The 55646-nt window shown below is 60.6% G+C and carries 62 protein-coding genes and 5 tRNA genes (2 of these 67 cut by a window edge); 10 read left to right on the top strand and 57 right to left on the bottom strand.

Annotated features, from left to right (window positions below):
- The 3 genes in view from uvrA to LVD10_RS16975 are tightly spaced (at most 29 nt apart) and all read left to right on the top strand, a layout consistent with a single transcriptional unit that may run on beyond the window.
- A protein-coding gene (gene uvrA / locus LVD10_RS16965) for an excinuclease ABC subunit UvrA (RefSeq protein WP_232940918.1) crosses the window boundary here: on the top strand, positions 1 to 495 show its 3' end. It extends 2331 nt beyond the left edge of the window; 495 of the gene's 2826 nt are visible here — the last part of the coding sequence; its start codon lies off the left edge, out of view; the stop codon is at positions 493 to 495.
- 14 nt (positions 496 to 509) lie between these two features.
- A complete protein-coding gene (locus tag LVD10_RS16970; protein WP_233006721.1) occupies positions 510 to 1007 on the top strand; it encodes a GNAT family N-acetyltransferase in 498 nt (165 codons plus the stop codon).
- A 29-nt stretch (positions 1008 to 1036) separates the two neighbouring features.
- Positions 1037 to 2263, top strand: a complete 1227-nt coding sequence (locus LVD10_RS16975; RefSeq protein WP_232940917.1) for an Nramp family divalent metal transporter — start codon at positions 1037 to 1039, stop codon at positions 2261 to 2263.
- Between the two features lie 56 nt (positions 2264 to 2319).
- Here the strand turns inward: LVD10_RS16975 and LVD10_RS16980 are convergent, their stop codons facing one another.
- Positions 2320 to 4482, bottom strand: coding sequence for a penicillin acylase family protein (locus LVD10_RS16980; protein WP_237064401.1), 2163 nt, complete (start codon positions 4480 to 4482; stop codon positions 2320 to 2322).
- A gap of 388 nt (positions 4483 to 4870) precedes the next feature.
- Between LVD10_RS16980 and LVD10_RS16985 the strand changes: the two genes are divergently transcribed.
- Positions 4871 to 6325 carry a pectin acetylesterase-family hydrolase gene (locus tag LVD10_RS16985; RefSeq protein WP_237064403.1) on the top strand — a complete coding sequence of 485 codons (1455 nt, stop codon included), beginning with the start codon at positions 4871 to 4873 and terminating at the stop codon, positions 6323 to 6325.
- A 139-nt stretch (positions 6326 to 6464) separates the two neighbouring features.
- Here LVD10_RS16985 and LVD10_RS16990 read toward each other — a convergent pair whose 3' ends face one another.
- From LVD10_RS16990 to rpsJ, 30 genes are all read right to left on the bottom strand, one after another.
- Positions 6465 to 6938 (bottom strand): hypothetical protein, encoded by a 474-nt coding sequence (locus LVD10_RS16990; protein WP_232940914.1) that lies wholly within the window; start codon positions 6936 to 6938, stop codon positions 6465 to 6467.
- A gap of 445 nt (positions 6939 to 7383) precedes the next feature.
- Complete coding sequence (locus tag LVD10_RS16995; protein ID WP_232940913.1) at positions 7384 to 7629, bottom strand: YeaC family protein; 246 nt, start codon at positions 7627 to 7629, stop codon at positions 7384 to 7386.
- Between the two features lie 112 nt (positions 7630 to 7741).
- Positions 7742 to 8137 carry a 50S ribosomal protein L17 gene (gene rplQ / locus LVD10_RS17000; protein WP_232940912.1) on the bottom strand — a complete coding sequence of 132 codons (396 nt, stop codon included), beginning with the start codon at positions 8135 to 8137 and terminating at the stop codon, positions 7742 to 7744.
- A gap of 123 nt (positions 8138 to 8260) precedes the next feature.
- The gene (locus tag LVD10_RS17005; protein ID WP_232940911.1) at positions 8261 to 9265 is read right to left on the bottom strand and encodes a DNA-directed RNA polymerase subunit alpha; all 1005 of its coding nucleotides are present in this window, start codon (positions 9263 to 9265) and stop codon (positions 8261 to 8263) included.
- Positions 9266 to 9292: 27 nt separating this feature from the next.
- Positions 9293 to 9913 (bottom strand): 30S ribosomal protein S4, encoded by a 621-nt coding sequence (gene rpsD, locus LVD10_RS17010; RefSeq protein WP_232940910.1) that lies wholly within the window; start codon positions 9911 to 9913, stop codon positions 9293 to 9295.
- Between the two features lie 15 nt (positions 9914 to 9928).
- Positions 9929 to 10318, bottom strand: a complete 390-nt coding sequence (gene rpsK / locus LVD10_RS17015) for a 30S ribosomal protein S11 (RefSeq protein ID WP_091516932.1) — start codon at positions 10316 to 10318, stop codon at positions 9929 to 9931.
- A 74-nt stretch (positions 10319 to 10392) separates the two neighbouring features.
- Positions 10393 to 10749 carry a 30S ribosomal protein S13 gene (gene rpsM, locus LVD10_RS17020; protein ID WP_232940909.1) on the bottom strand — a complete coding sequence of 119 codons (357 nt, stop codon included), beginning with the start codon at positions 10747 to 10749 and terminating at the stop codon, positions 10393 to 10395.
- Between the two features lie 306 nt (positions 10750 to 11055).
- On the bottom strand, positions 11056 to 11172 hold the full coding sequence (rpmJ, locus tag LVD10_RS17025) for a 50S ribosomal protein L36 (protein ID WP_091516926.1): 117 nt from the start codon (positions 11170 to 11172) through the stop codon (positions 11056 to 11058).
- 42 nt (positions 11173 to 11214) lie between these two features.
- Positions 11215 to 12561, bottom strand: a complete 1347-nt coding sequence (secY, locus tag LVD10_RS17030; protein ID WP_232940908.1) for a preprotein translocase subunit SecY — start codon at positions 12559 to 12561, stop codon at positions 11215 to 11217.
- Positions 12562 to 12572: 11 nt separating this feature from the next.
- Positions 12573 to 13007, bottom strand: a complete 435-nt coding sequence (gene rplO, locus LVD10_RS17035) for a 50S ribosomal protein L15 (RefSeq protein ID WP_232940907.1) — start codon at positions 13005 to 13007, stop codon at positions 12573 to 12575.
- 1 nt (position 13008) lies between these two features.
- Positions 13009 to 13194: a 50S ribosomal protein L30 gene (rpmD, locus tag LVD10_RS17040; protein WP_232940906.1), complete on the bottom strand. Its 186-nt coding sequence runs from the start codon at positions 13192 to 13194 to the stop codon at positions 13009 to 13011.
- A 40-nt stretch (positions 13195 to 13234) separates the two neighbouring features.
- The gene (gene rpsE / locus LVD10_RS17045) at positions 13235 to 13741 is read right to left on the bottom strand and encodes a 30S ribosomal protein S5 (protein WP_232940905.1); all 507 of its coding nucleotides are present in this window, start codon (positions 13739 to 13741) and stop codon (positions 13235 to 13237) included.
- A 10-nt stretch (positions 13742 to 13751) separates the two neighbouring features.
- Positions 13752 to 14102 carry a 50S ribosomal protein L18 gene (gene rplR, locus LVD10_RS17050; protein ID WP_232940904.1) on the bottom strand — a complete coding sequence of 117 codons (351 nt, stop codon included), beginning with the start codon at positions 14100 to 14102 and terminating at the stop codon, positions 13752 to 13754.
- 13 nt (positions 14103 to 14115) lie between these two features.
- A complete protein-coding gene (gene rplF, locus LVD10_RS17055) occupies positions 14116 to 14649 on the bottom strand; it encodes a 50S ribosomal protein L6 (protein ID WP_232940903.1) in 534 nt (177 codons plus the stop codon).
- Positions 14650 to 14661: 12 nt separating this feature from the next.
- Complete coding sequence (gene rpsH, locus LVD10_RS17060) at positions 14662 to 15054, bottom strand: 30S ribosomal protein S8 (protein ID WP_232940902.1); 393 nt, start codon at positions 15052 to 15054, stop codon at positions 14662 to 14664.
- A gap of 42 nt (positions 15055 to 15096) precedes the next feature.
- Positions 15097 to 15402: a 30S ribosomal protein S14 gene (gene rpsN / locus LVD10_RS17065; protein WP_232940901.1), complete on the bottom strand. Its 306-nt coding sequence runs from the start codon at positions 15400 to 15402 to the stop codon at positions 15097 to 15099.
- 9 nt (positions 15403 to 15411) lie between these two features.
- On the bottom strand, positions 15412 to 15951 hold the full coding sequence (gene rplE, locus LVD10_RS17070; RefSeq protein ID WP_232940900.1) for a 50S ribosomal protein L5: 540 nt from the start codon (positions 15949 to 15951) through the stop codon (positions 15412 to 15414).
- Positions 15952 to 15969: 18 nt separating this feature from the next.
- On the bottom strand, positions 15970 to 16287 hold the full coding sequence (gene rplX / locus LVD10_RS17075) for a 50S ribosomal protein L24 (RefSeq protein WP_232940899.1): 318 nt from the start codon (positions 16285 to 16287) through the stop codon (positions 15970 to 15972).
- Positions 16288 to 16307: 20 nt separating this feature from the next.
- Entirely contained in the window at positions 16308 to 16676 is a 369-nt protein-coding gene (gene rplN, locus LVD10_RS17080) for a 50S ribosomal protein L14 (RefSeq protein WP_091516889.1), read from the bottom strand.
- A 34-nt stretch (positions 16677 to 16710) separates the two neighbouring features.
- Complete coding sequence (gene rpsQ / locus LVD10_RS17085) at positions 16711 to 16974, bottom strand: 30S ribosomal protein S17 (protein ID WP_232940898.1); 264 nt, start codon at positions 16972 to 16974, stop codon at positions 16711 to 16713.
- A gap of 2 nt (positions 16975 to 16976) precedes the next feature.
- Complete coding sequence (rpmC, locus tag LVD10_RS17090) at positions 16977 to 17168, bottom strand: 50S ribosomal protein L29 (RefSeq protein WP_067087030.1); 192 nt, start codon at positions 17166 to 17168, stop codon at positions 16977 to 16979.
- A complete protein-coding gene (rplP, locus tag LVD10_RS17095) occupies positions 17168 to 17581 on the bottom strand; it encodes a 50S ribosomal protein L16 (protein WP_067087034.1) in 414 nt (137 codons plus the stop codon). Before rplP ends, rpmC begins: the two co-directional genes overlap by 1 nt.
- Positions 17582 to 17592: 11 nt before the next feature.
- The gene (gene rpsC / locus LVD10_RS17100) at positions 17593 to 18273 is read right to left on the bottom strand and encodes a 30S ribosomal protein S3 (protein ID WP_232940897.1); all 681 of its coding nucleotides are present in this window, start codon (positions 18271 to 18273) and stop codon (positions 17593 to 17595) included.
- Positions 18274 to 18292: 19 nt separating this feature from the next.
- The gene (rplV, locus tag LVD10_RS17105) at positions 18293 to 18625 is read right to left on the bottom strand and encodes a 50S ribosomal protein L22 (protein WP_067087040.1); all 333 of its coding nucleotides are present in this window, start codon (positions 18623 to 18625) and stop codon (positions 18293 to 18295) included.
- Positions 18626 to 18640: 15 nt separating this feature from the next.
- Positions 18641 to 18919 carry a 30S ribosomal protein S19 gene (rpsS, locus tag LVD10_RS17110; RefSeq protein WP_067087044.1) on the bottom strand — a complete coding sequence of 93 codons (279 nt, stop codon included), beginning with the start codon at positions 18917 to 18919 and terminating at the stop codon, positions 18641 to 18643.
- A gap of 37 nt (positions 18920 to 18956) precedes the next feature.
- Positions 18957 to 19781 carry a 50S ribosomal protein L2 gene (gene rplB, locus LVD10_RS17115; RefSeq protein ID WP_232940896.1) on the bottom strand — a complete coding sequence of 275 codons (825 nt, stop codon included), beginning with the start codon at positions 19779 to 19781 and terminating at the stop codon, positions 18957 to 18959.
- A gap of 14 nt (positions 19782 to 19795) precedes the next feature.
- Positions 19796 to 20092: a 50S ribosomal protein L23 gene (gene rplW, locus LVD10_RS17120; protein ID WP_232940895.1), complete on the bottom strand. Its 297-nt coding sequence runs from the start codon at positions 20090 to 20092 to the stop codon at positions 19796 to 19798.
- Positions 20089 to 20703: a 50S ribosomal protein L4 gene (gene rplD, locus LVD10_RS17125; RefSeq protein WP_232940894.1), complete on the bottom strand. Its 615-nt coding sequence runs from the start codon at positions 20701 to 20703 to the stop codon at positions 20089 to 20091. Before rplD ends, rplW begins: the two co-directional genes overlap by 4 nt.
- 18 nt (positions 20704 to 20721) lie before the next feature.
- Positions 20722 to 21357 (bottom strand): 50S ribosomal protein L3, encoded by a 636-nt coding sequence (gene rplC, locus LVD10_RS17130; RefSeq protein ID WP_232940893.1) that lies wholly within the window; start codon positions 21355 to 21357, stop codon positions 20722 to 20724.
- A gap of 112 nt (positions 21358 to 21469) precedes the next feature.
- Positions 21470 to 21781, bottom strand: a complete 312-nt coding sequence (gene rpsJ, locus LVD10_RS17135) for a 30S ribosomal protein S10 (protein WP_066967210.1) — start codon at positions 21779 to 21781, stop codon at positions 21470 to 21472.
- A 153-nt stretch (positions 21782 to 21934) separates the two neighbouring features.
- Between rpsJ and LVD10_RS17140 the strand changes: the two genes are divergently transcribed.
- Positions 21935 to 22444, top strand: coding sequence for an aminoacyl-tRNA deacylase (locus LVD10_RS17140; RefSeq protein ID WP_232940892.1), 510 nt, complete (start codon positions 21935 to 21937; stop codon positions 22442 to 22444).
- A 381-nt stretch (positions 22445 to 22825) separates the two neighbouring features.
- A complete protein-coding gene (locus tag LVD10_RS17145; protein ID WP_237064405.1) occupies positions 22826 to 24286 on the top strand; it encodes an alkaline phosphatase PhoX in 1461 nt (486 codons plus the stop codon).
- Positions 24287 to 24373: 87 nt separating this feature from the next.
- On the opposite strand, the gene tuf (LVD10_RS17150) is transcribed toward LVD10_RS17145, so the two are convergent.
- From tuf (LVD10_RS17150) to LVD10_RS17270, 25 genes are all read right to left on the bottom strand, one after another.
- A complete protein-coding gene (gene tuf, locus LVD10_RS17150) occupies positions 24374 to 25567 on the bottom strand; it encodes an elongation factor Tu (protein WP_232940890.1) in 1194 nt (397 codons plus the stop codon).
- A gap of 42 nt (positions 25568 to 25609) precedes the next feature.
- Positions 25610 to 27718, bottom strand: a complete 2109-nt coding sequence (gene fusA / locus LVD10_RS17155) for an elongation factor G (protein ID WP_232940889.1) — start codon at positions 27716 to 27718, stop codon at positions 25610 to 25612.
- 110 nt (positions 27719 to 27828) lie between these two features.
- Positions 27829 to 28299, bottom strand: coding sequence for a 30S ribosomal protein S7 (gene rpsG, locus LVD10_RS17160; protein ID WP_232940888.1), 471 nt, complete (start codon positions 28297 to 28299; stop codon positions 27829 to 27831).
- 113 nt (positions 28300 to 28412) lie between these two features.
- Positions 28413 to 28787 carry a 30S ribosomal protein S12 gene (gene rpsL / locus LVD10_RS17165; RefSeq protein WP_232940887.1) on the bottom strand — a complete coding sequence of 125 codons (375 nt, stop codon included), beginning with the start codon at positions 28785 to 28787 and terminating at the stop codon, positions 28413 to 28415.
- A gap of 252 nt (positions 28788 to 29039) precedes the next feature.
- Positions 29040 to 33269: a DNA-directed RNA polymerase subunit beta' gene (rpoC, locus tag LVD10_RS17170; protein WP_232940886.1), complete on the bottom strand. Its 4230-nt coding sequence runs from the start codon at positions 33267 to 33269 to the stop codon at positions 29040 to 29042.
- Between the two features lie 135 nt (positions 33270 to 33404).
- Positions 33405 to 37478, bottom strand: coding sequence for a DNA-directed RNA polymerase subunit beta (gene rpoB / locus LVD10_RS17175; protein WP_237064407.1), 4074 nt, complete (start codon positions 37476 to 37478; stop codon positions 33405 to 33407).
- 335 nt (positions 37479 to 37813) lie between these two features.
- Entirely contained in the window at positions 37814 to 38185 is a 372-nt protein-coding gene (rplL, locus tag LVD10_RS17180; RefSeq protein ID WP_232940884.1) for a 50S ribosomal protein L7/L12, read from the bottom strand.
- A gap of 89 nt (positions 38186 to 38274) precedes the next feature.
- Positions 38275 to 38769 (bottom strand): 50S ribosomal protein L10, encoded by a 495-nt coding sequence (gene rplJ, locus LVD10_RS17185; protein ID WP_232940883.1) that lies wholly within the window; start codon positions 38767 to 38769, stop codon positions 38275 to 38277.
- A 316-nt stretch (positions 38770 to 39085) separates the two neighbouring features.
- Positions 39086 to 39784 carry a 50S ribosomal protein L1 gene (gene rplA, locus LVD10_RS17190; protein ID WP_232940882.1) on the bottom strand — a complete coding sequence of 233 codons (699 nt, stop codon included), beginning with the start codon at positions 39782 to 39784 and terminating at the stop codon, positions 39086 to 39088.
- A 1-nt stretch (position 39785) separates the two neighbouring features.
- On the bottom strand, positions 39786 to 40217 hold the full coding sequence (gene rplK / locus LVD10_RS17195; RefSeq protein WP_232940881.1) for a 50S ribosomal protein L11: 432 nt from the start codon (positions 40215 to 40217) through the stop codon (positions 39786 to 39788).
- A 170-nt stretch (positions 40218 to 40387) separates the two neighbouring features.
- Entirely contained in the window at positions 40388 to 40921 is a 534-nt protein-coding gene (gene nusG, locus LVD10_RS17200) for a transcription termination/antitermination protein NusG (RefSeq protein WP_232940880.1), read from the bottom strand.
- Between the two features lie 10 nt (positions 40922 to 40931).
- Positions 40932 to 41300 carry a preprotein translocase subunit SecE gene (secE, locus tag LVD10_RS17205; protein WP_232940879.1) on the bottom strand — a complete coding sequence of 123 codons (369 nt, stop codon included), beginning with the start codon at positions 41298 to 41300 and terminating at the stop codon, positions 40932 to 40934.
- Between the two features lie 95 nt (positions 41301 to 41395).
- Positions 41396 to 41471: transfer RNA gene (locus tag LVD10_RS17210), tRNA-Trp, on the bottom strand.
- A 133-nt stretch (positions 41472 to 41604) separates the two neighbouring features.
- Positions 41605 to 42798 carry an elongation factor Tu gene (gene tuf, locus LVD10_RS17215; protein WP_232940878.1) on the bottom strand — a complete coding sequence of 398 codons (1194 nt, stop codon included), beginning with the start codon at positions 42796 to 42798 and terminating at the stop codon, positions 41605 to 41607.
- Between the two features lie 120 nt (positions 42799 to 42918).
- A tRNA-Thr gene (locus tag LVD10_RS17220) sits at positions 42919 to 42993 on the bottom strand.
- A gap of 85 nt (positions 42994 to 43078) precedes the next feature.
- Positions 43079 to 43152 (bottom strand) — tRNA-Gly (locus LVD10_RS17225).
- An 80-nt stretch (positions 43153 to 43232) separates the two neighbouring features.
- A tRNA-Tyr gene (locus tag LVD10_RS17230) sits at positions 43233 to 43316 on the bottom strand.
- A 111-nt stretch (positions 43317 to 43427) separates the two neighbouring features.
- Positions 43428 to 43503 (bottom strand) — tRNA-Thr (locus LVD10_RS17235).
- Positions 43504 to 43636: 133 nt separating this feature from the next.
- Positions 43637 to 44368 carry a hypothetical protein gene (locus tag LVD10_RS17240; protein ID WP_232940877.1) on the bottom strand — a complete coding sequence of 244 codons (732 nt, stop codon included), beginning with the start codon at positions 44366 to 44368 and terminating at the stop codon, positions 43637 to 43639.
- Positions 44369 to 44427: 59 nt separating this feature from the next.
- Positions 44428 to 45171, bottom strand: coding sequence for a type III pantothenate kinase (locus LVD10_RS17245; RefSeq protein WP_237064409.1), 744 nt, complete (start codon positions 45169 to 45171; stop codon positions 44428 to 44430).
- Complete coding sequence (gene birA, locus LVD10_RS17250) at positions 45168 to 46175, bottom strand: bifunctional biotin--[acetyl-CoA-carboxylase] ligase/biotin operon repressor BirA (protein WP_237064411.1); 1008 nt, start codon at positions 46173 to 46175, stop codon at positions 45168 to 45170. The genes LVD10_RS17245 and birA overlap by 4 nt, the downstream gene beginning before the upstream one ends.
- 2 nt (positions 46176 to 46177) lie before the next feature.
- Positions 46178 to 47290 carry an alanine racemase gene (gene alr, locus LVD10_RS17255; protein ID WP_232940874.1) on the bottom strand — a complete coding sequence of 371 codons (1113 nt, stop codon included), beginning with the start codon at positions 47288 to 47290 and terminating at the stop codon, positions 46178 to 46180.
- A gap of 48 nt (positions 47291 to 47338) precedes the next feature.
- Complete coding sequence (locus LVD10_RS17260; protein WP_232940873.1) at positions 47339 to 48529, bottom strand: ABC transporter permease; 1191 nt, start codon at positions 48527 to 48529, stop codon at positions 47339 to 47341.
- A complete protein-coding gene (locus LVD10_RS17265; RefSeq protein ID WP_232940872.1) occupies positions 48526 to 49269 on the bottom strand; it encodes an ABC transporter ATP-binding protein in 744 nt (247 codons plus the stop codon). Before LVD10_RS17265 ends, LVD10_RS17260 begins: the two co-directional genes overlap by 4 nt.
- Positions 49266 to 50747 (bottom strand): alpha/beta fold hydrolase, encoded by a 1482-nt coding sequence (locus LVD10_RS17270; protein ID WP_237064413.1) that lies wholly within the window; start codon positions 50745 to 50747, stop codon positions 49266 to 49268. Before LVD10_RS17270 ends, LVD10_RS17265 begins: the two co-directional genes overlap by 4 nt.
- Before the next feature lie 151 nt (positions 50748 to 50898).
- On the opposite strand from LVD10_RS17270, the gene LVD10_RS17275 reads away from it, so the two are divergent.
- On the top strand, positions 50899 to 51852 hold the full coding sequence (locus LVD10_RS17275) for a hypothetical protein (RefSeq protein WP_232940870.1): 954 nt from the start codon (positions 50899 to 50901) through the stop codon (positions 51850 to 51852).
- Positions 51853 to 51917: 65 nt separating this feature from the next.
- Here the strand turns inward: LVD10_RS17275 and LVD10_RS17280 are convergent, their stop codons facing one another.
- Positions 51918 to 52820, bottom strand: coding sequence for an aldo/keto reductase (locus LVD10_RS17280; protein ID WP_232940869.1), 903 nt, complete (start codon positions 52818 to 52820; stop codon positions 51918 to 51920).
- 467 nt (positions 52821 to 53287) lie between these two features.
- On the opposite strand from LVD10_RS17280, the gene LVD10_RS17285 reads away from it, so the two are divergent.
- From LVD10_RS17285 to LVD10_RS17295, 3 genes are all read left to right on the top strand, one after another.
- Entirely contained in the window at positions 53288 to 53929 is a 642-nt protein-coding gene (locus LVD10_RS17285) for a bactofilin family protein (RefSeq protein WP_232940868.1), read from the top strand.
- 80 nt (positions 53930 to 54009) lie between these two features.
- A complete protein-coding gene (locus LVD10_RS17290) occupies positions 54010 to 55242 on the top strand; it encodes a class I SAM-dependent methyltransferase (RefSeq protein ID WP_232940867.1) in 1233 nt (410 codons plus the stop codon).
- Positions 55235 to 55646, top strand: the start of a protein-coding gene (locus LVD10_RS17295) for a hypothetical protein (protein WP_232940866.1). 920 nt of this gene lie beyond the right edge of the window; 412 of the gene's 1332 nt are visible here — the first part of the coding sequence; the start codon lies at positions 55235 to 55237; its stop codon lies off the right edge, out of view. Before LVD10_RS17290 ends, LVD10_RS17295 begins: the two co-directional genes overlap by 8 nt.

The following is a 55646-nucleotide window of genomic DNA, read 5'->3' on the forward strand; positions in this document are numbered from 1 at the left end:
GTGCACTACAAGGGCAAGAACATCAATGAAGTCCTCGAGATGACCGTGGAGGAGGCCCGGGAGTTCTTCGACCCGGTGCCGGCTATTGCCAAGAAATTGCAGACACTGATGGATGTGGGCCTGTCCTATATCAAGCTGGGCCAGGCGGCCACCACGCTTTCCGGCGGCGAGGCACAGCGGGTCAAGCTGTCCCGCGAGCTGTCCAAGCGGGACACCGGCCAGACCCTGTATATCCTCGACGAGCCCACCACCGGCCTGCACTTTGCCGATATCCAGTTGCTGCTGGACGTCCTGCACCGGCTGCGGGACCACGGCAATACCGTGGTAGTGATCGAGCACAACCTGGATGTCATCAAGACCGCCGACTGGATTGTCGACCTGGGCCCGGAGGGCGGCTCCGGCGGCGGCGAGATCATCGCCACCGGCAGCCCGGAGGAAGTGGCGGAGATGGAGGTATCCCACACCGGTCGCTTCCTGAAGCCGATGCTGCAATAACGGGGCTGTTGACGGTGATAGAAACGGCGCGACTGCGACTGCGAAAGTTCACGCTGGACGATGCACCCGGTTTCTATGCCCTCAGCGCAGACCCCGAGGTGGTCCGCTACACCGGCCAGGCCCCGTTCAGCTCTCTGGCCGAGGCCACCCGGGCCCTGGAAGACAAGCCATTGCGCGATTACCGCGAGCGGGGCTTCGGCCGGCTGGCCTGTATCGAGAAAAGCACGGGCAACCTGATCGGCTTCTGCGGCCTGAAGTTTGTACCGGAAATCGAAGAGGTGGATATAGGCTACCGCTTCCTACCCGCGTACTGGGGACGGGGGCTGGCTACCGAATCGGCGCAGGCTGTGATGGCCTGCGGTCGCGGGGAAATGGGCCTGCGACGGATTGTGGGGCTGGTGCAGCCGGCAAATACTGGCTCTGCCCGGGTGCTGCAAAAACTGGGCATGCGGTTCGAGCGGGAATTCGATTTGACCCCGGAGGAAACGGGACTGCACCTCTACGCCAGATAAATACAGAACATAAACAGAACATAAAAATAATGAAAATCACCAGGCACCTGAGTATCGGCCCCGCTACCATGGTAGCGGCCGCTTTCATCGGCCCCGGCACCGTGGTCACCGCCAGCCTCGCCGGCGCCAACTATGGCTACGCCCTGCTCTGGGCATTGCTGTTCGCGGTACTGGCCAGCATCGTGCTGCAGGAGATGGCGGCACGCCTGGGCGTGGTGACCGGCCGTGGCCTGGGGGAGAATATCCGTGAATCCTTTCGCCGGCCGCTGCCGCGCTTCGCCGCCATCGCCCTGGTGGCCAGCGCCATCCTGGTGGGCAATGCCGCCTACCAGGGCGGCAATATCGCCGGCGCCGGTATGGGCCTTCGCGCCCTCACCGGTGATGGGGACCCATCCCGCTGGGGCTTCAACCCCTGGGCAGTGTTGATCGCCCTGGTGGCGTTTGCGCTGCTGTGGAGCGGCAGCTACCGACTGGTGGAAAAAACCCTGGTCGCCCTGGTGGGCCTGATGAGCCTGGCCTTCCTTGCCACCTTCCTGATCAGCCGGCCCGATATCCCCGCGCTGTTCCAGGGACTGCTGGTACCGCGGATACCGGAGGGCGCAACCCTGACCGTCATCGCCCTGGTGGGGACCACGGTGGTGCCCTACAACCTGTTCCTGCACAGTGCCAGCGCCAGCCGCAGGTGGCGGCATCCACGCGACCTTCCCAGCGCGCGCAGCGACATCCTGTTTTCCATTCCCCTCGGTGGACTGATCTCCATGGCCATCGTCGCCACCGCTGCGGCCGCCTTCTTCAGGCACCAGCTGGCGTTGCAGGGCGCGGCCGATATCGCCACCTCAATGCGGCCGCTGTTCGGCGACCTGGCCACCGCAATGATGGGAGTCGGCCTGTTCGCCGCGGGCATATCCTCAGCGGTTACCGCCCCGCTGGCAGCGGCCTACGCCCTGGGCGGCGTCCTGGGCCTGCGCCCCGACCTCAGGTCCGCGGGCTTTCGCAGCCTGTGGATAGCGGTACTGGTTACCGGCGCGGGAGTGGCCACGCTGGAGCTGGAGCCGGTGCAGGTAATCTGGTTTGCCCAGGTCGCCAACGGCCTGTTGCTGCCGGTCGTTACCGGCTTCCTGCTGTGGGAGATGAATACCCCCAGGCTGGGCGAGTACCGCAACTCGCGCTGGCAGAACCTGGCCGGGCTGCTGGTATTGCTGGTAACGGTAATGCTCGGCGGCCGCAGCCTGATGTCGGCATTCGGGCTGCTCTGACAGCAACTCGTCCGCGGGCGCTCCCGCCCAGTCGGGGGAAGCGGCTTGCCTGTTTATCACTTTTGCCCCGGGCGATACCGACGTGTGACATGGGATTCCAGTGCCGCCCGCTCGAAGTGCACCGGTCGCAGCTTCTCCGCGGCAAACAGCGGCGCCTGGTCTGCGTAGTGCGGGGATGTATGGTCCAGGGTGGCTGAACCGAAGTTATGCACGGCGCGCGAGCGCACCCGCCCCTCATCGTCCCAGGCGACCACCATGATGTACCCGTCGCCGGCGCGATTCTCCAGCTCACCCGCGCCATTCAGTGGCCCACCGTAGACCGCGCGCAATGTGTCCGGCCCGCCGTTCAACGGCCAGCCCTGCCCACCGCGGACATGGCGATTGACCGCGCCATAGGGCACCTCGACATTGCCATGATGCTCGACCAGCTGATCCACCGCCCGGCGGAATGCCAGCCCGATCACAGTATCGGAAACCGCTTCGTTCCCGGCGTCCTGCACCGGCTGCAGCGTCAGCACGGCCAGGGCCGCCTGCCGGTTGTCGCGGGACGTGGAAAGGTCCCACCGGGCCAGCGCAGCCAGCGCCGAGTGATAGGGCTCACGCAATAAATCTGCGGGTTTTTCACTGGCCAGCCAGCGACGCAACGCTTTCACCTGGTAGGAGTCCGGGTGGTAGCGGTGGTCGAATTTGAGCCGCTCGAATTCTTCCGCGGAGATTTTCTGCTCGGCACCGTAAAGGGCCTCGATCTGCAGGGCCCGGTTGGTGACCCGGGTTTCGATGCCCATGCTGTCCGGATAGTCCTCGGCCCAGGCATCGTCGTCGCCGTCGGTGGCCTGGAACGGGGCATTGTTGGCGTTGTAGACCAGGCCGGAGACGGGATTAACCGTCCTGGGCACCGCGCTGAAATCCCGGTACCGCTGCCAGATAAGTTCGGAGCGATCGCCGGGCAGGATTTTCTGCCAGTCCCAGCCCCCGATGCGCTCGGGAAACATGGCGTTGTAGTAGTGGGCGATGTTGCCCGCCTTGTCGGCATAGATGTAATTGATGCTGGGCATGGCCTGCATCTGCAGGGCAGCCTCGAACTCCTCCCGGTCCTTAGCCCGGTTCAGGGCCAGCATAAAATCCAGTGTGCGGATTTCTCCCATGCCGGCCCAGCGCACCGCGTAAACTCCGTGTTCCGTTTCCAGCACCGGGCCGTGCTCGGCAATTTTTATCGGCCGCTGCACCGTCCAGTGGAAAGGCCCCCAGAGCCTGACGGTGATCTTCGCCGTGCGTTCCCTGTATTTGCGCCACTCACCATCCAGCCGGTACTCCGCGGGGTTATCGGGGTTGATGGTGAGGCGATAGATATCCACCAGGTCCGGCTTGTTGACGGTGTTGGACCAGCCGATATTTGCATTGTGCCCGTGAATAATCACCGGGGCCCCGGGAAAAGTCGCGCCGGCCATATTCCAGCCCTCGCCTGAATGCAGCCGGGCCTCGTACCAGGCCACCGGACCGGTCAGGGGCTGGTGGGAGTTCACCAGCAGCCGGGTGGCACCATCGGCAGAGCGGTGTGGTGCCACGGCAATGCCCTGGCTGCCGACAGGCAGGCGCTGCTGTGGCTGCCAGGTCAGGGAGGCCTCTCCGGTGCGCGCAACCTCGTGGGGTGCATCGGGGTCCAGCAGCATGCCCAGCGTCTCGTCGAAGCCGTAGAACATGGGGGTCTTGAAGGTAAAGCCGGCCACCAGGTCCTGCCCGGTCACCGGCAACAGATAACGGGAAACCCGCTCCGGGTTCCGGGCGGCATAGAGGTTGAGGCCTGCGGCATAGGCCTCGGCCACCGCACGTGTCTGCGCCGGCAAGGTGGCGTAACCGCGCTCGATGGCCGGCCAGATACCCATCCACTGGGCCAGGTAATCGGTCCTGGCGGCGGCCATGCCTTTCTCCGCCGCCAGAGTGCCGCGCGTGGCGAGGATCACATCCTGGATGGTGGCGAAGTCATCCTCGGCATGGGCATAAGCGAGCCCGAAGGCCACATCCGGGTCGGTGCTGCCGTAGATATGCGGCACTCCCCACTGGTCCCGCAGTATCTCCACATCATAACGCCCTGCAGCGGCAGTAAAGCCATGCCGTTCCAGCTGGGTTTCGATCCCCGGGGGCAGGCTCAGGAAAGCCACCAGAAGTGCCGCGGGAGCTGCCATCGCCACCAACCAGAGCAGGCGTTTTAACCGGACCATAGACTCACCAGGATTATTGTTATTGCTGCCAGTGTCCCCCACCCGTGACGCCGGGTAAAGCCTGCCGGAACTGGTGGCAATCAAACCCCGGCACTGTCTTGCTGTCTTTCTTTTCCACCTGAATTTGTGAAGCAGTTTTCAGCTTGCCGGGGAGACTGGTACGTCTATGGTGACCCGATAGTTCTGCCTGCAAATATTCTCGACCCTGGGCCGACAAGGCACTAGGCTCAGGGCGTTTTACCGAAGTAGCGAACCGGCTCAGCGCCCGTTTTACTCCGGTCGAGACGGACATTTCCCAGGCATTTTTGTCCCCGCAGTACGGCCCCGTACCAACTGGCGCAGCCAGAGAGCAAACGACTGATAATCACTGATCAATCAGGGGATAAAAATGATAAAAGTTCTCCGCAGTGCGGCGCTCGCCTGTGCCGCCATCAGCCTCACGCTCAGCGCCCAGGTGAGCGCAGAACCCGGGGATTACGGCTTCTGGGCCACCCTCGGCAACCTCATAGTGCCGCGCCAGGCCAATGGTCCGGTAACGCAGGAACAGACACAGGGAATGTACCCACTGTCCCGGGAAGTCGATGGCTTCGACGATGGGTTTGACCCGGCCGATTACGACAACTGGCAGAAAGTCGACGTGCCCGCAAGCACCGGGGCCATGTGCGGCAATGGCTCGCCCTACAAGTTTTTCGTGTACCGGGTGCCGGACACCAGCAATACCATTTTTTATTTTGAGGGCGGCGGCGCCTGCTGGGATTACGAGAGCTGCTCGGGCCAGGCGGGTATCCGCGGCGCGCGCAATCCCAATGGCATACCGGATGACTACGTCCAGAACATCAACCTGCTGGACTTCGAAAACTCATCCAACCTGGGCACCGCAGCCGCCTCGCCCCTGATCTATACCCATCATCCCTATGACCAGTTCAAGACCGGCGAGTGGAATATTGTCTACGTGCCTTACTGCACCGGGGATATTTATGTTGGGGACAAGACCCAGGTGTATGCGGATCCCAGCGGCCAGAACCCCGACCTGGTCTGGCATCACAACGGCTTGCGCAACGTGCAGGCGGTCACTTCCTGGGTCAAGAACAACCTGCAGAAACCCCGGCAGATGCTCGCCGCCGGCTGCAGCGCGGGCAGTATCGGTGCACTGCTGAATTACTCGAAATTGCGCGCGGATATGAGTGTGGATTACGGCTACCTGCTGGATGATTCCGGACCGCTATTCAATGCCCCGCGGGACAGCAATGATCCCGAGAGCTATCCGTCACTGCCCCTGCATCGGGAAGTGCTGGATTCCTGGACGACCTATTCGGATGATGGCGATGCGACCGCCGAAAACCCGATCAACCTGCTCACACAGATTACGCCCGGGTTCGATCCCAATGCCCTGGCAACCCTCTACGGCGGCCTCTCAAATAAGTTTCCCGGCGATCGACTGGGTATTACCCACTTCCTGGCGGACGGTAATTTTTCATCCTACTCCTATGAGCGTTTCTTCGGTGAGATTGGCAATGACCCAGATGCACAATCCAAACTGGCGAAGCTCCGTGCCAGGTGGCAGCAGGACACCTTCGACAACCTGATCCCGTTGCTCGACCAGACCGGTAACTGGGGCTATTACTTCCCCCGCTTCCGCAACTTCAATGAAAGCCACTGCACCACCGTGCTCGACCTACAGTATGGGGAAATCGCCGAGCTGGGACTGGATACCCGTGACTTCCTCAACAATATCGTCAACTACCAGGGCGGCAGTTATATCCGTGCGTATGAAACCGACGAGACCTCGGACTTCGAAAATAACAACAACTGGTTCTACGATCTGGTGGGTGGATTGCTCTGACCGGCACCACTCTTCCTGGTTGGCATAAAAAGGGCCGTCCCCCGGGGCGGCCCTTTTTCAATGCAGGTTCATGGCGGCCGGATTTACCAGGTACGAATTGATCGGTTTCGCAGCCCTGGCTATCGACGCTGGTTTCGCCTCAATTCCCGTAGGCCTTTTCCCGCGCCTGCTGTAACTCCCGGCGCAGGTACTGCTGCCGTGTAAGCCCATCCGGGAACACATCCATTTCCTGGACCCGCTGCAGGATCTGCGCTTCCATCGCCTTGTAGCGGGCAAACCCCGGCTCATCCCGGTAGGGATCGTATTCCTCACGGGCTTCTGCGCGCTGGCGGTACTGGGCCATCAACCCGGCGGCCGCCTGATCGAATTCCTCCTTACCGGTACTGTTGCGCTCCAGCCAGGCGAGCTTGAGGGTCAACGCCTCGAAAGCAATTACCCGGCCCTCTGACTCGATCCGCTCGATCAGCGCCCATGCCTCCTCATCACCCGGTGCAGTCGCAGAGCCCGCGAAATACGCCTTCAGCGCCCGCTTGTCCTCCTCACGCTCCAGGTAAGCCTCTACCCGGGGATGTGAAAGCAACTGGTCCCGCGTCGGCTCACCCTCGCCTGCCAATATCCTATCCCTGTCTCGGGCCACTGCGGCAGGTGCAGAGGGAATACCGCCGGGCCCCTCTACAACGGTACCGGACCCGCCCGTTCCCGAATACAACTGACTACCCGCCCACCAGAGCGCAACCGCCAACGCCGGCAGGGCCCAGAGCCACCTTTGTTGATGTTTCCCCATAGAGCCTGTCCTTGTCTGCATCCACGACCTACCCACCTCACTCAGCATAACGCCAGCCGGGGCGGGAACCGAGACCGCCCATGCATTCACGCGTTAAATCTGGCGACAGAAGAAAAGCACGGTGCGACACCGCCGAGACACCGGTACAAGGACAGGAAAGAAAGTGATCGGGGGAGATGGGGAAATTGCGGTACAACCCGGCTGGGCTACCCGGACTGTTCCTGGGGAAAGTCTGTCGCAGTATCAGCTGCCGGCAGCTTTCCCCGGCATCGGATCAGCGCCAGTTCAGGGGCTGGGCCTCGTCCTTGTCGCCACAGGGCGTTTTCTTCGGCGCCACATAGCCCACCTGGGACTCTCGTGGCAGGTTGCGCAGCTCCCAGGCTCGCACGGCTTCTGCACACAGCATCTTCTGCTCACTGGTCAGGGCCACCCCATTGGGCCATTTGCCCAGCTCGATGGCGCGCTTGAGGCTGCCGACGATCTGCGGGTTCAGGTTGTCCAGCAGTTGCTGCAAGTCCATGGGGAAACCTCCGGGTCATGGAAGGCGCACTGGGCACCGACCGGCCAATTATACGACAAACAGGCAAAAAAAAAGCCGGTCAGGGACCGGCTTTTTCGTTGACGACTGCGACTCAGGCCTCGGCGGCCTCAGCTGCGTCGTCGTCCGCCTGCGGGCGGTCAACCAGCTCGACGTAGGCCATGGGGGCCTTGTCGCCGGCGCGGAAGCCACACTTCAGGATACGGATATAGCCACCCGGGCGAGCGTCGTAACGCGGGCCCAGTTCGTCGAACAGCTTCTTGACGGCATCCTTGTCACGGATACGGGCAAATGCCAGGCGACGGTTGGCAACACTGTCCTTCTTGGCCAGGGTGATCAGCGGCTCGGCAACCCGGCGCAGCTCCTTGGCTTTCGGCAGTGTGGTTTTGATCAGTTCATGTTCTACCAGTGACGCAGTCATGTTCTTGAACATGGCCTTGCGATGGGAACTGGTACGGCTGAATTTACGGCCACTATAGCGATGACGCATAACTCAATTCCTTACGACAGTTGCTTTCTCAGCAGGTCGTTCTGGAGCGGTGCCGCACAGGGTCGTGTCACCGCTCGGGTTCTATCTATCGACGGCGCGACCGGAGCCGCGCTTACCAGATGCTTACAGGGGGCTCAGCTTGCTGTCACCCTTGAGGCTGGCCGGCGGCCAGTTCTCCAGGCGCATGCCCAGGGACAGACCACGGGAAGCCAGGACGTCCTTGATTTCAGTCAGGGACTTCTTGCCCAGGTTCGGAGTCTTCAGCAGTTCCACTTCGGTGCGCTGGATCAGGTCACCGATGTAGTAGATGTTCTCTGCTTTCAGACAGTTAGCCGAACGCACGGTCAGCTCCAGGTCATCCACCGGGCGCAGCAGTACCGGATCGACTTCCGGCTCGTCCTGCTTGGGCTGGGACTCATCCGGGCCTTCCAGGTCCACAAACACTGCCAGCTGCTGCTGGAGGATTGTGGCGGCGCGACGGATAGCCTCCTCCGGATCCAGGGTACCGTTGGTCTCCAGGTCCAGAACCAGCTTGTCCAGGTCAGTCCGTTGCTCTACACGCGCGGATTCCACTGCGTAGGAAACGCGGCGGACCGGGCTGTAGGAAGCGTCCAGCTGCAGACGGCCAATCGCACGGGTTTCCTCCTCGTCCTCGTGACGGGCGTCGGCGGGCTGGTAGCCACGACCGCGCGCCACCGTCAGACGGAGGCTGAGTTCCACGTCACCGGTAATATTGGCGATCACGTGCTCCGGGTTGACGATCTCGATGTCGTGATCCACCTGGATATCACCAGCGGTCACGGCACCCGGGCCCTTCTTGCTCAGGCTCAGCACTGCCTGGTCCTTGCCGTGCATGACCACGGCAACGTCCTTCAGGTTGAGCAGGATTTCAATTACGTCTTCCTGCACACCTTCAATGGCGCTGTACTCGTGCTCGACACCGTCGATCTCGACTTCGGTGACGGCGCAGCCTGGCATGGAGGACAGCAGGATGCGACGCAGGGCGTTACCCAGAGTGTGGCCGAAACCACGCTCCAGGGGCTCCAGAACCACTTTGGCGTGATTCTGGTTGTACTCAGTGACGTCAATACGACGCGGTGTCAAAAACTCGTTGACAGCAGTCTGCATAGCCATACCTGTTTACAGTTGTATCCCTTACTTGGAGTAGAGTTCCACGATAAGGTTTTCGTTGATCTCTGCCGGCAGGTCAACACGATCCGGAACACGCTTGAAAGTGCCTTCCAGTTTGGTCGCGTTGACATCTACCCACTCGACATCGCCACGCTGGGCGGCGAGGGAAACGGAATTCTGGATACGCATCTGCTTCTTGGCTTTCTCGCGAATAGAAACCACGTCACCAGCCTGTACCTGGTAAGACGGGATATTCACGGTGCTGCCGTTAACCAGAATCGCCTTGTGAGCTACCAGCTGGCGTGCTTCAGAACGGGTAGAACCGAAGCCCATGCGGTAAACCACATTGTCCAGGCGCTTCTCGAGCAGCTGCAGCAGGTTTTCACCGGTTGCACCCTTCAGGCGCGCCGCTTCCTTATAGTAGTTGCGGAACTGCTTTTCCAGTACGCCGTAGATGCGGCGAACCTTCTGCTTTTCACGCAGCTGTACGCCGTAGTCAGACAGGCGGCCGCGGCCGGCGCCGTGCTGGCCCGGCTTGGCCTCTGCACGACACTTGGAGTCGTGCGGGCGAACGCCGCTCTTCAGCTGCAGATCGGTACCTTCCCGACGGGAAAGTTTACATTTTGGTCCAATATAACGTGCCATTTTGTCAGCCCCCTCTTACACGCGACGCTTTTTGGGCGGACGACAACCATTATGCGGGATCGGCGTCACGTCGGTGATATTGGTGATCTTGAAGCCGCAGTTATTCAGGGCGCGAACAGCAGATTCGCGACCGGGGCCGGGGCCCTTAACTTCGACGTCGAGGTTTTTCAGGCCGTATTCCTGAGCGGCATTACCCGCGCGCTCAGCGGCCACCTGGGCTGCAAAAGGCGTGCTCTTGCGCGAGCCACGGAAACCGGAACCACCGGCAGTGGCCCAGCTGAGGGTATTACCCTGGCGATCAGTGATCGTCACGATCGTGTTGTTGAACGATGCGTGGACGTGGGCAACACCGTCGACAACGGTCTTTTTGACCTTTTTGCGAACAGTAGTTTTTGGCTTAGCCATACCTGTATCCTAAATCCTGTATCAACTCCCCGGCCAGCAAAGCGCCGCGGGGATTGTTAAACCGCGAGAGCCGCTTACTTGCGGATCGGCTTGCGCGGACCCTTGCGGGTACGGGCGTTGGTCTTGGTGCGCTGGCCACGCAGCGGCAGGCTGCGACGGTGGCGCAAACCGCGGAAGCAACCCAGGTCCATCAGACGTTTGATGTTCATGGATACTTCACGACGCAGGTCGCCTTCCACGGAAAGCTTTGCAACTTCGCCACGGATGGACTCGATCTGCTCTTCAGACAGTTCGCGGATTTTGGTGGATTCAGCGATACCAACCGCTGCCAAAATTGATTTAGCCGTGGTGCGACCGACCCCATAGATATGGGTCAGGGAGATCACGGCGTGCTTGTGGTCTGGTACATTGACACCAGCAATACGTGCCATAGAGGCATACTCCACGTATTGGGAGCCACGTGCTTTGTCTTCAAAGCGTGACTCAACTCTAGATTCGGCGCTGACAGCGACTAAAAAACCGGCGGCGCCACCAAAAAGGCGCGCAAGAATAGCTTCTCAGACACTAAATTGCAATAGTCCGCCTCTCCCCGGGTCTCCCGAGAAGAAACGGACGACAGTCAACGCCCCCTGTTGGCAGCAGCTGACCCGTGGGTCCCTGCTGCCCGGAACCGACCAGGAGGTCGAATCCGGCGCCGGTGACCGGGAGGGGAATCCCAGCCACCGGACTTGTCTCGATTAGCCCTGGCGCTGCTTGTGGCGCGGATCGGTGCTGCAGATTACCCGCAGAACGCCCTTGCGACGCACGATTTTGCAGTTACGGCAGATCTTTTTAACAGAAGCGCGTACTTTCATGACCTTACCTCAATTCAATCAAACTGCTGCCTGGTGTCGCGATCAGCGACGACCGTAGCCTTGCAGGTTGGACTTTTTCATCAGCCCCTCGTACTGGTGGGACAACAGGTGTGACTGCACCTGTGACATGAAGTCCATCACCACGACCACGACGATCAGCAGTGAAGTACCACCCAGATAAAAGGGTACGTTAAACCCGACCACCAGAAACTGCGGCAGCAGGGAGACCAATGCGATGTATACCGCACCCACCAGGGTCAGACGGGTCAGCACGCTGTCGATGTAGCGCGCGGTCTGCTCACCGGGACGGATGCCGGGCACATAGGCACCGGATTTCTTCAGGTTGTCTGCCACTTCGTTCGGGTTGAACATCAACGCCGTATAGAAGAAGCAGAAGAAGCCGATCAGCAGTGCGAACAGGATAATGTTCAGCGGCTGACCCGGCCCCAGTTGCAGCGCCATCCACTGCAGGATCTGGGCACCGAAGCCTTCACCACCCTCACCGAACCACTGCGCCAGAGTGGCGGGGAACAGCAGGATGCTGCTGGCAAAGATTACCGGGATCACACCGGCCATATTGACCTTCAGCGGCAGGTGGCTCGACTGCGCAGCCGGGGCTGCGGAGTAGCGACCGGCCTGGCGGCGCGCGTGGTTAATGGTAATGCGACGCTGGCCGCGCTCCATGAACACCACGAAGTACACTACGGCCACCGAGATAAAGCCCAGTAACAGCAGCAGCAGGAGATGCAACTCGCCCTGGCGCGCCTGCTCGAAAGCCTGGCCGACCGCACTGGGCAGGCCTGCCACAATACCGGCGAAGATCAGCATGGAAATACCGTTGCCGACACCGCGCTCGGTGATCTGCTCACCCAGCCACATCATGAACACCGCACCGGTTACCAGTGACACGACGGCCACGAAGTAGAAACCGAACGCGGGCTCAGCTGAGTAGGCCAGGTTCTGGCCAGCGAGACCAAAGGTCATGCCGATACCCTGGATCAGGGCCAGCACCACCGTCAGGTAACGGGTGTACTGGTTGATCTTGCGCCTGCCGGCGTCCCCCTCTTTCTTCAGAGCTTCCAGAGAGGGTGTCACCGCGGTCATCAACTGCATGATGATGGACGCGGAGATGTACGGCATGATGCCCAGCGCCAGAATACTCATGCGTTCCAGTGCGCCACCGGAGAACATGTTGAACAGGCCCAGGATTGTTCCCTGGTTCTGGTTAAACAGGTTCGCCAGCTTCTCCGGATCAATGCCGGGCACCGGAATATGGGTACCTAAGCGATACACCAGTATCGCGAGGAACAGAAAACGAAGGCGAGCCCAAAGCTCGCCCAATCCCTTGCTGTTGCCCAGGGAATTTACGCCGGATCCTGGTCGTGCCATTGGGGCCTCAATTAGTCTTCTACTTTACCGCCAGCAGCTTCGATGGCCGCTTTAGCGCCCTTGCTGACTGCCAGACCTTTGACGGTCACCGCCTTGGTCAGCTCGCCGGACAGGAACACTTTGGCGCGTTTTACGTGGCTGCCGATAATATCGGCATTCTTCAGCGCTGCCAAATCAATTACGTCCGCATCCACCTTGTTCAGCTCACCGACGCGCACTTCCGCTGCAAAGCGGGAGCTGTACGCGGTGAAACCGTACTTCGGCAGGCGCTTCTGCAGCGGCATCTGGCCGCCTTCGAAGCCCGGACGCACGGATCCGCCGGAACGGGATTTCTGGCCCTTGTGGCCGCGGCCACCGGTTTTACCCAGGCCGCTACCGATACCACGGCCGACGCGCTTGGCGTCGTGCTTGTGGCCTTCTGCGGGAGACAGGTCGTTCAAACGCATGTTATTCCCCCTCTACCTTAACCAGGTAGTTAACTTTGTTGATCATGCCGCGCACGGAGGGAGTGTCTTCCACTTCCACAGTGTGACCGATGCGGCGCAGGCCCAGACCCGCAACGCACGCCTGATGGTTTTTCAGGCGCTTGGCGATGCTTTTGATCTGGGTGACTTTAATGGTCTTCTTAGCCATGGTCTTAACCCACTAAATAACCTTGGTGTCCGAACCGCGATCAGTTCAGGATTTCTTCAACAGACTTGCCGCGCTTGGCCGCTACATCTTCCGGGCTGCTCATCTGAGCCAGCGCGTTGAAAGTAGCGCGTACCACGTTCACCGGATTGGTGGAGCCGTAGCACTTGGCCAGTACGTTGTGCACGCCAACCATATCCAGGACGGAGCGCATGGCACCGCCGGCAATAACACCGGTACCCTGGGAGGCGGGCTGCATGTACACCTTGGAACCGCCGTGGCGGCCGTTGGTGGCATACTGGATGGTGTCGCCATTCAGTTCAACCTGAATCATGTTGCGACGCGCAGCTTCCATAGCCTTCTGGATCGCTACCGGCACTTCGCGGGCCTTGCCGCGGCCGAAGCCGACACGGCCGTTACCATCGCCAACCACAGTCAGTGCTGTGAAGGCGAAAATACGACCACCTTTAACAGTCTTGGCAACACGATTGACCTGGACCAGCTTTTCCTGCAGGCCTTCGTCGTTGCTTTTGTCTTTCTCTCTAGCCATAACTCAACCCTTAGAATTTCAGACCGGCTTCGCGGGCAGCGTCAGCCAGAGCCTTTACGCGGCCGTGGTACTTGAAACCGCTGCGATCGAAGGCGACCTGCTCAACACCAGCGGCCTTGGCGCGCTCGGCGATCAGGGTGCCAACCGCAGTAGCGGCATCGACGTTCCCGGTTTTTCCTGAGCGCAGGTCTTTGTCCAGGGTAGAGGCAGAAGCCAGTACCTTGTCGCCATCGGCGGACAGGACCTGTGCGTAAATGTGGCGCGGCGTACGGTTCACGGTCAGGCGAACAGTGCCGAGCTCGCGGATCTTGGCGCGGGCACGGCGTGCACGACGCAAGCGAGATTGCTTCTTAACGTTCATTTCTATGCCCTACCTACTTCTTCTTGGCCTCTTTCCGGAACACACGCTCGTCGGCGTAGCGGACACCCTTACCTTTGTAGGGCTCCGGCGGACGGAATGCGCGGATCTCAGAAGCCACTTGGCCCAGCAGCTGCTTGTCGCTGCTCTTGAGTACGATTTCAGTCTGGGACGGAGTTTCGGCGGTAACGCCCTCCGGCAGCTGATAATCAATGGGGTGGGAGAAACCCAGAGTCAGGTTTACGGTCTTACCGGACGCCTTGGCGCGGTAACCTACACCGTTCAGCTGCAGCTTGCGCTCGAAGCCCTGGCTGACACCTACCACCATGTTATTGACCAGTGCGCGTGTAGTACCCGCGAGCGCCTTGGCCTTCTTGGAACCGTTACGGGCGACGAAAGTCAGCTGGCTATCAGCCTCAGCCACTTCCACATCACCGTGGATGACCATGTCCAGGTTGCCATTGCTGCCTTTGACAGCGATATCCTGGCCTTTCAGGTCAACAGTAACGCCTGCGGGGATTTTTACCGGATCATTTGCTACTCGAGACATATCAACCCCCGCTTAGAATACGGTGCAAAGCACTTCGCCACCGATACCAGCCTGGCGTGCAGCACGATCAGTCATAACACCCTTGGAGGTGGAGACGATCGCGATACCCAGGCCACCACGTACGGACGGCAGAGCTTTTTTGCCAAAGTAGGCGCGCAGGCCCGGACGGGACATGCGGTCCAGCTCGGCGATGACCGGCTTGCCCTGGAAGTATTTCAGGTCAATGGTCAGCTCCGGCTTGGTGCCTTCGCTTACGGCGTAATCGTTGATGTAACCCTCGTCCTTCAGGACTTTGGCCACATTAATTTTCAGTTTGGATGAAGGCATTGCGACCTCAGCCTTGCCACGCCCGAGGGCGTTGCGGATGCGGGTCAGCATATCTGCCAACGGATCTTGCATACTCATTTTATGAGACTCCTCAAATCTGCCGAATACCGGCTGGACTTCTTACCAGCTGGACTTGACCAGGCCGGGAACATCACCACGCATGGCCGCTTCGCGCAGTTTGTTACGGCACAGGCCGAACTTGCGGTAAACAGCGTGTGGGCGACCAGTAATACGGCAGCGACGTTGCTGACGTACCGGGCTTGCATCGCGCGGCAGTTGTTGCAGCTTGAGTTGAGCCTCCCACTTCTCCTCATCGGAAGCAGTGGTACTGGCGATGATCGCCTTCAGCTCTTGACGCTTTTCAGCGTACTTAGCTGCGGTTCGAGCGCGCTTATCTTCGCGCGCAATCATGGATTTCTTCGCCATGGAATCCTCTTAACCCTTGAACGGGAAGTTAAATGCTTTCAGCAGTGCACGACCTTGGTCGTCGTTGGCTGCTGTAGTAGTGATACAAATATCCAGACCGCGGAGCTTGTCTACCTTGTCGTAGTCAATTTCCGGGAAGATGATCTGCTCATTCACGCCCATAGAAAAGTTACCGCGGCCGTCAAACTGCTTCGGGCTGATGCCACGGAAGTCACGGATACGCGGAATCGCGATATCGACCAGGCGCTCCAGGAACTCATACATACGCTCACCGCGCAGAGTTACCTTACAGCCGATCGGCCAGCCATCACGAATCTTGAAGCCCGCAATTGACTTGCGCGCCTTGGTGATAATGGGCTTCTGACCGCTAATTGCAGTCATGTCCTCGACAGCGTGCTCGAGCACCTTCTTGTCACCAATAGCCTCACCAACACCCATGTTGATGGTGATTTTGGTGATGCGCGGCACTGCCATCACATTGTCGACACCCAGCTCTTCCTTCAGCTTGGGCGCGAGTTCTTTAACGTAGAGCTCTTTAAGCTTTGCCATGATAGTTACCCAACCTGCTTATGCGTCTACGGCTTCGCCGCTGGATTTGAAGACGCGAATCTTAGTGCCGTCTTCCAGTACTTTGAAGCCTACACGGTCAGCTTTTTGGGTAGACGGGTTGTAAATCGCCACGTTGGAACCCTGGATAGCGGCTTCCTTCTCAACGATCCCGCCAGCAACACCCAGCTGGGGGTTTGGCTTCTGGTGTTTCTTGATCATCTGTACACCGGACACGATCAGGCGACCGTCGTTCAGCACCTTGCGTACGGTGCCGCGCTTGCCTTTGTCGCGACCGGCGATAACGACCACTTCATCGTCACGCTTGATCTTGCGCATAACTCTTCTCCGCTCGAGGCTTAGATAACTTCGGGAGCCAGTGAGATGATCTTCATGAACTTCTCACCGCGCAGCTCGCGAGTTACCGGGCCAAAAATACGGGTGCCAACCGGTGCATTTTGCTGGTTCAGCAGTACCGCTGCGTTTTCGTCAAACTTAATCAGGGAGCCGTCGGGGCGACGCACACCTTTCTTGGTGCGCACTACCACTGCGTTCATTACCTGACCTTTCTTTACTTTACCGCGGGGAATGGCTTCCTTAACGGTCACCTTGATAATATCGCCCACGCCAGCATACCGACGATGGGAGCCGCCCAGCACCTTGATGCACATGACGCGGCGAGCCCCACTGTTGTCAGCTACTTCTAAGTAGGATTCCGCTTGAATCATCGTCTCTCTCCGAAACTCTTCAATGCGCTAGGGGTTAAACCTTCGCCGCACGCTCTACAATTTTCTGCAAAGCCCAGGATTTGCTCTTGGACAGCGGACGAGACTCCTCGATCACAACAACATCACCGATGTTGCAATCGTTGTTCTCGTCGTGAGCCTTGAGCTTGGTGGACTTGCTCACGTATTTACCGTAGATCGGGTGCTTAACACGGCGCTCGATCAAAACGGTGATGGTTTTGTCCATCTTGTCGCTTACGACTTTACCAGTCGCAGTACGCTTCAGTTTTGCTTCAGCCATGATTAGTTACCTGCCTTCTCGGTCAACACAGTCTTAATGCGAGCAATGTCGCGACGAGTCTGCTTCAGCAGATGAGTCTGAGTCAGCTGACCGGTGGACTGTTGCATGCGAAGCTTGAACTGGGCTTCAAGTTGATTCAGCAGCTCCTGGTTCAACTCCTCAACTGACTTTTCGCGTAGATCTGCAGTCTTCATTACATCACCGAACGCTTAACGAAAGTTGTCTTCACAGGCAGCTTGGCTGCGGCGAGCTCGAACGCTTCGCGAGCCAGATCCTCGGAAACACCCTCCATCTCATAGAGGACCTTACCCGGCTGGATCTGAGCTACCCAGTATTCTACGTTACCCTTACCTTTACCCATACGAACTTCGAGGGGCTTACTGGAAATGGGCTTGTCCGGAAACACACGAATCCAGATCTTACCGCCACGTTTTACGTGACGGGTCATTGCGCGACGAGCAGCTTCGATCTGGCGCGCAGTGATGCGACCACGACCGATGGCCTTAAGGCCGAACTCGCCAAAGCTCACTTTAGAGCCGCGCTGTGAAAGACCGCGGTTGCGACCCTTCTGTACCTTGCGGAATTTTGTACGCTTCGGTTGTAGCATCTGCGCACCCCTTACTTAGCAGCTTTCTTGCGGGTCTTCTTCGGCTGCTCATCGGGCATTTCGTCGCCGATAACCTCACCTTTGAAGATCCATACCTTGATACCGATGATGCCGTAAGTGGTCATCGCTTCAGCAGTGCCGTAGTCGATGTTGGCGCGCAGGGTGTGCAGGGGCACACGACCTTCGCGGTACCACTCGGTACGGGCGATTTCAGCACCGCCCAGACGGCCACCGACCTGAATCCGGATGCCTTCCGCACCCTGGCGCATTGCGTTCTGAACCGCACGCTTCATGGCGCGACGGAACATCACACGACGCTCCAGCTGCTGGGCAACGTTCTGGGCCACCAGGGTGGCGTCCAGGTCAGGCTTGCGCACTTCTTCGATGTCGATGTGCACGGGCACACCCATCTTCGCGCTTACCTCGTTGCGCAGACGCTCAACGTCTTCACCTTTTTTACCGATCACGATGCCCGGGCGAGCGGTGTGAATAGTCACACGCGCAGTGTTTGCCGGACGCTCAATCTCAATGCGGCTCACGGAGGCGTGGGCCAGCTTCTTGCGAATGAAATCGCGAACACTCAGATCCGTGTACAGCTTGTCTGCGTACTCGTCGCTGCCTGCATACCACACAGAGGTATGCTTTTTAACGATACCCAGACGAATGCCGGTAGGATTTACTTTTTGTCCCATGGTTTTCTCGCCTGCTCTCTTATTTCTCGGCCACTTTCACAGTGATGTGACAAGTACGCTTAAGAATACGATCGGCACGACCCTTGGCGCGCGGCTTAATGCGCTTCATGGTCATCCCTTCGTCCACGAAAATTGTGGACACCTTCAGCTCGTCAACGTCGGCACCATCGTTGTGCTCGGCGTTGGCAATGGCCGATTCCAGAACTTTCTTGACGATCGCCGCGCCCTTCTTCTGGCTGAACGCCAGGATGTCCAGGGCTTCCTCGACACCTTTGCCGCGAATCTGATCAGCTACCAGACGCGCCTTTTGCGCCGACAGACGAGCGCCGCGTAGTTTTGCTGCTACTTCCATCGTTTTAACCTCGGCTTAGCGCTTCTTCGCTTTCTTGTCCGCAGCGTGACCGCGGTAAGTGCGGGTAGCGGCGAACTCGCCCAGCTTGTGGCCAACCATTTCTTCGTTGACCAGCACGGGCACGTGTTGACGACCGTTGTGCACGGCAATCGTCAGTCCAACCATTTCCGGCATAACCATGGAACGGCGGGACCAGGTTTTAATCGGTCGACGATCATTGGCTGCGATCGCCGCCTCCACCTTCTTGATCAAATGCAGATCAATAAAGGGACCTTTCTTTAATGAGCGTGGCACTGTCGATTCCTCTCTAGCTGCTCAGACGACGCGCGGCTTACTTGCCGCGACGACGTACAATCATTTTATCGGTGCGCTTGTTCTTGCGCGTTTTCTTACCCTTGGTAGGTACGCCCCACGGAGTTACCGGGTGACGGCCACCAGAGGTACGGCCTTCACCACCACCGTGCGGGTGATCTACCGGGTTCATCGCCACACCGCGAACGGTCGGGCGAACACCGCGCCAGCGCTTGGCACCAGCTTTACCCAGCTTGCGCAGGCTGTGCTCGGAGTTGCTCACTTCACCCAGGGTGGCGCGACACTCGGAAAGCACACGACGCATCTCACCGGAACGCAGGCGAATGGTCGCGTATTGACCTTCGCGAGCAACCAGCTGTACAGAGGCACCGGCAGAGCGAGCCAGCTGGGCGCCCTTGCCCGGCTTCAGCTCGATACCGTGGATCACGGCACCAACCGGGATGTTGCGCAGCGGTAGGGTGTTACCCACGCTGATCGGGGCCGCATCACCGGACTGTACGGTTGCACCGGCCTTGAGGCCTTTCGGTGCGATGATGTAGCGACGCTCGCCGTCTGCGTAGCAGACCAGGGCGATGTGTGCGCTGCGGTTCGGATCGTACTCCAGACGCTCAACCTTGGCCGGGATACCGTCCTTGTTGCGCTTGAAGTCGACGATACGGTAGCTCTGCTTGTGACCACCACCGACGTGACGGGTGGTGATACGGCCAGCGTTGTTACGGCCACCGCTCTTGCTCTTGCTCTCTACCAGAGGCGCGTAAGGCGCACCCTTGTGCAGGTCGGGGTTAACAACCTTGACCAGGTGGCGACGGCCGGCAGAGGTCGGTTTACTCTTTACAATCGGCATTGTAACTGTCCCCTTTACTCAGCAGCTTCAAAGTTGATGTCGCTGCCTTCGGCCAGACGTACATAGGCTTTTTTCCAATCGTTGCGCTGGCCCATGCCGAAACGCGTACGCTTGGTTTTACCTTTTACGTTCACGGTGCGAACCTGCTCAACAGAAACGTTGAACAGCTTTTCGACCGCAGCCTTGATCTCAGCTTTGGAGGCGTCGGTGGTAACCTTGAAAACAACCTGGTTGGCGGCGTCCGCCAGCACAGCAGCCTTTTCGGAAATTACCGGGCCCAGCAGTACTTTGTAGAGTCGCTCTTGGTTCATCCCAGCACCTCTTCAATTTTCTTGAGCGCAGATACGGTAACCACGACCTTGTCAAAGCGGATCAGGCTAACCGGATCGATGCCCTGCACGTCGCGCACATCGATCTTGTGCAGGTTGCGCGCAGCCAGGTAGAGGTTCTCGCTCACTTCTTCAGTGATGATCAGCGCGTCGGCCAGGTCGAACTGGGCCAGCTTGCTGACCAGCTGCTTGGTTTTCGGCGCTTCCACTTCGAAGGACTCAACCACCACCAGGCGCTCCTGGCGAGCCAGCTCGGACAGGATGCAACGCAGGGCAGCGCGGTACATTTTCTTGTTCAGCTTGACGCTGTGATCGCGCGGCTCAGCGGCAAAAGTAACACCACCGGAGCGCCACAGCGGGCTGCGGATGGTACCGGCACGCGCGCGGCCAGTACCTTTCTGACGCCAGGGCTTCTTACCACCACCGGAAACGTCAGCACGATTTTTCTGGGCCTTGGTTCCCTGACGGGCGCTGGCCATGTAGGCCACTACCGCCTGGTGCACCAGGTCCTGATTGAATTCACGTCCGAAAGTCACTTCAGAGACAGCTACAGTGCCTTTAGCGCCTTCGGGAGTAGCGATATTCAGTTCCATATCTATTTCCCCTCAGACTTAGGCTTTTACTGCCGGACGAACAATCACATCACCGCCGGGCGCGCCAGGTACGGCACCCTTAACCAGCAGCAGGTTACGTTCGGCGTCTACACGAACCACTTCCAGGTTCTGCACGGTTACGCGCTCGGCACCCATGTGGCCGGCCATCTTCTTGCCTTTCCACACACGACCAGGAGTCTGGCACTGACCGATAGAACCGGGTGCGCGGTGAGACAGGGAGTTACCGTGAGTTGCGTCCTGGGTGCGGAAGTTCCAGCGCTTAACGCCACCCTGGAAACCTTTACCCTTGGAAGTGCCGGTGACATCAATCATCTGGCCAGCCTCAAAGCCGGACACAGTGATCTCAGAACCGATTTCGAATGTTTCGTCAGAACCGTCAGTGCGCAGTTCGAACAGACGGGAGCCAGCCTCAGTGTTGGCTTTGGCGAAGTGGCCCGCTTGGGGCTTGGAGACACGGGAAGCCTTACGGTTGCCCACAGTTACCTGAACTGCAGCATAGCCGTCAGAATCCACGGTTTTCACCTGGGTGACGCGATTCGGGGCTACCTCAATTACGGTAACCGGGATGGACGCGCCATCTTCAGTGAAGATGCGAGTCATGCCGCTCTTGCGGCCGACAATACCTATAGTCATCGTTTTAACCTCTCAGTGCACGGGGCTTTAACCCACTGCGGCCGCCCAGTTTCAGAGCGTTACACTACCCAGACCGTTTTCGCCTGGGATTCGGTAGTTGATTTAAAAAGTGTTAGCCGAGACTGATCTGAACCTCAACACCGGCTGCCAGATCGAGCTTCATCAGCGCGTCGACAGTCTTCTCGGTGGGCTCAACAATGTCCAGCAAACGCTTGTGAGTACGAATCTCGTACTGGTCGCGCGCGTCCTTGTTGACGTGCGGGGAGATCAGCACGGTGTACTTCTCCTTGCGAGTCGGCAGCGGAATGGGACCGCGAACCTGCGCACCAGTGCGCTTGGCCGTCTCGACGATCTCCTGGGTAGACGTATCGATCAGCTTGTGATCGAACGCCTTCAGGCGAATTCGAATGCGTTGACCCTGCATGGAATCAAACTCCAACTTAAAAACCTAAAGAGCGTCCTTTTACGCAGCCCCGAGGGCGGGCGAAAAGGAGCGCGAATTCTACGGGCGCCGGGGCTGGGTGTCAAGCACTCAACCTGTCTGGTTTTTCGACGCCGCCCTGGCGCGAAACTACACTTGGCTTACCGGGCCGAACAGGAGGGCTTTACCATGACCATGGCCTCTACAGTCAGTCAATATCTGGATGACCACTCGGTATCCTACCGCGTGATCACTCACTCACACAGCGCCACCAGCCGCGAGACCGCCCACACCGCCAATGTGCGGGAGGACCGGGTTGCCAAGGCGATCCTGCTCCGTGACTCACAGGGCCCCGTGATGGTGGTGATACCCGCCAGCAGTAGCGTGGACATGCGGGCAGTCCATGATGAGACCGGCCGCAACCAGCTGGAGATGGTGCCCGAGGAAGACCTGGCAGGCACCTTCCCCGACTGCGAACTGGGCGCACTGCCCCCACTTGGACCTGCCTACGGCATCACCACCCTGGTGGACAGCAGCCTGGGGCGCTGCGACACGGTCTACTTTGAGTCCGGCGACCACGAGGAGCTTGTGGCGATGGACGGACGCGATTTCGACCAGCTGTTCTCCGGCTGCCGCCACTGCGACCTGAGCAAGGACTGGCCGTAACCTCAGCGCGGTAGACCTGAGGGCTCCTGTCAGGGCGACAGGGGCCCTCCCCAACCGAGACCGGCCTCGCCACCCGGCCCGACTCATGAGCCCGGCAGGCGCGCTTTAAGAGCGCCTGAACGCGCAGCGCTGCAACACCCCGGCCACCAAAACTTCACCCAAGCTTGCCCCGCCTGTCATTGACCACCCCTAATCTGGACGCGCATTCAATTGCGGGCGGACGGTGCCGGCGACAGCCGCATCCCACCCTCCCGCCATCCCTGTGTCCACGGTGACCGGAACCGGAAAACAGCAAGCAGTATCGCCTCCCGACCCGGTGTTCATAGCCATTGAAGCAGCCGCGGGCAGCCAATTCGCGCAACCAAGACCTCTGGAGGAATCATGGACAACAATAAAGACGCAGCCAACCTGGATCGGCGGCAGTTCTGCAAATCCGGCCTGGCGGCCGGGGCCGCGGGACTGGCCTTCTCTTCACTGGCCGCTCGCGCCGCAGCCGGGAGCGGTGCCGGATATGGACGGGGGCGCGACGCCTACTCGCCCGATTACGGCCCCCTGCAGCCCACCCGCGACCTGGCTACCGGCCTGCCCCTACTTGCGCTCCCCAGGGGCTTCGAGTACCTGTCGTTTGGCTGGACCGGCCAACTGATGGACGATGGCCGGGCCACACCGACCGATCACGACGGCATGGCGGTCTGCGCCCGCCGCGGCCACACCATCGCCCTGGTGCGCAATCACGAGCTCTCAGCAGGCGAGAGCACCCAGTGTCACGTCCCGGGAGGCATGTACAACCCGGCCGAATTTGGGGGCACCACCAACCTGGAGTTCGACCTGGCTCGCGGGCGCTTCGTGCGCTCCTACACTAGCCTCGGCGGCACTATCCGCAACTGCGCCGGCGGCCCAACCCCCTGGGGATCCTGGCTTTCCTGTGAAGAGACCTTCCACCCCTGGAACAGTCGCAATGATGGCTACAACCATGGCTATATCTTCGACGTGCCGGGGTTCGGCACCAGCAATGGTGGCCAGCCGGTCCGCGCCGCCGGACGCTTCAGCCACGAAGCGGTTGCTGTCGACCCGAATACCGGAGTTGTGTACGAGACCGAGGACGCCAACCCGTGCGGATTCTACAAATATGTGCAGCCAGGCGCCGGCCACCGCAACTGGCGCGGCGGTCGCGATCGCAGCGAAGCACTGCGGGACGGCGGCAAGCTGTATGCCCTGGTGGTGAAGGGCCAGCCATCCATGGACCTGCGGGGTGGCTTCCAGCCCGGCGATACCTTCGAGGTCGCCTGGGAAGCGGTGACCGACCCCGAGGGGATGCAGGGCCGCCCGTTCGATTCCGCCCCGAGCGCCGCCATCTTCTCCCGCGGCGAGGGCTGCTGGGAAGACCGCGGCCTGATCTACTTCGTCTCCACCGATGGGGGCACCGCCGAGCTGGGCCAGGTGTGGGTCTACGACCCGCGGGCGGAAACCCTGACCATGCTCTACGAATCCAGTGACGCCTCGGACGTGGACGGCCCGGACAATATCGCCATCAGCCCGCGCGGCGGCATCATCCTGTGCGAGGACGGCAGCTCGAACCCCAAGCGCATGGTGGGCCTGACCCACGAGGGCATTACCTTCCCGTTTGCGGAGAACCGCATTGTGCTGGGAGCCGGCGATATCGACCGCATCGACGCGGTGTACCCGGGAACCAGGGCAAACTTCTGGGATAGCACCGAGGGCGATTTCCGCGGCCGGGAATGGGCGGGGGCCACCTTTTACGGTGACTGGCTGTTCGCCAACGTTCAGTCACCGGGCGTCACTTTCGCCATCCGGGGTCCATGGAAAAAGGGAACGCTCTGACCCGGCCCCGACTGCAGCCGGACCACAGGCATAAAAAAAGCCGCAGCGTTTCCGCTGCGGCTTTTTATTCCAGATCAGGAGTAGTGATTACTCGATGATCTTGGATACCACGCCGGCACCCACGGTACGGCCACCTTCACGAATCGCGAAGCGCAGGCCTTCTTCCATGGCGATCGGTGCGATCAGCGTAACAGTCATCTGTACGTTGTCGCCCGGCATTACCATCTCGGTACCTTCCGGCAGCTGTACGTCACCGGTTACGTCGGTGGTACGGAAGTAGAACTGCGGACGGTAGCCCTTGAAGAACGGGGTGTGACGACCACCTTCGTCCTTGGACAGAACGTATACTTCTGACTCGAACTTGGTGTGCGGGGTAATGGAACCCGGCTGCGCCAGGACCTGACCACGCTCAACTTCGTCACGCTTGGTGCCACGCAGCAGTGCGCCGATGTTCTCACCTGCACGACCTTCGTCCAGCAGCTTGCGGAACATCTCAACACCGGTACAGGTGGTCTTGGTGGTGTCCTTCATGCCAACGATTTCGATCTCGTCGCCAGTCTTCAGAACGCCGCGCTCGACACGACCAGTTACTACGGTACCACGACCGGAGATGGAGAATACGTCCTCGATCGGCATCAGGAACGGCTGGTCTACAGCGCGCTCCGGCTCCGGGATGTACTCGTCCAGGGTCTCAACCAGCTTCTTAACAGCGGTGGTACCCATCTCGTTGTCGTCTTTGCCTTCCAGCGCCATCAGGGCGGAACCAACGATGATCGGGGTGTCGTCACCCGGGAAGTCGTACTGGTCCAGAAGTTCGCGAACTTCCATCTCAACCAGCTCGAGCAGCTCTTCGTCGTCGACCATGTCAGCCTTGTTCAGGAATACCACGATGTACGGTACACCTACCTGGCGGGACAGCAGGATGTGCTCGCGAGTCTGCGGCATGGGGCCGTCAGCTGCGGAACAAACCAGGATTGCGCCGTCCATCTGGGCAGCACCGGTGATCATGTTCTTCACGTAGTCGGCGTGGCCCGGGCAGTCAACGTGCGCGTAGTGACGAGTCGGGGACTCGTACTCAACGTGAGAAGTAGCGATGGTGATACCGCGCTCACGCTCTTCCGGTGCATTGTCGATACCGGCGAACTCTACCGCGGCGCCGCCCCATACTTCTGCACAAACGCGGGTCAGCGCGGCAGTCAGGGTGGTTTTACCGTGGTCAACGTGACCGATGGTGCCCACGTTCACGTGGGGCTTGGAACGTTCAAACTTTTCTTTTCCCATTTTTAGGATCCTCTAACTAAAAAGTTTTAAAGGTACTAAAGCTTAAGCTTTGGTTTTCGCGATGATCTCATCGGCAACGTTTTTCGGCGCTTCCCCGTACTTCAGGAACTCCATGGAGTAGGTAGCGCGCCCCTGGGTGGCAGAGCGCAGGTCGGTCGCGTAACCGAACATCTCGGCCAGCGGCACTTCCGCATTCACCACCTTGCCAGAAGAACTTTCTTCCATGCCCTGGATCAGGCCGCGGCGGCGGTTCAGGTCGCCAACCACGTCACCCATATTCTCCTCCGGCGTGACGACTTCCACTTTCATGATCGGCTCCAGCAGCACTGCACCACCCTTCTGGGCCAGCTGCTTGGTCGCCATGGAGGCGGCGATTTTAAACGCCATCTCGTTGGAGTCCACATCGTGGAAAGAACCGTCGTACAGAGTCGCTTTCAGGCCCAGCAGGGGGTAGCCCGCCAGAACACCGTTCTGCATCTGCTCTTCGATACCTTTCTGCACCGCCGGGATGTATTCCTTCGGTACCACACCACCAACGATCTCGTTGACGAACTCCAGGCCTTCCTCAGTCTCGTCACCGGACGGCTCGAAGCGCACCCATACGTGACCGTACTGACCGCGACCACCGGACTGGCGAACAAACTTGCCTTCGATCTCAACGTTGTTGCGAATCGCTTCGCGGTAGGCAACCTGCGGCTTACCGATGTTGGCCTCAACGTTAAACTCACGACGCATACGGTCGACGATGATGTCCAGGTGCAGCTCACCCATACCGGAGATGATGGTCTGGCCGGTTTCCTCGTCAGTCTTCACGCGGAAGGACGGGTCTTCCTGGGCCAGCTTGCCGAGGGCAATACCCATTTTCTCCTGGTCGGCCTTGGATTTCGGCTCAACTGCTACGGAGATTACCGGCTCCGGGAACTCCATGCGCTCGAGTACAATCTTGTTGTTCTCGTCACACAGGGTGTCACCAGTGGTGACGTCCTTCAGGCCGATCGCCGCGGCGATATCGCCAGCCAGTACTTCCTTGATCTCCTGGCGGTCCTTGGAGTGCATCTGCACCATACGACCAACGCGCTCTTTCTTCTGCTTTACAGAGTTGTACACGGCGGTACCACTCTCGAGCCTACCGGAGTAGACACGGAAGAAAGTCAGGGTGCCCACAAAGGGGTCAGTGGCGATTTTGAACGCCAGCGCTGCGAAGGGGGCATTGTCGTCGGCTTCACGGGTTTCGACGGTTTCCGCCTTGTCCAGCAGGGTACCCTCGATCGCGCGAACTTCAGTCGGCGCCGGCAGGAACTCGATAACCGCGTCCAGTACGGCCTGTACACCCTTGTTCTTGAACGCGGAGCCGCCCAGTACCGGCACGATCTCGTTGGCCAGGGTGCGCTGGCGAATGGCGGACTTAATCTCTTCCTCGGTCAGCTCGCCCTCTTCCAGGTACTTCTCCATCAGCTCTTCGCTGGCCTCGGCTGCCGCCTCGACCAGGTACTCACGCATTTCGTCGCACTGGTCCTGCATGTCAGCAGGGATATCGCCGTACTCGAAGGTCATGCCCATGTCGTCTTCGTTCCACAGGATGGCCTTCATCTTGATCAGGTCGACCACGCCCTTGAAGTTATCTTCAGAGCCAATGGTCATCTGCAGGGGAACGGCGTTGGCACCCAGGCGGTCTTTCAGCTGCTTCACAACCATCATGAAGTCAGCACCGGCGCGGTCCATCTTGTTGACGAAAACCATGCGCGGCACTTCGTACTTGTTGGCCTGGCGCCAGACAGTTTCGGTCTGCGGCTGCACGCCGGAGGAACCACACAGCACTACCACAGCGCCGTCCAGTACACGCAGGGAACGCTCAACCTCAATGGTGAAGTCCACGTGTCCGGGAGTGTCAATAATGTTGATGCGATGCTGGTCGAACTGCTGCTGCATACCGGCCCAGAAACAGGTGGTAGCTGCAGAGGTGATGGTGATACCACGCTCCTGCTCCTGCTCCATCCAGTCCATGGTTGCGGCACCCTCGTGCACCTCACCAATCTTGTGGGACAGGCCGGTGTAGAAGAGTACGCGCTCGGTAGTGGTGGTCTTGCCCGCGTCTACGTGGGCGCAGATACCGATATTACGATAGCGTGCGATAGGCGTTTTACGTGCCACAGTTGTATCCTCGATATAACGGCAAAAGGCAGCTGTGGAATTTATCCATGCTGCCTTTCGGTATTAATGTCTCACGATAATTTTCATGAAATTGAAAACATGCATGAGGCTTAGAAGCGGTAGTGAGAGAACGCCTTGTTGGCTTCCGCCATACGGTGTACGTCTTCACGCTTCTTGACCGCGCCGCCCTTGTTCTGGGATGCGTCGATCATTTCGTTGGCCAGGCGCTGAGCCATTGATTTCTCACCGCGCTTGCGGGAAAACTCAACCAGCCAACGCATTGCCAGTGCCATGCGGCGCGAGGGACGCACTTCAACCGGCACCTGGTAGGTCGCACCACCCACACGGCGGGATTTTACTTCCACCATCGGCGCGATGTTTTCCAGGGACTCTTCGAAAATTTCGATGGGGTCTTTGTTCAGTTTTTCAGAAACCATGTCCAGGGCACCGTAAACGATGCGCTCTGCCACGGACTTCTTGCCGCTGATCATGACGTGGTTCATGAACTTGGCCAGGGTGACATTCCCGAACTTGGGATCGGGCAGTACTTCGCGCTTGGCGACTACTCGTCTTCTTGGCATTGCAATTGCCTCTCTTCAGGGTTGCTCTGAGACGCCGCCGTACAAAATACAACTCGGCGAGCTCAGCCTTACTCCGGTTGGAAACCGAAACGCATTGGTCAAAAAAGGATTAATTAATCCTTCGGTCGCTTGGCGCCGTACTTGGAACGGCCCTGCTTGCGATCGTTGACGCCGGCACAGTCCAGTGCGCCGCGAACAGTGTGGTAGCGCACACCCGGCAGGTCCTTAACACGACCGCCGCGAATCAGTACCACGCTGTGCTCCTGCAGGTTGTGGCCTTCACCGCCGATGTACGAAGTCACTTCGTAACCGTTGGTCAGGCGCACACGGCAAACCTTACGCAGTGCAGAGTTCGGCTTCTTCGGTGTAGTGGTGTACACACGAGTGCAAACTCCACGGCGCTGCGGGCTGGCCTGCAGAGCGGGAACGTCGCTTTTTTCGACTTTGCGTTTTCTCGGCTTACGAACCAACTGGTTGATCGTTGCCATTAAAAATCACTCCAAAAATAAAACGCCCCCACCTCTAACAGTGAGGGCCCAGTCGTCAGTGTATGCCAGCCGGGCACGCAAACGCGCTCGCCGGACAGCACACCCCACATAAGCGGGGGCCGCATTCTATAGGCGGTTACCCCACGAGTCAATCGGCAAATATGTGAGCACTCACTTATGTTGCTGATTGGGCCGGCCCGGCGGGACACCGGGCCGGCTGGAACAGCGGGGCTCCCACCCCGCCACCGGGGATTACTCCCCGGAGGACTTCAGCGCCTCGGTCAGCGCCGCTTCCACTTCTTCTGCGGACGGCCCCTCGGCATAGCCCTGGGTCATCTGCATGGCACGCTTGCGCTTGCGCTCGGCATGGTACGCCAGGCCGGTACCGGCCGGGATCAGGCGGCCCACCACGACGTTCTCCTTCAGACCGCGCAGGCTGTCTTCCTTGCCGGTTACCGCTGCCTCGGTCAGTACGCGGGTGGTCTCCTGGAAGGAGGCCGCGGACAGGAAGGACTCGGTAGCCAGGGAAGCCTTGGTAATACCCAGCAGCAGGCGCTCGAACTGTGCCGGCTGCTTGCTCTCCGCACGCAGGCGCTCGTTCTCCTCGATGACCCGCTGGTACTCAACCTGGTCGCCCTTGATGAACTCGGAGTCACCCATCTCAATGATTTCCACCTTGCGCAGCATCTGGCGCACGATCACTTCGATGTGCTTGTCGTTGATGCCTACACCCTGGAGGCGGTAAACCTCCTGGATCTCATTGGTAATGTAGCGCGCGAGCTCTTCCACGCCCTTGAGGCGCAGGATGTCGTGCGGGTTGGACGGGCCATCGGAGATGACCTCGCCTTTCTCCACGGTCTCACCCTCGAACACGGTCAGCTGGCGATGCTTGGGAATCAGTACCTCGTAGTGATCCTTGCCATTCGCCAGCGGCTTGCCATCGGTCGGGGTGATCTGCAGGCGCACCTTACCCTTGGTTTCCTTACCGAAGGAGACGGTACCGGAGATCTCCGCCAGGATAGACGGCTCCTTCGGCTTCCGCGCCTCGAACAGGTCGGCTACCCGCGGCAGACCACCGGTGATGTCCTTGGTACCACCGGATTCCTGCGGGATACGGGCGACGATGTCACCGATATTCACCTTGTCGCCGTCTTTCAGGCTGACGATGGCCCGCGCCGGCAGCGCGTAGTGCGCCGGAGCGTTACTGTTGGCCAGGGTCAGCTCCTCGCCATTCTCGTCTACCAGGGTTACTGCCGGACGCAGGTCCTTACCGGCAGACGGGCGCTCGGCCGGATCGATGATCTCGATAGAGGAGAGGCCGGTGATCTCGTCAGTCTGCTTGCGGATGGACAGGCCGTCCTCCATGCCGGACAGCTTCACCCAACCGGCCACCTCGGTGATGATCGGGTGAGTGTGCGGGTCCCACTTGGCCACAACCTGGCCACCATCGATCTGTGCGCCCTCGTCGACGTTGATGGTCGCACCGTAGGGCAGCTTGTAGCGCTCGCGCTCACGGCCGGCGCTGTCGGCAACCGCCAGCTCACCGGAGCGGGAAACCGCCACCAGTTTGCCACTCTCGGCTTTCACGGTCTTGACGTTGTGCAGGCGCACGGTGCCTTCCTGCTTCACCTGGATGCTGTCCGCCGCGGAAGCACGGCTCGCCGCACCACCGATGTGGAAGGTCCGCATGGTCAGCTGGGTACCCGGCTCACCAATGGACTGGGCGGCGACCACACCCACGGACTCGCCGGAGTTGGCGCGGTGGCCACGGGCCAGGTCACGGCCGTAACACAGGGCACAGATACCGTGTGCCGTCTCACAGGTGATCGGGGAGCGCACGATTACCTCGTCGATACCCATGGTCTCGATGCGCTCGACCCACTTCTCGTCGATCATGGTACCTGCCGGGATGGCGATCTCATCGCTGCCGGGCTTGATCACATCGCGTGCGACTACGCGGCCCAGGATGCGGTCACCCAGGGACTCGATTACGTCACCACCCTCGATCACCGGCGCCATGGTCAGGCCGTCGTCGGTGCCGCAATCGTCCTCGGTGATCACCACGTCCTGTGCCACGTCTACCAGACGGCGGGTCAGGTAACCGGAGTTCGCGGTCTTGAGAGCGGTATCCGCCAGACCCTTACGGGCACCGTGGGTGGAGATAAAGTACTGCAGTACCGACAGACCCTCACGGAAGTTCGCGGTAATCGCGTTCTCGATAATGGAGCCGTCCGGACGCGCCATCAGGCCACGCATACCAGCCAGCTGGCGGATCTGCGCCTCACTACCACGGGCACCGGAGTCGGCGTACATGTAAACCGAGTTGAACGAGTCCTGCTCGGTCTCGTTGCCATCGCGATCGATCACCGGCTCTTTCTTGATGCCGGCCATCATCGCCTGGGTGACCTTGTCGTTGGTACGGGACCAGACGTCGATCACCTTGTTGTATTTCTCACCGGCAGTTACCAGGCCGGAGGCGAACTGGCTCTCGATCTCCTTGACCTCTTCCTCGGCACTGTCGATCAGCTCGGCCTTGGCAGCCGGGATCTCGAAGTCGTTCACGCCAATGGAGGAACCGGACTTGGTGGAGAAGTCGAAACCGGTATACATCAGCTGGTCGGCGAAAATAACCGTCGCCTTGAGGCCCACGTTGCGGTAACACTCGTTCAGCGCGCGTGAGATAGCCTTTTTCTTCATCGGCTGGTTGACCATCTCGAACGGCAGGCCGTCCGGTACGATGTTCCACAGCAGCGCGCGGCCGACAGTGGTGTCCTGCAGCGATATTGTCTCGCGCTTCTCGCCGTCTTCGCCGACGATCACCTCGCGGATACGGACCTTGATCTTCGCCTGCAGGCCCACCTGCTTGGCGTAGAAGGCACGGCTCACTTCCTTGATATCGGAAAAGACCATGCCCTCGCCCTTGTCGTTCACACGCTCGCGGGTCATCCAGTACAGGCCCAGTACAACGTCCTGCGACGGTACGATGATCGGCTCACCGTTAGCGGGCGACAGGATGTTGTTGGTGGACATCATCAGCGCGCGGGATTCCAGCTGCGCTTCAATGGTCAGCGGCACGTGCACGGCCATCTGGTCACCGTCGAAGTCGGCGTTATAGGCCGCACACACCAGCGGGTGCAGCTGGATCGCCTTGCCTTCAATCAGTACCGGCTCGAACGCCTGGATACCCAGGCGGTGCAGGGTCGGGGCGCGGTTGAGCAGTACCGGGTGCTCGCGGATCACCTCGTCGAGGATGTCCCACACCACCGCTTCTTCGCGCTCGACCATTTTCTTGGCCGCCTTGATGGTGGTTGCCAGGCCGCGGGCTTCCAGCTTGCCGAAAATAAACGGCTTGAACAGCTCCAGGGCCATCTTCTTGGGCAGGCCGCACTGGTGCAGGCGCAGGGTCGGGCCAACCACGATCACGGAACGACCGGAGTAATCCACGCGCTTACCCAGCAGGTTCTGGCGGAAGCGGCCCTGCTTACCCTTGATCATGTCAGCCAGGGACTTCAGCGGGCGCTTGTTGGAACCGGTAATGGCGCGGCCGCGACGGCCGTTGTCCAGCAGCGCGTCCACAGACTCCTGCAGCATGCGCTTCTCGTTGCGCACGATGATGTCCGGCGCGTTCAGCTCCAGCAGGCGCTTCAGGCGGTTGTTGCGGTTGATCACCCGACGGTACAGGTCGTTCAGGTCGGAGGTCGCGAAGCGGCCACCGTCCAGCGGAACCAGCGGACGCAGGTCCGGCGGCAGTACCGGCAGCGCCTGCATGATCATCCACTCCGGGTCATTACCAGACTTGTAGAAAGCTTCCAGCAGCTTCAGGCGCTTGGACAGCTTCTTGATCTTGGTTTCGGAATTGGTGGCCGGGATCTCTTCCCGCAGGCGCTGGATTTCCGCCGGCAGGTCGATATCGCTCATCAGGTCCTGGATCGCCTCGGCACCCATCTTGGCCTCGAACTCGTCGGCGAATTCTTCCATCGCCTCGAAGTACTGCTCGTCGTTCAGCAGCTGGCCGCGCTCCAGGGTGGTCATACCCGGATCGGTAACCACATAGGACTCAAAGTACAGCACGCGCTCGATATCGCGCAGGGTCATGTCCAGCAGCAGGCCAATGCGGGACGGCAGCGATTTCAGGAACCAGATGTGCGCGACCGGGCTGGCCAGCTCAATGTGGCCCATGCGCTCGCGGCGAACTTTCGCCTTGGTAACTTCCACGCCACACTTTTCGCAGATGATGCCGCGGTGCTTCATGCGCTTGTACTTACCGCACAGGCATTCGTAGTCCTTGACCGGGCCAAAAATCTTGGCACAGAACAGGCCTTCCCGCTCCGGTTTGAAGGTACGGTAGTTGATGGTCTCCGGCTTCTTGACCTCGCCGTAGGACCAGGAACGGATCATGTCCGGGGACGCCAGACCGATACGGATTGCGTCAAACTCTTCCAGCTGTTCCCGGTCTTTCACCAGGTTTAACAAATCTTTCAAGGCCTTTCCTCCACTTGAGGTAGTCAACCCGCCCCTTGCCATCTCGGGGTGGGCCAGCCGGCGCCCGCACACTCGCGGGACACCGGCCTCTATATGCGATCGCCTGTTACCAGGCGCCTACACCAGTTACCGGTCTTACTCGTGCTCGAGCTCGAAATTCATACCGAGCGAGCGGATCTCCTTGACCAGTACGTTGAAGGATTCGGGCATGCCCGGCTCCATGCGGTGGTCGGAATCCACGATGTTCTTGTACATCTTGGTCCGGCCTTCCACGTCGTCGGACTTGACCGTGAGCATTTCCTGCAGCGTGTAGGCGGCACCGTACGCCTCCAGTGCCCAGACCTCCATCTCACCGAAGCGCTGGCCACCGAACTGCGCCTTACCACCCAGCGGCTGCTGGGTAACCAGGCTGTAGGAACCGGTGGAACGCGCGTGCATCTTGTCGTCCACCAGGTGGTTCAGCTTCAGCATGTACATATAGCCCACGGTTACCGGGCGCTCGAAGGAGTCACCGGTACGGCCGTCGTACAGTGTGATCTGGCCGGAATCCGGCAGGTCCGCCAGGCGCAGCAGTTTCTTGGTTTCGCTCTCGTCGGCACCATCGAAGACCGGGGTCGCCATCGGCACACCGCCGCGGAGGTTGTTGGCCATGGCCAGCACTTCCTCGTCGGACAGCTCGTCCAGCTCCTCCTTGTAACCGCCGGTGGAGTTGTACACCTCTTCCAGGAAACCGCGCAGCTTGGCCACTTCCTGCTGCTCCTTGAGCATGCGGTCAATCTTCACGCCCAGGCCCTTGGCGGCCATACCCAGGTGCATTTCCAGAACCTGGCCCACGTTCATCCGCGAGGGTACACCCAGCGGGTTCAGGACGATATCAACCGGCTCGCCGTTCTCGTCGTACGGCATGTCCTCGACCGGCTTGATCACGGAGATCACACCCTTGTTACCGTGGCGACCGGCCATCTTGTCGCCCGGCTGGATGCGGCGCTTGATCGCCAGGTAAACCTTGACGATCTTCAGCACGCCCGGCGCCAGGTCGTCGCCGGACTCCAGTTTCTTCTTCTTGTCCTCGAAGGCTTCGTCCAGCAGCTTGCGGCGATCCTTGAGCTGCGCTTCGGCCTTCTCGAGCTGCTCGTTCAGGCTCTCTTCGGCCATACGCAGCTTGAACCAGTCTTCGCGCGGCAGGCCTGCCAGGAGCTCGGCGGTCAGCACGTCGCCTTTCTTGACGCCCTTGCCGCCTGCAACCTTCTGGCCTTCCAGTGCGGATGCCAGGCGCTCGAACGTGGCGCCTTCGACGATGCGATATTCCTCATTGAGGTCCTTGCGCACCTCGTCGAGCTGGGCCTTCTCGATATCGATCGAACGCTGGTCTTTCTCCAGGCCGTCGCGGGTAAACACCTGCACGTCGATAACGGTACCGCGGGTGCCACTCGGCGCGCGCAGGGACGTGTCCTTCACATCGGAGGCCTTCTCACCGAAGATCGCACGCAGCAGCTTTTCTTCCGGCGTCAGCTGGGCTTCACCCTTCGGCGTCACCTTGCCTACCAGGATGTCACCGGCACCAACTTCCGCACCGATATAAACGATGCCGGACTCGTCCAGCTTGTTCAGTGCAGATTCGCCCACGTTGGGGATATCAGCAGTAATCTCTTCGCTACCCAGCTTGGTATCGCGGGCGATACAGGTCAGCTCCTGAATGTGGATGGTGGTGAAGCGATCTTCCTGCACCACACGCTCACTGATCAGGATGGAGTCCTCGAAGTTGTAGCCGTTCCACGGCATGAACGCGATGCGCATGTTCTGGCCCAGGGCCAGTTCACCCAGGTCAACAGAGGGGCCGTCAGCGAGAATATCGCCACGGGCTACCACGTCACCGGTCTTCACGATTGGGCGCTGGTTGATGCAGGTGTTCTGGTTGGAACGGGTGTACTTGGTCAGGCTGTACAGGTCTACACCCGCATCGCCGGCCTCCACCTCTTCGTCGCGCACACGAACCACCACACGGCTGGCATCGACACGCTCGATCACACCACCGCGACGGGCCACCACACACACGCCGGAGTCGCGCGCCACGGTGCGCTCCATACCGGTGCCAACCAGCGGCTTGTCGGCACGCAGGGTCGGTACCGCCTGGCGCTGCATGTTCGAGCCCATCAGGGCGCGGTTGGCGTCGTCGTGCTCGAGGAACGGGATCATGGCCGCGGCTACGGACACCACCTGCTTCGCAGACACGTCCATGTACTGGATCTCGGCCGGCGGCTTGAGGCTGAACTCGTTGTGGTGACGCACGCTGACCAGCTCATCGGTAAAGCGACCCTGGTCGTCCACCGCAGCAGACGCCTGGGCAATCACGTAGTTCGCTTCGTTGATCGCGGACAGGTACTCGATGTCGTTGGTAATCTGGCCGTCAACAACCTTGCGGTACGGGCTCTCGAGGAAACCGTAGTGGTTGGCGCGGGCGTAGGTGGCCAGGGAGTTGATCAGGCCGATGTTCGGGCCTTCCGGCGTCTCAATCGGGCACACACGGCCGTAATGGGTCGGGTGTACGTCGCGGACCTCGAAGCCGGCACGCTCGCGGGTCAGGCCGCCCGGGCCGAGGGCGGATACGCGGCGCTTGTGGGTCACTTCCGACAGTGGGTTGTTCTGGTCCATGAACTGGGACAGCTGGGAGGAACCGAAGAATTCCTTCACGGCAGCCGCCACCGGCTTGGCATTGATCAGGTCCTGCGGCATCAGGCCTTCGCTCTCGGCCATGGACAGGCGCTCTTTCACCGCGCGCTCGACACGCACCAGGCCCACACGGAACTGGTTTTCGGCCATTTCGCCCACGGAGCGCACACGGCGGTTACCCAGGTGGTCGATATCGTCCACCATGCCATTGCCGTTGCGGATCTCGATCAGGGTCTTGAGCACATCGACGATGTCTTCCTTGCTCAGGGTGCCCTGGCCGGTCTCGTCCTCACGACCGAGGCGGCGGTTGAACTTCATGCGACCGACAGCGGACAGGTCGTAGCGCTCGTCGGTGAAGAACAGGTTCTCGAACAGGGACTCGGCGGACTCCTTGGTGGGCGGCTCGCCCGGGCGCATCATGCGGTAGATCTCCACCAGCGCTTCCAGCTGGGTGCGAGACGGCTCTGAGCGCAGGGTATCGGAGATGAATGGGCCGCAGTCCAGGTCGTTGGTGTACAGGGTCTCGAATTTGTTAACGCCCAGGGCGCGCAGCTTGGCGATCACCTCGTCGGTGATTTCGCTGTTACATTCAACCGCTACCTCACCGGTGGACTCATCGATGATGTCATGGGCCAGGACGCGACCGTGCAGGTACTCCAGCGGTGCTTCCAGGCGCTCCACGCCGGCTTTTTCCAGCTGGCGGATGTGGCGCGGGGTAATGCGGCGACCTTCCTCGACAATAACCTTGCCCTTGCCATCCTTGATGTCGAAGGAGGCAACATCACCACGCAGGCGCGACGGGATCAGCTCCAGGCTGCAGTTTTCTTCATGCAGCTCGAACTTGCTGGTATCGAAGAACATGTCCAGCATTTCCTGGGAAGAAAAGCCCAGGGCGCGCAGCAGGATGGTCGCGGGCAGCTTGCGGCGACGGTCGATACGCACGTAAACCAGGTCCTTCGGGTCGAACTCGAAGTCCAGCCACGAGCCACGGTAAGGAATCACGCGCGCAGCGTAGAGCAGCTTGCCGGAGGAATGCGTCTTGCCCTTGTCGTGATCGAAAAACACACCCGGGGAACGGTGCAACTGGGACACGATCACGCGCTCGGTACCGTTGATCACGAAGGTACCGTTTTCGGTCATGAGCGGAATCTCGCCCATGTACACTTCCTGCTCCTTGATGTCCTTGATGGACTTGTTGGCAGATTCCTTGTCGTAGATGATCAGGCGTACACGCACGCGCAGCGGGCATGCGTAGGTGATACCGCGCAGGGTACATTCCTTGACATCGAACGCCGGCTTACCCAGCGTATAGCTGACATACTCCAGCGCCGCATTGCCGGAATAGCTGACAATCGGAAATACGGACTTGAACGCTGCCTGCAGGCCGACGTCCAGTCGGTCATCGGGGCGCGAGTCGGCCTGAGTGAATTTGCGATAAGAATCCAGCTGTATCGCAAGCAGGAAAGGTACATCCATGACCTTTGGCAGTTTGCCAAAATCCTTGCGGATACGTTTTTTCTCAGTGTATGAGTAAGCCATTCATATTCCCCAGCTTGATCAGTGACAAGACTTCATTGGAACCGGCCCCCATATTCCCCATACTGTACTTACGGGAATGCGGAAAGGCCCGGTCCGCCCGGGCGAGAAGCCTCTGAGCAATGCAGCGATGGCTACACTGGTCGGAAACCTCTCGGTTAACTGCGCGCTTGCCAGCGGCGCAGGCTGCGGTATGTTTCACTCAGGGCCCACAGGTCCCCGAATCGCCAAACAAAACCACACTGCCGAAAACGGCAAAAAGGCCGGCGGACAAAGTCCACCAGCCTTGCCGCTGCGACCGCAGGTTGCGGCCGACAGCGGTAGTCGCAACAACCGAATTACTTCAGTTCTACAGTTGCGCCAGCTTCTTCCAGCTGCTTCTTGGCCTCTTCGGCCTCTTCCTTGGTCGCGCCTTCCTTCAGCGGAGCCGGAGCGCCGTCTACCAGCGCCTTGGCTTCTTTCAGGCCCAGGCCGGTGATGCCGCGAACAGCCTTGATCACGTTCACTTTCTTGTCGCCGGCAGATGCCAGGATTACGTCGAACTCGGTCTTCTCTTCTGCAGCAGCTTCGCCGCCAGCAGCGCCACCAGCTACAACAGCAGCAGCAGCGGTAACACCGAACTTCTCTTCCATTGCTTCGATCAGCTCGACAACGTCCTTAACAGACATTTCGGCAACAGCATTGATGATATCTTCTTTAGTCAGAGACATAAGTCAGTACCTGATTTGTGTGAGCAGTAAACTGCCCGTCAATTCATTTAAAAGTCGTTGAAAACTGCCGTTTCGCGCAGGCGAAACTATTAGGCAGCTTCTTGCTCTTTCTGGTCGCGAACGGCCGCAATAGTGCGGACCAGCTTGCCAGCAGATGCTTCTTTCATAACGCTCATCAGCTTGGCGATCGCCTCGTCGTAAGTCGGCAGGGTTGCCAACATTGCGACGTCGGTGACCACGCCTTCGAAGGCAGCACCTTTCAGTTCAAGCTTATCGTTGTCCTTGGCGAACGCCGTCAGGATGCGCGCACCGGCACCCGGGTGTTCGGTGGAAAATGCGATAAGACTTGGACCGACGAATTTCTCGAGGAGACATTCGTATTCGGTACCTGCCAGAGCGCGACGCGCCAGAGTATTGCGGACGACTTTCATCCAGACGCCGTTCTCGCGAGCCTCTTTGCGCAGGGCTGTCATGTCATTTACGGCAACGCCGCGGGAATCCGCAACGACCGCAGACAGAGCACCCTCAGCAGCCTGCTGGACATCAGCGACAATTGCTTTCTTGTCTTCGAGTCCAATAGCCATAGTGTCACTCCTGGATTTGGAAAAAAGACCGGGAATTACCACTCCCGATCCACTCCGGTGCTAAGACCTCAAATCCAGTAAAAATACTGGTTTGGGCAACACCGTCTGCGTAGGCTGGGACCGGGCCAGGGGCTCGATCCTGATTAAGCGGTGGACAGCGGAACTTGCCACGCCCACTACGCCTACGGTCTTTGACGGCCCGCCTTCCTGCCGGGGCATTCCGGCGGACCCCAAAGTTCGGTAAAACCGCAGCCAGGCATACCCGTCGGTAGCGCCGGCTGCGGCCTGCAACAGTTTCCCGGGGGAAACCGCTGGCTTATTTAACGTCCAGGGATCCCTGGTCGATGGTCAGGCCCGGGCCCATGGTGGTGCTCAGGGAGACCTTCTTCAGGTAAACGCCCTTGGCGGAAGCCGGCTTGGCCTTTTTCAGGTCAGCGATCAGGGCTTCGAGGTTCTCTTTCAGCGCCTTGGCGTCGAAAGCAACCTTGCCGATACCACCGTGGATGATACCGCCCTTGTCAGCGCGGAAACGCACCTGACCGGCCTTGGCGTTCTTCACTGCAGTGGCCACGTCCGGGGTCACAGTGCCGGTTTTCGGGTTCGGCATCAGGCCGCGCGGACCGAGGATCTGGCCCAGCTGGCCAACGACACGCATCGCATCCGGGGAGGCGATTACCACGTCGAAGTCCATCTTGCCGGCCTTGACGTCGGCTGCCAGCTCATCCATGCCCACCAGGTCGGCACCAGCCTCTTTGGCGGCGTCGGCGTTGGCGCCCTGGGTGAAGACCGCAACACGGACGTCTTTACCGGTGCCGTGCGGCAGGGTGGTCGCACCGCGAACCGCCTGGTCAGACTTGCGCGGGTCGATACCCAGGTTGATAGATGCGTCAACGGTCTCGGCGAACTTGACGTTGGACAGCTCTTTCAGCAGGGCGACGGCTTCGTCGAATCCGTAGGCCTTGCCTGCTTCTACTTTCTCAGCGATTGCGCGCTGGCGCTTGCTCAGTTTTGCCACGTTACACGCCCTCCACATCAATACCGGCACTACGGGCGGAACCGGCGATAGTGCGCACGGCTGCGTCCATGTCAGATGCACTCAGGTCGGGCATCTTGGTAGTGGCAATCTCTTCCAGCTGGGCGCGGGTAACCTTGCCCACCTTCTCGGTATTCGGACGACCGGAGCCGCTCTTGATACCGGCAGCCTTGCGCAGCAGCACGGAGGCCGGCGGGGTCTTCATGATGAAGGTGAAGGAACGATCGCTATATACGGAGATCACGACCGGTACCGGCAGGCCCTGCTCCATACCCTGGGTCTGGGCGTTGAACGCTTTACAGAACTCCATGATATTGACGCCGTGCTGACCCAGCGCGGGGCCGACGGGCGGGCTCGGGTTGGCCTGCCCGGCAGGCACTTGCAGCTTGATATAAGCTTCGATTTTCTTAGCCATTACAGCTTCCTCTTTCAGTGGGTGGTAGCGCCTGCGCTGGACGGCTGCAACAGCCGCAACGCCCGGCTCCCCGGGTGCCCCTGTACAGCAACTGATCAGTCACGGTTTTCAGGGACGCGAAAGCCCCCTTCCACCCGCAGCGGAAGAGGGCAAAAAAACTGCCTGTCTGATCAGGTCTTCTCGACCTGACCAAACTCCAGCTCCACCGGGGTGGAGCGGCCGAAGATCAGCACTGCGACCCGCAGGCGGCTCTTCTCGTAATTAACCTCTTCAACCACACCGTTGAAGTCATTGAACGGCCCATCGATGACCCGCACCATCTCACCCGGCTCGAACAGGGTCTTGGGCTTGGGCTTGTCGACGGAATCATCGATCCGGTTCAGGATCGCCTGGGCCTCACGCTCGGTAATCGGAGCCGGCCGGTCGGCCTTGCCACCGATAAAACCAAGGACCCGCGGGGTCTCCTTGACCAGGTGCCAGGTGTCGTCGTTCAGCTCCATCTCTACCAGCACATAACCGGGGAAGAACTTGCGCTCACTCTTGCGCTTCTGGCCCGCACGCATCTCCACCACTTCCTCGGTGGGAACCAGGACATCACCGAACAGGTGGTCCATTTCGTGCAGTTCAATACGCTCCTTCAGGGATGACGCAACGCGCTTCTCATACCCGGAGTAAGCCTGAACCACGTACCAATGCTTAGCCATGCGTCAACCTTTAGCCGATAACCTTGGAGGCTGCCCAACCCAGGGCAGAATCCAGCGCCCAGAGAATTAGCGCCATAATCAACACGAACACCACCACGATCAGGGTTGTCTGTGTCGCTTCCTGGCGAGAGGGCCACACCACACGACGCACTTCTGTCTGCGCTTCGCGCAGCAGCGTCCACAGCGCATGCCCCTTGGCAGTATTTACCGCCACAACCAACGCCACCAGGAAGATGACGACCATGGCCAGCACGCGATACAGCAGGGGGAATTCAGCGTAGTAGGTGTTGCCCGCCAAGGCAGCACCGATCAGCACTACCACCAGCAGCCACTTTAGGCCATCAAGACGAAAGGTTTTCGCCTCTACTTTAGCATTCATACAAAGAAGCCCTTAGCGCTTACAAAACAAGCCCGGCCACGGCGGACCGGAACTTGCAACGCCCTCAGGCAAAAGGAATGGGGCGCTTGAAAAGTTGGCAGGCCAGGAGGGACTCGAACCCCCAACCCTCGGTTTTGGAGACCGATGCTCTACCAATTGAGCCACTGGCCTAGAACAGCTTCCGGTCAATGCCGCGCATTTACGCGCCAGAGACCGAAAAATGAGGGGGCGGATCTTACCATCCTCCCCCTCTTTTGCAAAGCGGGTCACTGGAGACCAGTGACCGCGCCCGCCATCGATCTGATCAATCGATGATCTTGGATACCACGCCGGCACCCACGGTACGGCCACCTTCACGAATCGCGAAGCGCAGGCCTTCTTCCATGGCGATCGGTGCGATCAGCGTAACAGTCATCTGTACGTTGTCGCCCGGCATTACCATCTCGGTACCTTCCGGCAGCTGTACGTCACCGGTTACGTCGGTGGTACGGAAGTAGAACTGCGGACGGTAGCCCTTGAAGAACGGGGTGTGACGACCACCTTCGTCCTTGGACAGAACGTATACTTCTGACTCGAACTTGGTGTGCGGGGTAATGGAACCCGGCTGCGCCAGGACCTGACCACGCTCAACTTCGTCACGCTTGGTGCCACGCAGCAGTGCGCCGATGTTCTCACCTGCACGACCTTCGTCCAGCAGCTTGCGGAACATCTCAACACCGGTACAGGTGGTCTTGGTGGTGTCCTTCATGCCAACGATTTCGATCTCGTCGCCAGTCTTCAGAACGCCGCGCTCGACACGACCAGTTACTACGGTACCACGACCGGAGATGGAGAATACGTCCTCGATCGGCATCAGGAACGGCTGGTCTACAGCGCGCTCCGGCTCCGGGATGTACTCGTCCAGGGTCTCAACCAGCTTCTTAACAGCGGTGGTACCCATCTCGTTGTCGTCTTTGCCTTCCAGCGCCATCAGGGCGGAACCAACGATGATCGGGGTGTCGTCACCCGGGAAGTCGTACTGGTCCAGAAGTTCGCGAACTTCCATCTCAACCAGCTCGAGCAGCTCTTCGTCGTCGACCATGTCAGCCTTGTTCAGGAATACCACGATGTACGGTACACCTACCTGGCGGGACAGCAGGATGTGCTCGCGAGTCTGCGGCATGGGGCCGTCAGCTGCGGAACAAACCAGGATTGCGCCGTCCATCTGGGCAGCACCGGTGATCATGTTCTTCACGTAGTCGGCGTGGCCCGGGCAGTCAACGTGCGCGTAGTGACGAGTCGGGGACTCGTACTCAACGTGAGAAGTAGCGATGGTGATACCGCGCTCACGCTCTTCCGGTGCATTGTCGATACCGGCGAACTCTACCGCGGCGCCGCCCCATACTTCTGCACAAACGCGGGTCAGCGCGGCAGTCAGGGTGGTTTTACCGTGGTCAACGTGACCGATGGTGCCCACGTTCACGTGGGGCTTGGAACGCTCAAACTTCTCTTTTCCCATTGCAGCCTCCTAGTATGGGCAGACTTAAAGACACCCACTTGCAGAACCGAAGCACCGGGATACACAACACCCGGATACAAATAGCCGCAGAGACACCTGCCCCCGCGGCCACCGTAAAAATGGAGCTCATGGGCGGATTTGAACCGCCGACCTCACCCTTACCAAGGGTGTGCTCTACCCCTGAGCTACATGAGCTAAAACTGCTTTAACCGGTGAACCCCACCAGTTTATCGGCCGCCGCAGCGACCTCCCACCTTTGCGCCACACCGGGTTTCCGGCATGGAGCGGGCAGCGGGAATCGAACCCGCATCATCAGCTTGGAAGGCTGAGGTTCTACCATTGAACTATGCCCGCACGCTCCGCGCAGGAACCTCAAAGCAAAAGACCCTCAGCCTTCCGCTTTCGACACCCCGGCATACCGGGGCATCTGAATATGGTGCAGGGGGGTGGATTCGAACCACCGAAGCTTGCGCGTCAGATTTACAGTCTGATCCCTTTGGCCACTCGGGAACCCCTGCTCGAAAGCGGTGCGCATTGTCTACACTCACCGCTACGCTGTCAACAACTTTTTCTTTAAATTCACACACTTACCAGCGGAACCTAAAGTGAAAACAGCGTGAGAGACAAAATGGAGCTGGCGAGAGGAGTCGAACCCCCGACCGGCTGATTACAAGTCAGCTGCTCTACCAACTGAGCTACGCCAGCCCTGTCTCTCCTTACGGGAAAGCCTTCTACCCCGTAAGTGGAGGCGGGATTCTAGGGGATGTTATGCCGACAAGCAACCGTTTTGAGCGCGAGTTTTTTCTCCCCCCGGTCAACTGCGGCTCACCTCCCGGGCCTAGTCGGTTTCCAGCTCCGCACAGAGATTCTGGCGCCGATCAAGCTCGGGATAGTCCAGCTGCAGCTGCGCCCAGAAATCCCCCGCCAGCGCATCGGCAGCCCCGGGCGCCAACACCACCCACTGCTCGGCAATCATCTGCGGCTCCTCGCGCATCTGGGCGTCAATGCCCTGCGCCCGCAGCTCATCAGACAGCAACTGTGCCCGGTCCCGCTCGGAGAAGATGCCGAACGAGATACCGTGGGTGAGGGATCCCTTCGGGATCACGTAACTGTCGACCCCGGCGGCCTGCAGTTCCCGTAACCTGTTGAACGCCTCCCGGCGTGAAGATAGCGGCTCCAGGTACACCCAGTAGCGCATCTGCCCCGGCACCTCCACTTCGCGCAGCTCCGCATCCAGCTGCAGTGCCCGCAGGCGCTGCACAACGTCCTCGCCCTGGTACCCCTCTTCAAACGGCCCCACGAGGGTACAGACCGCACCGGCGGTCCCGGCCCGGCCCTCTGTCGTCGATGCGCCACTGCTGGCTGGCGCGCGAGGCGCCGGCGCGGCGCTGTCACGGGACTCCAGCTCATCCCGGTCCAGCTCGCTGAGCAGGCGGATGGTATCCCCGGCTTCTGCCGGCGGCGCGGTCGTCACTGCCGCGTCAGGCGTGACCGGCGCATGCCCACTGGTCTGCAACCAGGCAAAGACGCCCACATTGGCAAGAAAAAGGACAAGTACAATCCAGCGCATAGAGTCTGTTCCCGAAGACAGGGGAGATTCGATTGGTGTTGTTCACCGCTTGGTGATGTTCAGGGAATGCTGATACCCAGCCCCTCGAATACGAGATCCGGTACCAGCTCCGCGTCGTCGCCGAACAGGCTGGCGAAGAACTGGCCATCGCCGCCGGTCAGCCACAGCAGCGGCTCCATCTCCTCGCTGCGACGCAGCTCCGCCAGTGCCCGCTCGATGGCGCCCAGCACCATTGACGGCAGGCCGCGGTTCACCGCCTCTGCGGTATCGATGCCGGGCGCCAGCGACATCCCCTCAATGAACTGGCCCGCCACCTTGACCGCGTCGGTGTCGGCGTACAGGGCCCGGCGCATCAGCTCCAGGCCCGGCAATATATACCCCCCGCGGTGCCGGCCGCCAGTGCCCAGCAGGTCCAGGGTCACGGCACTGCCACAGTCCACCACCAGCGCCGGCGAGGGATCGCGCCGGTGCGCGGCCAACACCGCCAGCCACCGGTCCACCCCCAGCGCAGCCGTATCCCGGTAGCCGCAGGTAACGCCCGCACAATGGCGCTCCACCCGGGCAAACTGCGGCTCCAGTGAGAGGTCCGTGCGCAACGCCGCGGTCAGCAATTCCGCCACCCGCGCACCGGCCACATTGGCCACCCGCACCCGCCGCGGGCCGGCACCGGCCCACTGGGCCGGCAGGCGGCCCTGCGCCAGGTCACCGGTGGCGAACCCGCCTCGCGCCACCGCATGACCCGATTGCGACTGCACCAGGCGCCACTTGCCACGCGTATTGCCGATATCGATTTCGAGGATCACCGCAATGCCTCCCGCAGGGAAACTTCCCCCCCATGAAAACTGCGCTGCTCACCGCTATCCAGCTCCAGCACCAACGCCCCGCTGGCGTCCACGCCGCGGGCAGTGCCTCGCCATGATTGCTGTGCCGACTGCAGCTCCACCCGGCGCCCGGCAAAGGCATCGCGGGCCAGCCAGGCATCGCGGTAAGCGGCGAAACCCCGCTCCGGGTAGTCGGCCAGCAGCGTCAGCAAGCGGCTGAGCATGGCGGCAGCGAGCGCATTGCGCTCGATACCCGGCCGCACCTGCTGCAGGTCGATCCAGGGCTGGTCGATCGCCGCGGCCTGCGCCTGGGGCAACCCAACGTTCACTCCCACACCCACCACCACGCCGCAGCGATCGGTGAGGTCGCCACTGAGCTCCAGTAGCACACCGGCCAGCTTGCGCCCCCGGCACCAGACGTCATTGGGCCACTTGAGGCTCACATCCGGCACCGCAAACTCTTCCAGCGCCTCCGCCAGTGCCACGCCCACCGCCAGGCTGAGCCCCTCGAGCAGCTGTACACCGCCGCTGAACTGCCAGCCCACCGACAGGCTGACGCCGGCGCTGAACGGGCTGATCCACTGCCGCCCGCGCCGGCCGCGCCCGGCAGTCTGTCGTTCGGCCAGCATGGCCACGCCGTGACCTTCCCCGCGCTCCAGGAGGGCCAGCATGCGGGCATTGGTGGAGTCCACTTCGTCCCTCAGGACCAACCCCCCGAGCAAGTCGCGGGCCCGCGGCGCCATGGCCTCCTCCATCTGCGCCCCGGACAGCAGGTCCAGGCCTCCCGGGACCCGGTAGCCCCGCCCTTTTACCGATTCCAGCTCCAGGCCGTAATCCGCCAGTTTCTGCAACTGCTTCCACACGGCCGCACGGCTTACCCCCAGGGCCGCCCCGAGCACCTGGCCCGAGTGCACTTCGCCGTCAGCCAGCAACTCCAGTACTGGCCGCAGCTGGCCCAGGGGATTTTTCCGGTCGACATTGGTCACGTTCAATTTCCTGTATAGCGGCGCGTATAACGGCGGCCAAGGCTGGTCAGGATTTCATAGCCGATGGTCCCCGCGTACTCCGCGACCTCGTCGACGGTTACCTGGTCGTTCAGCACCTCGATATGCCCCAGTCTGTCACGCTCCCGGGCAGCCAGCGCGCTGATATCAAACACCGTGGAATCCATGGAAACCCTGCCCACCATGGGCAAACGGCGCCCGCAGGCCCAGCCACAACCGCGCCCGCCCTGGGCCCGGATAATACCGTCGGCATATCCACCCCGGGCCACTGCCAGCCAGCTACCGGCCGGTGCTTGCTGGGTGGCACCGTAGCCTACCCAACTGTCACGGGAGACATGTCGCTGCTGCACCACGGGCAGGCTGAGGTGAACCACGGCGCGCATGGGGTTGGCGACTGCAGGCTGCGGATTGACGCCGTAGAGCGCCGAACCGGGTCGGGCGATATCGAAGTGATAGGACTCATCCAGGTGGATTCCCGACGAATTTGCCAGGCTCAACTGGACTTCCGGCAATTGCTCCCGCAGTCGCTCGCCGGCACGCCGGAATGCTTCCAGCTGCCGGCGGTTGTGCGGGTGGGCGGGGTCATCCGCGCAGGCGAGATGGCTCATCACCACCTGGATGCCCGCCTCCCTGAGCAGCCCGCGCTCGCGCAACAGCTGGTCAAACTCCTCGGCGGTCATCCCCAGCCGGGTCATGCCCGAATCGATCTTGAGGCCACAGGGGGCCGGGGAACCGGCCGCATTACAGGCATCCACCCAGGCCCGCAGTTGTTGCAGGGTAAAGACATTCGGGATCAGCCCGGCCCGGATGCATTCCAGCTCGCGCCCCGGCCTCACACCGGTAAGCACATAAATCCGGGCGTCGGGCTCGAGGATATCGCGCAGCTCCAGCCCCTCGTCGAGGGTGGCGATAAAAAAGTCTCGGCAGCCGCGGCGGTAAAACACCGGGGCCAGCTCACCCACCCCCAGGCCGTAGGCATCCGCCTTGACCACCGCGCCGCAGCGGCTGCCCGCGCGTAACCGCTGGTCCAGCGCCAGGAAATTATCGCCGGCGGCCTGCAGGTCCACCGTGAGCAGGCCGTCGTGTATGCTCGTCATCTTTTACCTCACCAGTCCTCGACGCTTCTCTATACCCGCTGCCAGTTGCTAGGCGGCACTGAGCAGGGCTTCACGCTGCAGCGCCCGGGCACCCAGGCGAATGGCCACGGCCACCAGCAGCAGGGTCGCGGCGGATCCCGCCAGCAGCGTAGCCGCCGGCACGGATTCCCCCACCAGCAGGGCCTTGAGCCATTGCTGCTGGCCCACCAGTGGCACCAGCTGCCAGAAGAAACCACCCAGCTCGACCCGGGACATATCCAGCATCATCAGCAACAACACCGGCGCTACCTGCAGGATACTCAACTGCGTCTGCGCATCCTTGAAGGAGCCGGAACGCAATGCCAGCAGAATCTGCACCACCGCCACCAGCAGGGCAAGCGGCAGCAACAACAGCCCCATCGTCAATACCCCGCTGAGAGTGGTGGCCTGCTGTATGCCCAGCTCCGCCAGCGGCATCAACGGCATCAGCGACACCAGCGCAACCAGCGCGAGCAGCGCCCCGGCCCAGCCCATGCTGGCCACCGCCAGGGTTTTGGCCAGGATCACCTGCCACCCGGGCAACGGCTGTAGGAGCAGCGTTTCCAGGCTAAGCCGCTCGCGCTCCCCGGCAGACGTATCGACGGATGTCGCCAGACTGGCGACAAACAGGGTCAGGATCAGCAGACCCGGCACCATCGCCAGTAGCACCGCACCTCGGCGCGAGGGGGTACTGACATCACGCACTTCCAGTCGCCAGGGGGCGAGCAACTGCGGGGCAAGGCCGCGGGCAGTGACCCGCTGCTGAACCACCAGCTGCTGCAGCGCTCCCAACCGCTCCTGCAGGTGCCGCTGCGCGCGCGGGGATGAGGAAGAGGAGCTGTCGATATACAGGTACAGGGGCGGCGCCCCGAAGTTGCGGTACTCCTCGGCAAAACCCTCCTGCACCCACAGCACTATGTCGTAGTCACCCGCCAGCAGTTCCGCCGGGTCTCCCTCTGCCAGCGCATCGACCTCCAGGCCGCCACCGCGTAGCCGCTGCTCCAGCAACGGCGCAGATGCCGAGCCCAGCAGGGCCAGGCGGGAGATCTCCTCAGCCTGCTTCTTCACCATAAAGATACTGCCCCCCGCCAGCATGGCAGGAAACAGCAGGGAGAAGCAGACTGCCATCCACAGCGCCCGGCGATCCCGCCAGGCTTCAAGGAATTCCTTGTGCAGCAGCGCCGCCGTGGGGCCGCGCAGTATTTCCGTCAATCGGTTCAAGCCGGCACCTCCCCTGCCTGCCTGTCGCCATAGGCCAGGGCGACAAACGCGTCCTCCAGATTAGAGCAACCCGCCTCACGGATCAGGGCCTGCGGCGTACCGCTGCCGACGATACAGCCACGGGCCATCACCAGCACACTGTCGGACAGCTCCAGCACCTCGGACATGACGTGGCTCGAAAAAAGAATAGTGGTTCCCGCATCCCGCAGCCGCAGGAGGGTACGGCGCAGCAGGCGCGCAGCCAATACATCCAGGCCGCGGGTGGGCTCATCGAGGATCAGGTGCTGAGGGCGATGCACCAGCGCCCGCGCCAGGGAGACCTTCATCCGCTCCCCCTGGGAAAAGCCCCGCGTGCGACGCCGCCACAGCGGCTCCAGTTCCAGCTCCCGGCGCACATATTCCAGCGACTCGCGCAGTGCAGCTCCGGCAAGTCCCTGCATGCGCGCGAACAGCGTCAGGTACTCCTCCACCGTCAGCCGCTCGTACAGGCCTTCCCGATCACCCACAACACCCAGCTGCCGCTGCACTGCCAGTGGATCCCGGGCAACGTCGATACCGCCAACGCGCACCGTCCCGGAATCGGCCCGCAACAGGCCCCCGATAATTCGCAGGCAGCTCGTCTTGCCAGCACCGTTGGCGCCCAGCAGGGCGGTAATCCGACCATCGGGCACGCGGAAATCGAGCTCCCGCAGCACCGGCCGGCCGGCAAACGCCTTGCTGATCGAATTCACCTCGATCACTCTCCAGCCTCCTCGCCGGAGTCATGCCGGCCTCCAGTCCCAGGCCCCTTTACCGGATTCCCCGCAGTGCCACCGATATCGGGGCCGTAGCTGGCCACCATAAACGGCGGCCGGCTGATCTCCCGGGTACAGGTGCTGTCCAGCTCCTCCGCGGGCTGCGCAAGGAAGCGGGCGATCAGTTCGGGAATACAGCCGCGTGGGGAATTGATATGCCCACCGCTGGCAACCACCAGGTGCTGCTTGTCCGCCAGGTAGCCCAGCGCCTCGTCTGCATAACGCGGCGGGGTAATCGGGTCCGCCTCCCCGGAAATCAACAATACCGGCTGTGCCCTGGGTTCCGGCGCCGCATAGGGTTTTTCCTTTACCGGCCAGCCACGGCAGCCGTGCTGGAACAGGTCGAGAAAGGCGGTACCCAGGAAAGTGCCGTCGCTGTCAGCGGCGATCTCATCGGCGCTGATCCGGTTCAGTTCTTCGGCACAGGCCACCGAGAAGGTCAGGCCCATGGACATCGACTCGGTGCTCTTCACGAATAGCCCGGACAGGCCCACCAGGGGCTGCAGGTTACCGCTGTGCGCCTCGGTGATGGCAAAGGGGAGCTGGGCAGCAGCACGAGGGTCGTAGAGTACCGTACGGATGGCATTGGCAAATTCCCAGCGAGCCATGGGCTCAGTCAATGGCTGGCCGGTGAGCGGATCGGACAATACCGGGCGGCCACCCTGGTCCCATGATTCCAGCAGCGCGTCGAGCTGTGCCCGCCAATTGCCCAGGCGTGCGCAGGCCGGGTCGTTTGCGCAGTCGCGTTGCAGTGCCTGCAACGCATCCTCGGCTGCCCTGGCCGTCAGGAATACCTTGGTGTCGATGGGTGCCACCGCATCCAGTACCAGTTCGCTGACCGATTGCGGATGCCACTGCTGGTAGAGGAGTGCAGTGCGCGTGCCCCAGGATCCGCCCCAGAGCGCAATGCGCTCATGGCCCAGCCGGGAACGCACCATTTCCAGGTCTTCAACGGTCTGCCGGCTACTGAGCGACTCGGCAAATTCGGCCCGATCCAGGTAGCAGTCAGCCAGTTTGCGGGCAAAGGCGTCCAGGTCCAGGGAACGCTGGTCCTCGATACCACAGCGGAACGCGCCCGAGCGCCCGGCACCACGGCGATCCACCATGACAATGTCCCGCTCCCGGTTGACAGGCTCGAATGCGTTGAGGAGCGGCGCCAGGTCACTGGCCGCCTGCCCCGGCCCGCCCGCAAGCAGGTACAGAGGCTCCTCGCCACTGTTATTGACTGCCGGCGCCACCATCACGGCAAGTTGCGGCGCTTCCGGCTCGCTCTCGATCGGCAGCCGGTAGCAGCGCAACGGGTTGCGCCAGCCATCCAGGTAACAGGTCTCTGCGCCCGCCGCCTGGCCCAGTGCATCTGTACGCAACCACAGGCTTGCCACCAGCACGGCGAGCCCCGCAATAATCTTTCTGGTCCCGGCCAAACTGTATTCTCCTTGATCGCCCCATCGAGATCGCCCACAAGTCTACCCAAATTTACCCCCGGGTGCCGTTTTCCGCCGTGGCTGGCTACCGTGGCGTCCCCCTCTGGCCGGTGTTATGGTTACGGCTCAATCAGGGTTCCTCGTATTTCCAATGAGCTTTTCAGATCGAGAAAAACAATTAATACGCGCGGCGTTCGCGTGGGGACAGGTAAGCCATAAGGAGGGGTATACCCTCTCGGATGGCGAGATCGAAAAGTCAGTGCTTTTTCGCCGGCTGCTGGCCGGGCGTCCCCCACTGGCTTTCCCACCGCCGCTGCGCCATGGCTTCCCCTGGTACGAGGTGATCGAGGGGCGCGGACAGCATGTGGTGAATGCGTCGGAAGCCTCAACCGAAAACAGCATGATCGCACCGGGCAGCCTGCCTGGCGACAAGTGCGTCCTGATCGATGGTGCCTTCTGGCGGGTGGCCGAAACCATCCGCGAGCGCGAGGAGTACATCGTTGAATGGAGCCCTTACCCCATGCAGTGGCGACTGCGCAAACACTGGGAAGTCAATTACGAGATGACCCAGCAGCTCCACAGTTTCCGCAAGCACAATCCCGACGCTGAAATCCATTTCGACAATCGCGAGGGCCAGCGCGAGTACAGCGAGTTCCGCATCGATGAGGACCAGACAGTCTGGCTCAGCGAGTGGCAACTGAGCCGCATCGGCCTGTCCGGCTGGGTGTGGGTGGGAACCCTGCTGGAAACCGAAATCGACACGCCGCTGGAGGCCCTGGGCTCGGACCAGCACGGCCCGCTGATCCTCGGTGAACCCGGGAAAGCGAGCGGTGAAGCCTGGTTACGGATTGAGCGGGCCGGACAGGAATACCGCTTTATCCGCCTCGGTGAGCAAGTTGAATATGACAGCGTGGTGAAGGAAAGCGATACCGGCAGCCTGCTGCACGGGTTGCAGGATGAAGACCTGCTGGTTATGGACCGGCGCGACGGTAAACCGCTGCGCCGTTTTGCGGTACCGGTTCACCTGGCCCCCCTGGAGGAATTCGACCTGGACCGGCTTGGCTATGAGCTGGTGCCGGACAACCTCTTCCGCGACAGCACCTGAACCACTCGCCCAAAGCCCGGCCGGGCAGCCTCAATATCGCCAGCCCGGCCACGCCCCAACTGCTTTCAGTCCACATCCCTTCCCCGCGCTGCGCGGAGCAACAGGAACCAGGCTTCCAGCGGCAATTCGAGGGTGGCCGCAGCCACCGCCGCCTCAAGCCGGCCAGGGTTGCCGCTGCCGAGCACCGGTACCATATTGGTGGGATGGCGCAGCAGCCAGGCCAGCGCAATCTGTTGCGGCTCGAGGCCGAGCTCCAGGGACAGCTCCTCCAGGCAGGACTGCACCCGCCGGGCCGCCTCTCCGCCCCCCGTAAACAGAGCACCGCCCGCAAACGGTGACCAGGCCATGGGGAGTACCCGCTCCCGCTGGCAGAAATCCAGCTGGCCGTCGAACAGCGGGTCGCTGTGCAGTAGCGACACCTCGATCTGGTTGACCACCAGCGGCGCCTGCAGGCGCGACTGCAACAGCTCGAACTGATGTGGCAGGAAATTGGATACCCCCACCGCACGTATCTTGCCCGCATCCAGCAGGCCCTGCAGGACAGCCGCCAGTACATCGGCGTCCATCAGCGGATCCGGGCGATGCAGGAGCAGCAGGTCAAGGTAATCCGTGCCCAGCTTGGCCAGGCTGGATTCCACCGCGGCGTTCACGTGAGCAGCGCTACTGTCATAGTGGTTCAGCCGGAAACCATTGTCCTTACCGCAGAGCTTGATTCCGCACTTGGAGACGATCTCCATTTTCCCCCGCAGTCCCGGATCGAGCCGCAGGGCCTCACCGTAAAGGGCCTCGCAACGATAGTCTCCGTAGATATCCGCCAGGTCGAATGTGGTTACCCCCATATCCAGGAGCTTTTCGGTCAACTCAACCAGCTCCCGGGGGGAATAGCCCCAATCGACCAGCCGCCAAAGGCCCATGGCCAGTCGCGACATTGAGAAGCCCGGGGCAAGGGGGGATTGCACTCGCTGCATTGCTCTACAAACCTTGGTAAATGGGCGGCCGATTCTGCAGTAAGCGACCAGGGCGGGCAAGCCTGGCCAGGGCCCCCGCCATGGTGACCACTCACCAACTGGTCAGCGGCCAGTCCTTGTCCTGCCCACAGCGCACCCGGTGTCCAGGCGCGAGCAGAGCGCCCACGCTGCACCGCACTATCGACTTAAATTCCCCCTGAGACACCTTTGTCATGTAAAAAAATTAAATTGTTCCCACTGAGTTCCAGAATTGAGAACCAGGTTGTAATTTTTTCTGGCTCGGCGGCTAATTCAACTTTAGTATTTCCCACGCAGTGTTCCCCAGTTCACCGGCCTCCAGCGTGGTACCGGCAGACATGACGCTGCCCTGAAAATAAAGCCCACCACAACCGGGCACATATCCAACCCCAGCCCTCCCGTGCTCCCGCACGGGCCCATGCCAGCTGCATAAGGCGGAGGAAACAAGCATGGCTATCGACGATATCCTCGAGAACAAAGACGAGAACGCCAAGTCCTTTATGGACGGGATCATTGAACAACCCAAGGCCAGTGGTGGCTACGGCAGTGCTGCCGCAACCGAAAAGGAACAGTCGGTAATCGGCAAGAACATCAAGTTCCGCGGCGAACTGGTCGGCACAGAAAACCTGCATATCGAAGGCACCATCGAGGGAACCGTGATCATGGAAGGGCACGACCTTTCTGTGGGCGCGGGCGGCGAACTCAACGCCAATATCCATGCCAAGAACATCGTGGTGGAGGGGCAGCTGACCGGCGATGCCCTGGCTGATGAACTGATCGAGATCCGCCGCACCGCGGCAGTGAAAGGCAACCTGATCGCCCCCCGCATCAAGCTGGACGATGGCGGTAAGTTCCGCGGCTCCATGGATATGGTCGATACGGATTCCGAGATGAAGGAGCGTCACAAGGAATTCAAGGAAAAGCTCGTACACCCCAACCTGCCGCCGGCGGAAGCTGCAAAGCAGGCATCAGGTAAGAAATCCGGCTCGGCTTTCGACAGCAAAATCCCGGAAACCCCGAGTTTCACCCAACCCAAGGCAGGCGCCAAGGAAGACAAGAAAAAAGACGACCAGAAAGAAAAAGAGGAATAACCTCAACTGGTTAACAGCAGGTCACGACAAAATCCGTACACTAGCGCGCGATTTTGTCGTGACCACGCAGGACCTGCCATATGCAGCATCACTCATTCGGGTTGGCAGCTCTTATTGAAGAAATTGTCCAGCCCGGCTGTCGTATTCTCGACCTGGGACCATTGTCCTCGGGAACCACAGACGCATTCCTGCAACTTAACTGCCCTTGCTATATCGAGGACCTGATCGAGTTCTTTACGGAGCACGGTAACGGACTGGAACACAGGGAAGCACTCGCCGATCACCTGGTCCCCAAGCCCGAGCGGGTAAAGCTGGACGTTGTCCTCTGCTGGGACCTGCTCAACTTCCTTCCCCCGGAACTACTGCGCTACCTGCTCAAGCTACTGGAGCCGAACCTGAAGCCGGGGACCATTTTTCATACGATGATGTATACCGGCAAGACACTGCCGGAAAAACCCGCCAGCTTTCGCCACGTGGGAAACTTCACCTTCGAGACCGGCTTCGATGCAAACCTGCCCGACCTGCCGGCTTACCGCTATTCGACCCTGTCCCTGATGCAGGTTATGGGTTCTTTCACCCTGCGCAACTCTACCCTGCAGCGGGAAGGCATGCGCAAGGATATGATTGAGCATATGCTGGAATATGGTAATTCCAGGCCACAGGCTCGTATCCGCTCGGGTGGAGCCAGCGATGTCAGCTCCTATTTCAACCAGCGACCGGTGGACGCCATTCGGCTGCCCGGTTTGTCAGAGGTGCTGGAAAAAGCACGCAAGTCTCCGGTCAGTACGGTCCTCGATTGCGGCCCGAGAACCGGTCGCAATATCGACGGGCTGCAGAAGCAGGTGGGTGAGCTTTTCGTCCAGGACCTGTATACCCAGATACGCTGGCAACTGGATCGCGGCACCCCCTTTTCGGAAGCGGCCCAGTCCGCCCTACGCCAGGTATTACCCGAGCAGGGTCTCGACGCAATACTCCTGTGGGACCTGATCAACTTTTTCACCCCGGCAGAAGTGTCACTACTGAGTCACTTACTGGTCAATAACCTGCGTCCCCGGGGCCTGCTACACCTGGTGGTGTTAAAACACTCTGCCCTGCCCTCACGCCCGGGTATTTTCGAGATCCAGTCCGACGGCTCAACCAAGATCCATATCCCCGCCCATGGCGACCGCCCACGGAACTTCAACAGTATTACCGAGGTAATGCGCGCCCTGCCCTACCTGAGCCTGGTTGCCCAGGGACACGGTAAACTTCCCTGCGGGACGCTTTTTCACGAACTGACATTACAGAAAACAGCTGGCCACAATCATGTCTGAGTTACTGCAACACTTCTTTTCCCTGATGACGCCCGCACAGGTGACCGAGGTGTTTATCATCCTGATGCTGGCACTGACCGCGCTTGCACTGGTCTTCCGGATTACTGGCGCTGCGCCGGAATTTGTCGAGCACTCGCCGGGGATAATGACATCACTGGGTATTCTCGGGACATTTTTCGGCATTATCATCGGTCTGTTCGATTTTTCCCTGGACGACATCGACAACAGCATTGCGATCCTGATGGACGGCTTGAAGACGGCGTTTATCACCAGCGTGGTCGGGCTGTCCCTCTCCCTGCTGATCAGGGTCATCACGCGCATGATCCGCATACCCGGCAAGCAGCGCCCCGCCACGGTGGGGATCGCGGACCTCAATGAAAACCTGGTTGCCCTGCGCGGGGAAC

The sequence above is a fragment of the Microbulbifer zhoushanensis genome, assembly GCF_021729055.1.
In the GTDB taxonomy this organism is placed as follows: Bacteria; Pseudomonadota; Gammaproteobacteria; order Pseudomonadales; family Cellvibrionaceae; genus Microbulbifer; species Microbulbifer zhoushanensis.

Excerpts from the sequence above, each read along its gene's own strand:
- LVD10_RS16975 (WP_232940917.1), top strand. The coding sequence starts at position 1,037 with ATGAAAATCACCAGGCACCTGAGTATCGGCCCCGCTACCATGGTAGCG.
- LVD10_RS16980 (WP_237064401.1), bottom strand. The coding sequence starts at position 4,482 with ATGGTCCGGTTAAAACGCCTGCTCTGGTTGGTGGCGATGGCAGCTCCC.
- LVD10_RS16985 (WP_237064403.1), top strand. The coding sequence starts at position 4,871 with ATGATAAAAGTTCTCCGCAGTGCGGCGCTCGCCTGTGCCGCCATCAGC.
- LVD10_RS16995 (WP_232940913.1), bottom strand. The coding sequence starts at position 7,629 with ATGGACTTGCAGCAACTGCTGGACAACCTGAACCCGCAGATCGTCGGC.
- rplQ (WP_232940912.1), bottom strand. The coding sequence starts at position 8,137 with ATGCGTCATCGCTATAGTGGCCGTAAATTCAGCCGTACCAGTTCCCAT.
- LVD10_RS17005 (WP_232940911.1), bottom strand. The coding sequence starts at position 9,265 with ATGCAGACTGCTGTCAACGAGTTTTTGACACCGCGTCGTATTGACGTC.
- rpsD (WP_232940910.1), bottom strand. The coding sequence starts at position 9,913 with ATGGCACGTTATATTGGACCAAAATGTAAACTTTCCCGTCGGGAAGGT.
- rpsK (WP_091516932.1), bottom strand. The coding sequence starts at position 10,318 with ATGGCTAAGCCAAAAACTACTGTTCGCAAAAAGGTCAAAAAGACCGTT.
- rpsM (WP_232940909.1), bottom strand. The coding sequence starts at position 10,749 with ATGGCACGTATTGCTGGTGTCAATGTACCAGACCACAAGCACGCCGTG.
- rpmJ (WP_091516926.1), bottom strand. The coding sequence starts at position 11,172 with ATGAAAGTACGCGCTTCTGTTAAAAAGATCTGCCGTAACTGCAAAATC.
- secY (WP_232940908.1), bottom strand. The coding sequence starts at position 12,561 with ATGGCACGACCAGGATCCGGCGTAAATTCCCTGGGCAACAGCAAGGGA.
- rplO (WP_232940907.1), bottom strand. The coding sequence starts at position 13,007 with ATGCGTTTGAACGACCTGTCTCCCGCAGAAGGCCACAAGCACGACGCC.
- rpmD (WP_232940906.1), bottom strand. The coding sequence starts at position 13,194 with ATGGCTAAGAAGACCATTAAAGTCACCCAGATCAAAAGCATCGCCAAG.
- rpsE (WP_232940905.1), bottom strand. The coding sequence starts at position 13,741 with ATGGCTAGAGAGAAAGACAAAAGCAACGACGAAGGCCTGCAGGAAAAG.
- rplR (WP_232940904.1), bottom strand. The coding sequence starts at position 14,102 with ATGAACGTTAAGAAGCAATCTCGCTTGCGTCGTGCACGCCGTGCCCGC.
- rplF (WP_232940903.1), bottom strand. The coding sequence starts at position 14,649 with ATGTCTCGAGTAGCAAATGATCCGGTAAAAATCCCCGCAGGCGTTACT.
- rpsH (WP_232940902.1), bottom strand. The coding sequence starts at position 15,054 with ATGAGTATGCAAGATCCGTTGGCAGATATGCTGACCCGCATCCGCAAC.
- rpsN (WP_232940901.1), bottom strand. The coding sequence starts at position 15,402 with ATGGCGAAGAAATCCATGATTGCGCGCGAAGATAAGCGCGCTCGAACC.
- rplE (WP_232940900.1), bottom strand. The coding sequence starts at position 15,951 with ATGGCAAAGCTTAAAGAGCTCTACGTTAAAGAACTCGCGCCCAAGCTG.
- rplX (WP_232940899.1), bottom strand. The coding sequence starts at position 16,287 with ATGCGCAAGATCAAGCGTGACGATGAAGTGGTCGTTATCGCCGGTCGC.
- rplN (WP_091516889.1), bottom strand. The coding sequence starts at position 16,676 with ATGATTCAAGCGGAATCCTACTTAGAAGTAGCTGACAACAGTGGGGCT.
- rpsQ (WP_232940898.1), bottom strand. The coding sequence starts at position 16,974 with ATGGCTGAAGCAAAACTGAAGCGTACTGCGACTGGTAAAGTCGTAAGC.
- rpmC (WP_067087030.1), bottom strand. The coding sequence starts at position 17,168 with ATGAAGACTGCAGATCTACGCGAAAAGTCAGTTGAGGAGTTGAACCAG.
- rplP (WP_067087034.1), bottom strand. The coding sequence starts at position 17,581 with ATGCTACAACCGAAGCGTACAAAATTCCGCAAGGTACAGAAGGGTCGC.
- rpsC (WP_232940897.1), bottom strand. The coding sequence starts at position 18,273 with ATGGGACAAAAAGTAAATCCTACCGGCATTCGTCTGGGTATCGTTAAA.
- rplV (WP_067087040.1), bottom strand. The coding sequence starts at position 18,625 with ATGGAAGTAGCAGCAAAACTACGCGGCGCTCGTCTGTCGGCGCAAAAG.
- rplB (WP_232940896.1), bottom strand. The coding sequence starts at position 19,781 with ATGCCGATTGTAAAGAGTAAACCGACCTCTGCCGGCCGTCGCCACCTG.
- rplW (WP_232940895.1), bottom strand. The coding sequence starts at position 20,092 with ATGAACCAAGAGCGACTCTACAAAGTACTGCTGGGCCCGGTAATTTCC.
- rplD (WP_232940894.1), bottom strand. The coding sequence starts at position 20,703 with ATGGAACTGAATATCGCTACTCCCGAAGGCGCTAAAGGCACTGTAGCT.
- rplC (WP_232940893.1), bottom strand. The coding sequence starts at position 21,357 with ATGACTATAGGTATTGTCGGCCGCAAGAGCGGCATGACTCGCATCTTC.
- rpsJ (WP_066967210.1), bottom strand. The coding sequence starts at position 21,781 with ATGCAGGGTCAACGCATTCGAATTCGCCTGAAGGCGTTCGATCACAAG.
- LVD10_RS17145 (WP_237064405.1), top strand. The coding sequence starts at position 22,826 with ATGGACAACAATAAAGACGCAGCCAACCTGGATCGGCGGCAGTTCTGC.
- tuf (WP_232940890.1), bottom strand. The coding sequence starts at position 25,567 with ATGGGAAAAGAAAAGTTTGAACGTTCCAAGCCCCACGTGAACGTGGGC.
- rpsG (WP_232940888.1), bottom strand. The coding sequence starts at position 28,299 with ATGCCAAGAAGACGAGTAGTCGCCAAGCGCGAAGTACTGCCCGATCCC.
- rpsL (WP_232940887.1), bottom strand. The coding sequence starts at position 28,787 with ATGGCAACGATCAACCAGTTGGTTCGTAAGCCGAGAAAACGCAAAGTC.
- rpoB (WP_237064407.1), bottom strand. The coding sequence starts at position 37,478 with ATGGCTTACTCATACACTGAGAAAAAACGTATCCGCAAGGATTTTGGC.
- rplL (WP_232940884.1), bottom strand. The coding sequence starts at position 38,185 with ATGTCTCTGACTAAAGAAGATATCATCAATGCTGTTGCCGAAATGTCT.
- rplJ (WP_232940883.1), bottom strand. The coding sequence starts at position 38,769 with ATGGCTATTGGACTCGAAGACAAGAAAGCAATTGTCGCTGATGTCCAG.
- rplK (WP_232940881.1), bottom strand. The coding sequence starts at position 40,217 with ATGGCTAAGAAAATCGAAGCTTATATCAAGCTGCAAGTGCCTGCCGGG.
- nusG (WP_232940880.1), bottom strand. The coding sequence starts at position 40,921 with ATGGCTAAGCATTGGTACGTGGTTCAGGCTTACTCCGGGTATGAGAAG.
- secE (WP_232940879.1), bottom strand. The coding sequence starts at position 41,300 with ATGAATGCTAAAGTAGAGGCGAAAACCTTTCGTCTTGATGGCCTAAAG.
- tuf (WP_232940878.1), bottom strand. The coding sequence starts at position 42,798 with ATGGGAAAAGAGAAGTTTGAGCGTTCCAAGCCCCACGTGAACGTGGGC.
- LVD10_RS17240 (WP_232940877.1), bottom strand. The coding sequence starts at position 44,368 with ATGCGCTGGATTGTACTTGTCCTTTTTCTTGCCAATGTGGGCGTCTTT.
- alr (WP_232940874.1), bottom strand. The coding sequence starts at position 47,290 with ATGACGAGCATACACGACGGCCTGCTCACGGTGGACCTGCAGGCCGCC.
- LVD10_RS17275 (WP_232940870.1), top strand. The coding sequence starts at position 50,899 with ATGAGCTTTTCAGATCGAGAAAAACAATTAATACGCGCGGCGTTCGCG.
- LVD10_RS17280 (WP_232940869.1), bottom strand. The coding sequence starts at position 52,820 with ATGCAGCGAGTGCAATCCCCCCTTGCCCCGGGCTTCTCAATGTCGCGA.
- LVD10_RS17285 (WP_232940868.1), top strand. The coding sequence starts at position 53,288 with ATGGCTATCGACGATATCCTCGAGAACAAAGACGAGAACGCCAAGTCC.
- LVD10_RS17290 (WP_232940867.1), top strand. The coding sequence starts at position 54,010 with ATGCAGCATCACTCATTCGGGTTGGCAGCTCTTATTGAAGAAATTGTC.